At 54.3% G+C, this 54,453-nt stretch carries 72 protein-coding genes and 1 other RNA gene (1 of these 73 only partly in view); 61 read left to right on the top strand and 12 right to left on the bottom strand.

The genetic code is table 11. The features are described 5' to 3' along the window. The 26 genes from M0R70_12855 to M0R70_12730 all read left to right on the top strand — a co-directional run. Positions 1 to 186 carry the 3' portion of a helix-turn-helix domain-containing protein gene (locus M0R70_12855; protein ID MCK9420259.1) on the top strand. It extends 30 nt beyond the left edge of the window, so 186 of the gene's 216 nt are visible here — the last part of the coding sequence; its start codon lies beyond the left edge, outside the window; the stop codon is at positions 184 to 186. Between the two features lie 47 nt (positions 187 to 233). Further along, a complete protein-coding gene (locus tag M0R70_12850; GenBank protein ID MCK9420258.1) occupies positions 234 to 716 on the top strand; it encodes a hypothetical protein in 483 nt (160 codons plus the stop codon). Beyond that, a complete protein-coding gene (locus M0R70_12845; protein MCK9420257.1) occupies positions 706 to 2,739 on the top strand; it encodes a Mu transposase C-terminal domain-containing protein in 2,034 nt (677 codons plus the stop codon). The genes M0R70_12850 and M0R70_12845 overlap by 11 nt, the downstream gene beginning before the upstream one ends. Positions 2,740 to 2,751: 12 nt before the next feature. After that, positions 2,752 to 3,639 carry an AAA family ATPase gene (locus M0R70_12840; protein ID MCK9420256.1) on the top strand — a complete coding sequence of 296 codons (888 nt, stop codon included), beginning with the start codon at positions 2,752 to 2,754 and terminating at the stop codon, positions 3,637 to 3,639. A gap of 9 nt (positions 3,640 to 3,648) precedes the next feature. Beyond that, positions 3,649 to 3,861, top strand: coding sequence for a hypothetical protein (locus M0R70_12835; protein ID MCK9420255.1), 213 nt, complete (start codon positions 3,649 to 3,651; stop codon positions 3,859 to 3,861). Next, on the top strand, positions 3,858 to 4,076 hold the full coding sequence (locus M0R70_12830) for a hypothetical protein (GenBank protein MCK9420254.1): 219 nt from the start codon (positions 3,858 to 3,860) through the stop codon (positions 4,074 to 4,076). Before M0R70_12835 ends, M0R70_12830 begins: the two co-directional genes overlap by 4 nt. After that, complete coding sequence (locus M0R70_12825; protein ID MCK9420253.1) at positions 4,073 to 4,588, top strand: regulatory protein GemA; 516 nt, start codon at positions 4,073 to 4,075, stop codon at positions 4,586 to 4,588. The genes M0R70_12830 and M0R70_12825 overlap by 4 nt, the downstream gene beginning before the upstream one ends. 12 nt (positions 4,589 to 4,600) lie before the next feature. After that, a complete protein-coding gene (locus M0R70_12820; GenBank protein MCK9420252.1) occupies positions 4,601 to 5,113 on the top strand; it encodes a hypothetical protein in 513 nt (170 codons plus the stop codon). A 10-nt stretch (positions 5,114 to 5,123) separates the two neighbouring features. Continuing rightward, positions 5,124 to 5,375, top strand: coding sequence for a hypothetical protein (locus M0R70_12815; protein ID MCK9420251.1), 252 nt, complete (start codon positions 5,124 to 5,126; stop codon positions 5,373 to 5,375). Then, positions 5,372 to 5,614: a hypothetical protein gene (locus tag M0R70_12810; GenBank protein MCK9420250.1), complete on the top strand. Its 243-nt coding sequence runs from the start codon at positions 5,372 to 5,374 to the stop codon at positions 5,612 to 5,614. The genes M0R70_12815 and M0R70_12810 overlap by 4 nt, the downstream gene beginning before the upstream one ends. Positions 5,615 to 5,717: 103 nt before the next feature. Then, positions 5,718 to 5,867 carry a hypothetical protein gene (locus M0R70_12805; protein ID MCK9420249.1) on the top strand — a complete coding sequence of 50 codons (150 nt, stop codon included), beginning with the start codon at positions 5,718 to 5,720 and terminating at the stop codon, positions 5,865 to 5,867. Positions 5,868 to 5,871: 4 nt separating this feature from the next. Next, positions 5,872 to 6,072 carry a hypothetical protein gene (locus M0R70_12800; GenBank protein ID MCK9420248.1) on the top strand — a complete coding sequence of 67 codons (201 nt, stop codon included), beginning with the start codon at positions 5,872 to 5,874 and terminating at the stop codon, positions 6,070 to 6,072. Positions 6,073 to 6,136: 64 nt separating this feature from the next. Beyond that, complete coding sequence (locus M0R70_12795) at positions 6,137 to 6,742, top strand: hypothetical protein (protein ID MCK9420247.1); 606 nt, start codon at positions 6,137 to 6,139, stop codon at positions 6,740 to 6,742. Positions 6,743 to 6,834: 92 nt separating this feature from the next. Continuing rightward, entirely contained in the window at positions 6,835 to 7,395 is a 561-nt protein-coding gene (locus M0R70_12790; GenBank protein ID MCK9420246.1) for a host-nuclease inhibitor Gam family protein, read from the top strand. After that, on the top strand, positions 7,392 to 7,619 hold the full coding sequence (locus tag M0R70_12785; protein ID MCK9420245.1) for a hypothetical protein: 228 nt from the start codon (positions 7,392 to 7,394) through the stop codon (positions 7,617 to 7,619). The genes M0R70_12790 and M0R70_12785 overlap by 4 nt, the downstream gene beginning before the upstream one ends. A 2-nt stretch (positions 7,620 to 7,621) precedes the next feature. Beyond that, a complete protein-coding gene (locus M0R70_12780) occupies positions 7,622 to 7,819 on the top strand; it encodes a hypothetical protein (GenBank protein MCK9420244.1) in 198 nt (65 codons plus the stop codon). Positions 7,820 to 7,884: 65 nt separating this feature from the next. Then, positions 7,885 to 8,184 carry a hypothetical protein gene (locus M0R70_12775; GenBank protein MCK9420243.1) on the top strand — a complete coding sequence of 100 codons (300 nt, stop codon included), beginning with the start codon at positions 7,885 to 7,887 and terminating at the stop codon, positions 8,182 to 8,184. An 86-nt stretch (positions 8,185 to 8,270) separates the two neighbouring features. Further along, the gene (locus M0R70_12770; GenBank protein MCK9420242.1) at positions 8,271 to 8,477 is read left to right on the top strand and encodes a hypothetical protein; all 207 of its coding nucleotides are present in this window, start codon (positions 8,271 to 8,273) and stop codon (positions 8,475 to 8,477) included. Between the two features lie 38 nt (positions 8,478 to 8,515). After that, entirely contained in the window at positions 8,516 to 8,917 is a 402-nt protein-coding gene (locus M0R70_12765) for a hypothetical protein (GenBank protein ID MCK9420241.1), read from the top strand. A 474-nt stretch (positions 8,918 to 9,391) separates the two neighbouring features. Beyond that, complete coding sequence (locus tag M0R70_12760) at positions 9,392 to 10,273, top strand: hypothetical protein (GenBank protein ID MCK9420240.1); 882 nt, start codon at positions 9,392 to 9,394, stop codon at positions 10,271 to 10,273. 319 nt (positions 10,274 to 10,592) lie between these two features. Next, positions 10,593 to 10,838, top strand: a complete 246-nt coding sequence (locus tag M0R70_12755; GenBank protein ID MCK9420239.1) for a hypothetical protein — start codon at positions 10,593 to 10,595, stop codon at positions 10,836 to 10,838. Further along, the gene (locus M0R70_12750) at positions 10,835 to 11,230 is read left to right on the top strand and encodes a hypothetical protein (protein ID MCK9420238.1); all 396 of its coding nucleotides are present in this window, start codon (positions 10,835 to 10,837) and stop codon (positions 11,228 to 11,230) included. The genes M0R70_12755 and M0R70_12750 overlap by 4 nt, the downstream gene beginning before the upstream one ends. Then, positions 11,227 to 11,625: a hypothetical protein gene (locus M0R70_12745; protein MCK9420237.1), complete on the top strand. Its 399-nt coding sequence runs from the start codon at positions 11,227 to 11,229 to the stop codon at positions 11,623 to 11,625. Before M0R70_12750 ends, M0R70_12745 begins: the two co-directional genes overlap by 4 nt. Positions 11,626 to 11,673: 48 nt before the next feature. Beyond that, complete coding sequence (locus M0R70_12740) at positions 11,674 to 12,171, top strand: hypothetical protein (protein ID MCK9420236.1); 498 nt, start codon at positions 11,674 to 11,676, stop codon at positions 12,169 to 12,171. Next, a complete protein-coding gene (locus M0R70_12735) occupies positions 12,168 to 12,440 on the top strand; it encodes a hypothetical protein (GenBank protein MCK9420235.1) in 273 nt (90 codons plus the stop codon). Before M0R70_12740 ends, M0R70_12735 begins: the two co-directional genes overlap by 4 nt. Continuing rightward, entirely contained in the window at positions 12,437 to 12,988 is a 552-nt protein-coding gene (locus M0R70_12730) for a hypothetical protein (protein ID MCK9420234.1), read from the top strand. The genes M0R70_12735 and M0R70_12730 overlap by 4 nt, the downstream gene beginning before the upstream one ends. 85 nt (positions 12,989 to 13,073) lie before the next feature. Here the strand turns inward: M0R70_12730 and M0R70_12725 are convergent, their stop codons facing one another. The 11 genes from M0R70_12725 to M0R70_12675 all read right to left on the bottom strand — a co-directional run bounded on the left by M0R70_12725 (position 13,074) and on the right by M0R70_12675 (position 20,790). Continuing rightward, a complete protein-coding gene (locus tag M0R70_12725) occupies positions 13,074 to 13,523 on the bottom strand; it encodes a phage virion morphogenesis protein (protein MCK9420233.1) in 450 nt (149 codons plus the stop codon). Between the two features lie 40 nt (positions 13,524 to 13,563). After that, a complete protein-coding gene (locus tag M0R70_12720) occupies positions 13,564 to 13,776 on the bottom strand; it encodes a hypothetical protein (GenBank protein ID MCK9420232.1) in 213 nt (70 codons plus the stop codon). Between the two features lie 42 nt (positions 13,777 to 13,818). Then, positions 13,819 to 14,481, bottom strand: coding sequence for a phage minor head protein (locus M0R70_12715; GenBank protein ID MCK9420231.1), 663 nt, complete (start codon positions 14,479 to 14,481; stop codon positions 13,819 to 13,821). After that, complete coding sequence (locus tag M0R70_12710; GenBank protein ID MCK9420230.1) at positions 14,481 to 14,786, bottom strand: hypothetical protein; 306 nt, start codon at positions 14,784 to 14,786, stop codon at positions 14,481 to 14,483. Before M0R70_12710 ends, M0R70_12715 begins: the two co-directional genes overlap by 1 nt. Further along, on the bottom strand, positions 14,783 to 14,941 hold the full coding sequence (locus M0R70_12705; protein MCK9420229.1) for a hypothetical protein: 159 nt from the start codon (positions 14,939 to 14,941) through the stop codon (positions 14,783 to 14,785). Before M0R70_12705 ends, M0R70_12710 begins: the two co-directional genes overlap by 4 nt. A gap of 19 nt (positions 14,942 to 14,960) precedes the next feature. Continuing rightward, complete coding sequence (locus M0R70_12700; GenBank protein MCK9420228.1) at positions 14,961 to 16,091, bottom strand: hypothetical protein; 1,131 nt, start codon at positions 16,089 to 16,091, stop codon at positions 14,961 to 14,963. Beyond that, positions 16,088 to 17,722: a DUF935 domain-containing protein gene (locus M0R70_12695; GenBank protein ID MCK9420227.1), complete on the bottom strand. Its 1,635-nt coding sequence runs from the start codon at positions 17,720 to 17,722 to the stop codon at positions 16,088 to 16,090. Before M0R70_12695 ends, M0R70_12700 begins: the two co-directional genes overlap by 4 nt. Positions 17,723 to 18,020: 298 nt before the next feature. Then, positions 18,021 to 19,667: a terminase family protein gene (locus M0R70_12690; GenBank protein MCK9420226.1), complete on the bottom strand. Its 1,647-nt coding sequence runs from the start codon at positions 19,665 to 19,667 to the stop codon at positions 18,021 to 18,023. A gap of 1 nt (position 19,668) precedes the next feature. Continuing rightward, complete coding sequence (locus M0R70_12685) at positions 19,669 to 20,076, bottom strand: hypothetical protein (protein MCK9420225.1); 408 nt, start codon at positions 20,074 to 20,076, stop codon at positions 19,669 to 19,671. Next, positions 20,069 to 20,311, bottom strand: coding sequence for a hypothetical protein (locus M0R70_12680; protein ID MCK9420224.1), 243 nt, complete (start codon positions 20,309 to 20,311; stop codon positions 20,069 to 20,071). Before M0R70_12680 ends, M0R70_12685 begins: the two co-directional genes overlap by 8 nt. Beyond that, entirely contained in the window at positions 20,308 to 20,790 is a 483-nt protein-coding gene (locus M0R70_12675; GenBank protein MCK9420223.1) for a hypothetical protein, read from the bottom strand. Before M0R70_12675 ends, M0R70_12680 begins: the two co-directional genes overlap by 4 nt. 194 nt (positions 20,791 to 20,984) lie before the next feature. Here M0R70_12675 and M0R70_12670 point away from each other — a divergent pair, with 194 nt between their 5' ends. From M0R70_12670 to M0R70_12525, 30 genes are all read left to right on the top strand, one after another. Further along, complete coding sequence (locus M0R70_12670; protein MCK9420222.1) at positions 20,985 to 22,076, top strand: hypothetical protein; 1,092 nt, start codon at positions 20,985 to 20,987, stop codon at positions 22,074 to 22,076. A gap of 65 nt (positions 22,077 to 22,141) precedes the next feature. Continuing rightward, positions 22,142 to 23,083 carry a DUF2190 family protein gene (locus tag M0R70_12665; GenBank protein MCK9420221.1) on the top strand — a complete coding sequence of 314 codons (942 nt, stop codon included), beginning with the start codon at positions 22,142 to 22,144 and terminating at the stop codon, positions 23,081 to 23,083. A gap of 71 nt (positions 23,084 to 23,154) precedes the next feature. Then, complete coding sequence (locus M0R70_12660) at positions 23,155 to 24,090, top strand: hypothetical protein (protein MCK9420220.1); 936 nt, start codon at positions 23,155 to 23,157, stop codon at positions 24,088 to 24,090. 102 nt (positions 24,091 to 24,192) lie between these two features. Further along, positions 24,193 to 24,501: a hypothetical protein gene (locus M0R70_12655; GenBank protein MCK9420219.1), complete on the top strand. Its 309-nt coding sequence runs from the start codon at positions 24,193 to 24,195 to the stop codon at positions 24,499 to 24,501. Between the two features lie 3 nt (positions 24,502 to 24,504). Next, entirely contained in the window at positions 24,505 to 24,942 is a 438-nt protein-coding gene (locus M0R70_12650; protein MCK9420218.1) for a DUF1320 domain-containing protein, read from the top strand. Positions 24,943 to 25,060: 118 nt separating this feature from the next. Continuing rightward, a complete protein-coding gene (locus M0R70_12645) occupies positions 25,061 to 25,261 on the top strand; it encodes a cold-shock protein (GenBank protein ID MCK9420217.1) in 201 nt (66 codons plus the stop codon). Positions 25,262 to 25,313: 52 nt separating this feature from the next. Beyond that, positions 25,314 to 25,811, top strand: a complete 498-nt coding sequence (locus M0R70_12640) for a peptidoglycan-binding protein (protein ID MCK9420216.1) — start codon at positions 25,314 to 25,316, stop codon at positions 25,809 to 25,811. Between the two features lie 21 nt (positions 25,812 to 25,832). Then, a complete protein-coding gene (locus M0R70_12635; GenBank protein ID MCK9420215.1) occupies positions 25,833 to 26,111 on the top strand; it encodes a hypothetical protein in 279 nt (92 codons plus the stop codon). Continuing rightward, complete coding sequence (locus M0R70_12630) at positions 26,108 to 26,644, top strand: hypothetical protein (protein MCK9420214.1); 537 nt, start codon at positions 26,108 to 26,110, stop codon at positions 26,642 to 26,644. The genes M0R70_12635 and M0R70_12630 overlap by 4 nt, the downstream gene beginning before the upstream one ends. Positions 26,645 to 26,669: 25 nt before the next feature. After that, entirely contained in the window at positions 26,670 to 27,458 is a 789-nt protein-coding gene (locus M0R70_12625) for a hypothetical protein (protein ID MCK9420213.1), read from the top strand. A gap of 7 nt (positions 27,459 to 27,465) precedes the next feature. Next, positions 27,466 to 29,028 carry a hypothetical protein gene (locus M0R70_12620; GenBank protein MCK9420212.1) on the top strand — a complete coding sequence of 521 codons (1,563 nt, stop codon included), beginning with the start codon at positions 27,466 to 27,468 and terminating at the stop codon, positions 29,026 to 29,028. Between the two features lie 116 nt (positions 29,029 to 29,144). Continuing rightward, positions 29,145 to 29,576 (top strand): DUF1834 family protein, encoded by a 432-nt coding sequence (locus M0R70_12615; GenBank protein MCK9420211.1) that lies wholly within the window; start codon positions 29,145 to 29,147, stop codon positions 29,574 to 29,576. Between the two features lie 9 nt (positions 29,577 to 29,585). Then, positions 29,586 to 29,777, top strand: a complete 192-nt coding sequence (locus M0R70_12610; GenBank protein MCK9420210.1) for a hypothetical protein — start codon at positions 29,586 to 29,588, stop codon at positions 29,775 to 29,777. Positions 29,778 to 29,779: 2 nt separating this feature from the next. Next, complete coding sequence (locus M0R70_12605) at positions 29,780 to 30,748, top strand: phage tail tube protein (protein ID MCK9420209.1); 969 nt, start codon at positions 29,780 to 29,782, stop codon at positions 30,746 to 30,748. A 95-nt stretch (positions 30,749 to 30,843) separates the two neighbouring features. Beyond that, positions 30,844 to 31,347, top strand: a complete 504-nt coding sequence (locus tag M0R70_12600) for a hypothetical protein (GenBank protein ID MCK9420208.1) — start codon at positions 30,844 to 30,846, stop codon at positions 31,345 to 31,347. Positions 31,348 to 31,536: 189 nt separating this feature from the next. Beyond that, on the top strand, positions 31,537 to 33,585 hold the full coding sequence (locus tag M0R70_12595; GenBank protein ID MCK9420207.1) for a hypothetical protein: 2,049 nt from the start codon (positions 31,537 to 31,539) through the stop codon (positions 33,583 to 33,585). Between the two features lie 69 nt (positions 33,586 to 33,654). After that, on the top strand, positions 33,655 to 34,080 hold the full coding sequence (locus tag M0R70_12590; GenBank protein ID MCK9420206.1) for a hypothetical protein: 426 nt from the start codon (positions 33,655 to 33,657) through the stop codon (positions 34,078 to 34,080). Next, positions 34,077 to 34,415, top strand: a complete 339-nt coding sequence (locus M0R70_12585) for a hypothetical protein (GenBank protein MCK9420205.1) — start codon at positions 34,077 to 34,079, stop codon at positions 34,413 to 34,415. Before M0R70_12590 ends, M0R70_12585 begins: the two co-directional genes overlap by 4 nt. Next, the gene (locus tag M0R70_12580; protein MCK9420204.1) at positions 34,412 to 35,026 is read left to right on the top strand and encodes a DUF1833 family protein; all 615 of its coding nucleotides are present in this window, start codon (positions 34,412 to 34,414) and stop codon (positions 35,024 to 35,026) included. Before M0R70_12585 ends, M0R70_12580 begins: the two co-directional genes overlap by 4 nt. Further along, positions 35,019 to 35,396, top strand: a complete 378-nt coding sequence (locus tag M0R70_12575) for a C40 family peptidase (GenBank protein MCK9420203.1) — start codon at positions 35,019 to 35,021, stop codon at positions 35,394 to 35,396. Before M0R70_12580 ends, M0R70_12575 begins: the two co-directional genes overlap by 8 nt. A 25-nt stretch (positions 35,397 to 35,421) precedes the next feature. Next, entirely contained in the window at positions 35,422 to 40,239 is a 4,818-nt protein-coding gene (locus M0R70_12570; protein ID MCK9420202.1) for a host specificity factor TipJ family phage tail protein, read from the top strand. A gap of 27 nt (positions 40,240 to 40,266) precedes the next feature. Then, the gene (locus M0R70_12565; protein ID MCK9420201.1) at positions 40,267 to 40,908 is read left to right on the top strand and encodes a hypothetical protein; all 642 of its coding nucleotides are present in this window, start codon (positions 40,267 to 40,269) and stop codon (positions 40,906 to 40,908) included. 11 nt (positions 40,909 to 40,919) lie between these two features. Then, positions 40,920 to 41,213, top strand: a complete 294-nt coding sequence (locus tag M0R70_12560; GenBank protein ID MCK9420200.1) for a hypothetical protein — start codon at positions 40,920 to 40,922, stop codon at positions 41,211 to 41,213. Between the two features lie 155 nt (positions 41,214 to 41,368). Continuing rightward, positions 41,369 to 42,148, top strand: coding sequence for a Dam family site-specific DNA-(adenine-N6)-methyltransferase (locus M0R70_12555; GenBank protein MCK9420199.1), 780 nt, complete (start codon positions 41,369 to 41,371; stop codon positions 42,146 to 42,148). Positions 42,149 to 42,909: 761 nt separating this feature from the next. Then, positions 42,910 to 43,401, top strand: coding sequence for a DivIVA domain-containing protein (locus M0R70_12550; protein ID MCK9420198.1), 492 nt, complete (start codon positions 42,910 to 42,912; stop codon positions 43,399 to 43,401). After that, positions 43,370 to 43,684, top strand: a complete 315-nt coding sequence (locus M0R70_12545; protein MCK9420197.1) for a DUF167 domain-containing protein — start codon at positions 43,370 to 43,372, stop codon at positions 43,682 to 43,684. Before M0R70_12550 ends, M0R70_12545 begins: the two co-directional genes overlap by 32 nt. A gap of 87 nt (positions 43,685 to 43,771) precedes the next feature. Further along, positions 43,772 to 44,125: a transfer-messenger RNA gene (gene ssrA, locus M0R70_12540) on the top strand. Positions 44,126 to 44,694: 569 nt separating this feature from the next. Next, positions 44,695 to 44,916 (top strand): PIN domain-containing protein, encoded by a 222-nt coding sequence (locus M0R70_12535; GenBank protein MCK9420196.1) that lies wholly within the window; start codon positions 44,695 to 44,697, stop codon positions 44,914 to 44,916. Beyond that, positions 44,909 to 45,130 (top strand): hypothetical protein, encoded by a 222-nt coding sequence (locus tag M0R70_12530; GenBank protein MCK9420195.1) that lies wholly within the window; start codon positions 44,909 to 44,911, stop codon positions 45,128 to 45,130. Before M0R70_12535 ends, M0R70_12530 begins: the two co-directional genes overlap by 8 nt. A gap of 146 nt (positions 45,131 to 45,276) precedes the next feature. Continuing rightward, on the top strand, positions 45,277 to 47,676 hold the full coding sequence (locus M0R70_12525; protein ID MCK9420194.1) for a DEAD/DEAH box helicase: 2,400 nt from the start codon (positions 45,277 to 45,279) through the stop codon (positions 47,674 to 47,676). A gap of 11 nt (positions 47,677 to 47,687) precedes the next feature. On the opposite strand, the gene M0R70_12520 is transcribed toward M0R70_12525, so the two are convergent. Next, positions 47,688 to 48,317 carry a hypothetical protein gene (locus M0R70_12520; GenBank protein ID MCK9420193.1) on the bottom strand — a complete coding sequence of 210 codons (630 nt, stop codon included), beginning with the start codon at positions 48,315 to 48,317 and terminating at the stop codon, positions 47,688 to 47,690. A gap of 702 nt (positions 48,318 to 49,019) precedes the next feature. Between M0R70_12520 and M0R70_12515 the strand changes: the two genes are divergently transcribed. From M0R70_12515 to M0R70_12495, 5 genes are all read left to right on the top strand, one after another. Then, entirely contained in the window at positions 49,020 to 50,384 is a 1,365-nt protein-coding gene (locus M0R70_12515; protein MCK9420192.1) for an alpha-amylase family glycosyl hydrolase, read from the top strand. A gap of 412 nt (positions 50,385 to 50,796) precedes the next feature. Further along, entirely contained in the window at positions 50,797 to 51,075 is a 279-nt protein-coding gene (locus M0R70_12510; GenBank protein ID MCK9420191.1) for a hypothetical protein, read from the top strand. A 2-nt stretch (positions 51,076 to 51,077) separates the two neighbouring features. Further along, positions 51,078 to 52,613 carry an IS66 family transposase gene (locus tag M0R70_12505; protein MCK9420190.1) on the top strand — a complete coding sequence of 512 codons (1,536 nt, stop codon included), beginning with the start codon at positions 51,078 to 51,080 and terminating at the stop codon, positions 52,611 to 52,613. A 23-nt stretch (positions 52,614 to 52,636) separates the two neighbouring features. Further along, positions 52,637 to 52,876, top strand: a complete 240-nt coding sequence (locus M0R70_12500) for a hypothetical protein (protein ID MCK9420189.1) — start codon at positions 52,637 to 52,639, stop codon at positions 52,874 to 52,876. 169 nt (positions 52,877 to 53,045) lie between these two features. Then, positions 53,046 to 54,242 (top strand): AAA family ATPase, encoded by a 1,197-nt coding sequence (locus M0R70_12495; GenBank protein ID MCK9420188.1) that lies wholly within the window; start codon positions 53,046 to 53,048, stop codon positions 54,240 to 54,242. Positions 54,243 to 54,453 lie beyond the last annotated feature (211 nt).

Below are 54,453 nucleotides of genomic sequence, written 5' to 3'. Positions count from 1 at the left end.
CTCCTCAAAAAAGGAATCTCGCAAGCCAAGATCGCCAGGAGTCAGGATGTTGTTCGGTCATACGTCACACACGTGATCGCCGGCAGAAATAAAAACCAGCGACTACGCCAGGCCATAGCCGATGCGATCGGAATGGTCGTATCCGATATCTGGCCGAACGAAAAGAACAATAAAAGGGCTGCCTAAACCACGATCTATTGTGGTGATTGTAGCCCTTTTTTTTTGCCTTGTCTATGACGAAATCAAATAAAAAAACGTCACCTGCGACTAACCAGCTCACCATCTTTGATCTGCTGTGTCAGTCCGCTCCGCATCCATCCGGGTGCATGGACTTCCAGGCCGAACTCTGCTCGGCCATGTCTGCGGACATAAGGCATGCAGTAGACGAACAGGGCCGAGAGCTTTCACGCTACGACATCGCCGCCAGAATGAGCAACTCCCTCAACCGCGAGATCACAAAATCAACGCTCGACAATTGGACCGCGGCATCGCATGACGCCCACATTCCCGACGCGATCGAGATGGCGGCATTCTCCCGTGCAACGATCGGCCGGTGCGCCATGGAAGTGATCTCACGGCACGCTGGTCTTTTCACGCTGCCCGGACCCGAGGCGCTACGCTCGGAGATCCAGACATGGAAAGAGACGAGAAACAGGGCATACAAGGAAATCAGAAAAAGGGAACTACTTCTGTCGGAGGTGGAGCGTGCAAGATAACGTGACGCTGAAGCAGATTGCAGAGGCAACAAACATCTCTAAGAGGACCATAGAGCGCCGTTCCCTACGCGAGTCCTGGCCTTCTTGCGGCACCACCATCATCAACCACAATGAGACGAAGCTCTATGCCGTAAAGGACCTTCCCTCCGATATTCAGCAGCACTTTCATCCGGCTTCTTCATTGTTCTCCCTTCCATTGCCCCGCGCCCGAGGCGAAATTAATGATTCATCGGGCGCGGGGATTCTTCCCGCAACGCCCGCGCCGGTACCGGCCCGCATCAACGACGTCCCCGTCGCCGCCATCCCCGAGGACGCCAGGCGCACCGCGCTCGCGCGCATGGACCTTCTTTTGCAGTGGGAGTCATTCCGTTCCCGGTTCGATTCGCTCAACGAGGGCGACGAGGAATTCACGCGCTGGTACCAGACCGGACACGGAGCGCCGCATCTGCACAAAGTTCTCGGCACCGTCTCCACCGGCACCCTCTATAAATGGAAAGCGAGACTCGGCGGATCCTCCGACTGGCGCAACCTCGTCCCCCGGTACAAATGGTCCGGCATGGTGCTTCAAACCTCGCTCGATCTCGAAGTCCGGCGCATCTTCGAACGCTTCCTGCTGGACCCTCGCCGGCAGAAAATATCGCAGTGTATCTTCTATACAAGAGAAGCGCTCATTCATCAGGGCGTAGAGTGCGACGCATCAGATGCCGTGTTCTACCGCTACGCCGAGTGGTACCAGAAAACGCACAACGACGTCTGGACCTTCCGGCGCGAAGGAAACAAGGCCCTCGTAGACAAAGTCCTCATGTACATCAAGCGCGACGCCGGAATGCTCGAAGTCGGACAAGTTCTCGTCGCCGATGGACACCGGCTGAACTTCCAGATCATCAACCCCTTCACCGGAAAACCATGTCGAGCCACGATGATCGCCTATCTCGATTGGAAAAGCTACGACCTCGCCGGCTACGAGATCATGATCGAGGAAAACACGCAATGCATTGCAAGCGCCCTGCGCCACGGCATGATGAAACTCGGCAAGCGCCCGCGCTTCTGCTCCCAGGACAACGGCAAGGCCTTCCGTTCGAAGTACTTCACAAATTGCCCGTCATTCGAAGAGTCCGGGTTCGTCGGCCTCTTCGCCCGGTTCAACATCATCCCTGTCTTTTCCCTGCCCTACAATGCCCGCGCAAAAGTGATCGAGCGCTGGTGGGGCATCTTTTCAGAAAGCTTCGAGCGCCTCATGCCGTCTTACATCGGCGCATCGATAGCGGACAAACCCGCCTACATGCTGCGGAATGAGAAGTTTCACCGGGCGCTGCGCGGCGAATACACGCCTACCATCTGGGAAGCCGTCGAACTCATCGATCAGTGGCTCTCACTGTGGAGCACAAAGACCGAATGCCCGCACGTCGCCGGCAAGAGCATCCGGCAGGTATTCGATGAAGGCAAGGGACCGGGCATGCCCCATGATGAGCTGGATGACCTCATGATGGACACCAAAATAACCAAGATCTACCAGAACGGGATCCGCATGTGGGGCGAGTACTACTGGCACGAGTCGCTCTACGGAAAAAAGTTTGACGACGTCACCGTCCGCTACAGCATCTTCGAAAAATCCACCGTCCGCGTCTATGCAAAAAATGGCGCGCTCATCTGCACCGCGGCGCGGTCCGCCGATATGAACCCGCTGGTCAATTACCTCGGCACCGAGGCGGAGAAGGAACGCTTCAAAAACGTCATCGAGATGCGTGGCCGGCTGCGCAAGGGAACGGTCCACATGGCGCAGCAGGTCGAAGAAGCGCCGATGCCCATCGCCATCAACTGTTCGACAGGCTCACAGCAGGCTCCGCGCATCGAAGGGCCGCAGCCCGGCGCGCTCATGATGCGGCAATCCCAGGAAAGGAGGAATGATATCGAGACATTGAAGGCCGGTCCGGACATCATTGAAATGATGCCGACGGAAGAGCCGGCCCCCCGGCTGAAGCTGGCCATGTTTGAGTGCGATCTGGAAGAGCGGAATTTATAAGGAGGAGAGCAAGTGGTCAAGGAAAAAGAACAGCTGCAGAAATTATTGGACGCCGAAGTATTCAGCATGACCGCAGCGGCGCGCGGAATCGGATACTCGACATCCGCCATCAGTTCCTGGATGGCGGGCAAATACGACGGAGACTCGGAAGCCGTCCGGGTCAAGATTGCGAGTTTTTTAAAACGACATTCCGATCGTATCGCGGACCGTGAAGATCCAATCCCGATAATTCAGACCTCGGTCATGAAGAAAATTCATGCGGTCGCCCGGAAAAGTCATCTGCGCAGATGGATGTGCTGCTGCTACGGAGACGCCGGAATAGGAAAAACCAAAGCATTGCAGGCCTATGCCAAGGATGACCAGGAAGTGATCCTTCTCGAGACAGTCATCGGACTCACCGCAAAGGCGCTGCTATCGGACCTCTCCCGCAGCGTCGGCCTGGACGGAGAGGGCGGCACCCACGAACTCTACACCGAGGTCGTGAAAAAGCTGAAAGGCTCCGATCGCCTGATCATCATCGATGAAGCGGAGAATCTCGCATACAGGTCTCTCGAATATCTCCGGAGGATCTACGACATGGCCCAGGTCGGAGTGCTGATGGTCGGCATGCCGCGCCTCATCACCAACCTGCGTGGACGGCGCGGACAGTACGCGCAGCTCTACTCCCGCATGCGGCTGGCCGTGGAGATAGACAAGCTGGACGGCATGGACGTGCATGACATCGTGGAGAAGGTATTCCCGAATAGCAATGGAATATGGAAGTCTTTTTTTGATGCGTCCAAGGGGAATGCCCGCGTGCTCTCAAATCTTATCGAGAACTCACGGGACATGGCGAAGCTCAACAAAATCTCGATCACGGCGGAAGTCGTTAAGGAAACGGCAAAGATGCTGATCGTATAAGGAGGCACCATGAGAAAAACAGTATGCAAAAGACTTAGGAAACAGGCGCTCCTGGTCGCGCCGGCGACGAAGCGCACCAACTTCATCACGCGCTTCTGGACGGGGAAAACCAATGCCCAGGGAAAAAAGATCACCTTTGACAGAACCACGGTCGTCTGCGGCGGATATCGCCGGGCGTATCAGGATTTGAAGCGCGACTACAGGAGGAGGCAATCAGCATGAAGACATCCACACTCGACACAAAAGGGCTCTACCGCATAGCGAAGAGGCTCACGATGCTGGCAACGCTTATAAAGGAGCTCGTCCCGCAGGTGATTGACGAGATGATAAAGCTCGATAATAACCACAAAAACATCGTGGCCGCGCACAGGGCGCATACGACGATGGCCCGTTCGGCTTCGCTCAGGGCAGGCTCCGAAGGCAGGAAGGCAAAGTGATTCCCGCAACTCATCAAGACGACCCCTCACCCCGGCCCTCTCCCTCGAGGGGCGAGGGTGAAAAGCGCAAGGACTTCCGAGCCGTCAAGCTCGCGCAGCTCTTCTGTGATGCGGAGGACCGGGGAATCGACAAGAACGATCTTCGCAACCTCATCGCGCCGGGCGTCATCGGCCACCGGTTGTCCGAGGCCACGGTTGGCGAGGTCATCGAGGTCATTAGACACATTGGAGGCCGCGTCACATCGTCCGTCATCCCTCGTCCGTCGTCCGTCGAGAATTTCAAGGACCGCTTCTCCGACCTTGGTTACCGCGACGGCATGGCCACACCAGCGCAACTTCGGAAGATCGAGGCCATGTGGATGAGCGTCTCAAAGATGCCTAATTACACGGCCAAGCAAAAGGCCTTAAAGGGCTTTTTAAAACGCATTACGGGCGTAGAGGAACTGCGGTTCATAGAGTCCTGGCAGGTGCAGAAAGTCATAAGGGCCATCGATAGTATGAAGCATTCGTAAGGAGGAACAAAAATGACAAGTCGTGAATATAAAAATCAGCAGCAAACGGAACTGAACGAGGCGGTCCCGGCCGCGATCATGCAAATGGTCCTGATCGTGATCATTGCAATCGCGATCGTGGTCTTCCTCTCGCTCACCACTGTGCATGCGGGAGAGACGCGTCTTTCAAACCTTGAAACGTTTCACACCATCAGCACGCTCGACAAGCTGCAGAAAACGCTCTATCTGACGGTACTGGCCGCGGTGGATTACCACCAGACCGTGCGCTCAGTGATCGATCAGCCCCTGAAATATCACGAGATGAACCCCGTCCTCGGCGAACATCCCTCGCGCGCCGCATTGGCGGTCTTTGGCACTGTCGGCATCGCGGCAACCGCGCTCATCAGCCGAATAGATCATCCGTTGGCGAGGATCGTCGTTGATTCCATCATCGCAACGGAGCAGGTGAATGTCTGGGAAAACGAACATACCATGGACCGCCGAACATCGATGCCGATCATGGTCGTATTTTCAATGAGCTATTAAGGAGCGTGGAATGAACGGAAGAGACAAGCGCAGACGGCTGAAAGAGCGCCAGGTTCGGGGTACCCTCAATAACGGCATTCGAGGGCAGGCTCCGTTGGTAGTTCGGAGTCAAACACCAAATCCCGCAGGCGTCCAGGTGCAACAGAAAGCAAGCGAGCCGGTGCACGGAAAATACTGCCGCGTCCGCAAGGCAAAGGTGGACATCACGGTCTGCACCGTGCAGTCAACCCGGACGCCGGATTTATGCAAGGGGTGCGAATGAATGAACCATGGAAAATAGACGAAGCCACCGCCATCGACGAGCTGCAGGCGCTCAGCAAAAACGCCAAGCGCTGGCTGGAGGACAGAATCGGGAACAACCTCGCATCAATAACCGGCTACTGCGCCATCGGCATGGTGCAGAAGGTCCCGGCGGTATCGGACAAGATGATTGAGGACTTTAATAAGATCGGCTGCTTTGAGTTGCAGAAGATCAGGGCGGGAAAGGAGGACAAGGCATGAAGGCCGAAGACGCGATGCAATACCTGACGATCGTCATCGTGCTTGCAATCATCATCGGGGGCCTTGCGTGGATCTACTATTCGGGAATAAAGGAGGCGTGCATATGGCTATAGTCCACATAACAGGAGAGATGCTGTACAGGATGCACCGGCTCAAGCGGGAAATGGCGGAGAAAAAGAAGCGCTCCGGGGCGAGACGATCGAAGTGGATCCTCTTGGCCGCGGCCGCGATGTACATTTTAATGAGGGGGTGATGGGATGGGTTGCGAATACAGAATAAACGGAAGAGGCACAAGGTCGTTCTGCTATGGTCAACGCTGCGGGTTCCTGCGATCACTGACCTGCACCGAGCGAATTAAATTTGAAAAGAGCATCGAGAAAAAAAAGAAGAAGGTCCGAACCGAGATTGCGGAGATGGACCGGAGCATGCAGGCGATGAGCAGGGAGATCGGGATCTGAAATATTGATGGACCCCCGATTGAATCCTTCGGGGGCAGGCTTTAGACGAGGGGGACGACGGACGATGGAAATGCAAAGCCCGAAGATGTTCACCTGCGAAAAGTACAACGTCACCATGCTCGCCTCGAAGGCGGCCGAGACGTGCGCAAAGAGGTTTGAGACATCGCTGCACGGCCACTTTCATAACTTTGACAAGTGCCGGACCTGCAAGCGCGGGGCGGTGTTGTATGAGGCGGGGAAACATAAGACCGAGGGACGAGAGACCCCCGATAAAATCCTTCGAGGGCAGGCTTTGGACGACGGACGTAAAGGCGAGACGAATCAGGCAAAAGCTGAAACGATACAAGCTAAAGGAGAAACGACAATGGCAACGAATGCGAAAGGCACCTGCAGCACAAAGGACTGCGGAAGGACTGTTCAAAAAGACGGTCTCTGCTACAAGTGCTACAAGGCGAAGCATGGATGTGCGCCGTATCCCGGACAGGACCACAAAAAAGGAATTGTAAAGGTGAAAGAAAAAACGAGATGCCACGGCAAGTCAGTCAGTCAGTCAGGCAGGATATCCCTCTCGTCCATCGTCCAAGCGAAGCGATCGTCCCTCATCTCTCGGAGGTTCAGTCCCCCGGCAGCATCGACTGGACAAAGTACCCCAGGTTGCATAGCCGCCTGATCACTCTGGCGCTGGGGAAAGTACTCGAAGAGATGGAAGCTAAAGCTTAGATTCAACCGTGAACCTTGAACCGCAACTAAAAGGAGCAAAACATGGCACGACTCAAACCAAAGAACAGCATCACCAGCCGCGCCCAGGCCGACGCGGCGATGTCGCAGTTGAACACCATCGATCAGAAGCTGGCTACCTGGGATCTCGATGAGGCAAACGCGATCGCGCGGATCCGCGAGCAGCACCAAAAGGGCCAGAGGGCATCCGGACGCCCCGGCCTCGAGGCGGAGAAGGCCCTGCTCGTCAAGGAACTTGAAGCTTGGGCGGAAGAGGATATGTCCACCTGGGGGAAGCGCTCCATCGAGACGGCCTTCGGATCTCTGGGCTTCCGCGTCGGCCAGCCGACGGTAACGCTCATCAAGAAGATAGCCAAAAAATGGGACGCCGCGCTCGAGCTGCTCACCCTTTATCACGGCGTATATGTGCGCGAGATCCCCGAGATAGACAAAGCCCAGATCCTCGCGGACAAGACGGCGGGTATATTGGATGAGCCGCGGCTCGCCGAGAGCGGCCTGGCCGTGAAGCAGGACGACGAATTCTGGATAGAGACCGCCGCCAGCAAAGACCTCGAGGACGCCGCGAAGAAACTGAGGGCCGCATGATGGGTATACAAAGCAAAAAAGAAAAGGGGCTTTGTGATCGCTGGAACAAATTGCACCCCATAGGCACGGCGGTCGTCGTCAAAAAAGATGAAGGGCACAAACTATTTACCATCACACGTTCAGAGGCCTGGCAACTCGGCTCAGGCACCGCGGTAATTTTGGTCGAGGGCATCAGCGGTGGATACAAGCTCACTCGAGTCAGCGCTCAGAGGGAGGCAGCATAATAATGGGCAAGGCAATGCGTGAACAGAGAATCCTCCTGAAGGCGGGATTCGCGCTTCTGCGCTACGACGTGGTGAATAAAAAAATATGGAAATGTTCCAGTCCCGGCTCATGGAAGGTGCTGAACAGGTATGAGACACAGACCGCCATGATGCAGGCCTGGAAAGCAATGATGGAAGACGAAAGGAATCTGGCAGGTTGATTCGCATCACAACTTTAGCTCACTTTATGAACCTTAGTCACTTTAGACACTGAAAGGGGTTACTCATGAGAGAACCAATCGATCGTAAATATGTTTTCTGCGCATTGAGTCAGGAGCACGCGAACAAAGAGCACAGCCACATGGACGCCATGGTATTCCTGGCAAAGGACAAAGCCCTGCCGGATGTGCTGATGTACTACCAGAATAAAAGCCAGGAACTTGGAGCGAGCGTTGAGCAGCTTGCGGGCATCGCGCTTCTGATCGAGCGCGTCCTTCGCTACCAGGTGGAACATCCGGAGATGGTGAAGGTTGCGGATGTAGACGTTCCGGACATGGCGGGGATCCTCGAGGAGAATGAGAAGTAAGACGATTGCGGATACTTCGACTTTGCTCAGTAGAGCTTTCGGATTGCGGAGTGCGGAATTAAATAACGGAGAAAGGAGAAAAGCCAATGTCGTATTCGCTGAATCAGAAGTGTTACTCGTGTAAGAAAAAACCGAAGTGCGTGGACGGAAATGTCATCAGCGCAGCGGTGTCGATTATACACTCGCTCGGCCAGGAGAAGGGCCATCTCGGCGGCGGCTGCGTGACTCACGACTGCTCGAATTACGAGTCTGTGAACGCTACACCGGCAGGTGCGGAAGCAAAGACAAGCTAAAGGCAGAAATACCCCACAGTGTGGGGTATAGATCCGTGATGCGGATCCTGATGATGGCCGAACAAACTCAAATTCAAATAGACTTCACCGATCGCAAAGCGCCGATCCTCACCCAGGAGGAACACATTGTGTGGTCCGCCATCAGGGACCGGCTCGGCCGCGATCGCGCATTACTCGGCACGGTCATAGCCGAATGCGCCGGAATCGACTACGTCACCGTGCGCGCGATTATCAGCCACCTGGTAAATTTTCATGGCTGCCTCATAGCATCTTGTTCTCGCGGCTATTATGTCCCCGTGACGCCCGATGAAGTACAAACCTCCACCAGAAGCCTGCGGCACCGGGGCATCATGATTCTTCTGCGGGCAGCCAGGCTCCAGAAGAGCAGTATCGAAGATGTGTTTGGACAGGCAAAGTTGGAATTGGAGAAGGCATGTTAGATGAACTGGAAAAAGGGAAAACAGAACCTCTCATTCGGCCAAAGTGCGCGGCTGAAGATGAGCACGATTGGGATATCGAGTACGCAACGGAGAATGATATAAATATAGTTTGTCATAAATGCCATGAGTGGCGTAGCTATTGTCGTGAGCTTTAGCAGCGCGGGCGGAGAATGGGGCCAGCTGACCCGCAACGAGGAAGGGACGGGATTATGAGCGATAAACCTATAAAGTTAATGATAGTAGGATACGCATACGAAAGAGAATCAGCACTGATAAGGGCAATACGGCAAGCTCATAAGCCCGGCACTGACGACGCGGGTCAAGTCGGGTCGAGCGGTTTGTTGGTGCCCGCTTCCAAGGGCATCAACGCGACACCCGACCGTTCCACAGCTGGCCCCATTGGTTGCCCGCAGGACTCTAAAGAGCAAAGCGCGGGCGGCGTGTGTTCGCACTGCGGATGGCCATGTTGTACCGATGAGGAATTGGAATGGCATGAGGCACGGCCAATTAGATAGCCGCCCGCTCCTTGCGGGCAACCAACGCGGCGCTGACGCGCCGAGCGCAGCGAGGACGCTGTCGAGCGTCCTGGTTAGCTGGGGGTTGAATTTGCAGTATCCTCTTTGGACAGACAGAACATTGGTATGGTTCTCCTGCGGCGCGGCATCAGCAGTAGCGGCGAAGATTGCCATTAAAAAGGCAACGTTGCCCGTTGAGGTGCTGTACTGCGACACGCTGAAGTATGAACATCCGGACAATATGCGTTTTTTGGAAGAGGTGCAGGACTGGATAGGCCAAGAGATCAAGATTTTAAGGTCTTCACGGTATGCCGACATTATGGCGGTATTCCGAGGTGAGCGGTTTTTGCGAGGGCCACTCGGCGCACCTTGCACAAGAATCTTAAAGCGCGATGTCCGGGTAGCCTACTCTTCACCGGGAGATCAACACGTACTCGGATTAACGGCAGACGAAACGAAACGCATAGAGCGCTTTGAGATGGAAAACCCCGCCGTGTGGCCCGAGTGGGTTTTGCGAGCCGAGGGGATAACCAAGGCCGATTGCTACAAGATTCTGACCCAGGCGGGAATAGAGCTCCCGGCAATGTACCGGCTCGGATACCGGAACAACAACTGCATCGGATGCGTAAAGGGCGGGGCCGGGTACTGGAACAAGATTCGCCGGGATTTTCCCGAAGCCTTTGACCGGATGGCCGCACTGGAACGGTACTTAGATCATGCGCTGAACCGGCTAAAAAAGCGCCCTGTATTTCTCGACGAATTGCCGAAAGACGCGGGACGTTTCGAGGATGAGGATATTGAGTGCGGGACATTGTGCGTGATGGAAGAAGTATACAGCTAACGCGGAATTGACCGCCCTTGTGCGGTCGAATGACTGGTTTAATCCGGTCATTCGGAAAGGTGGAATATGCAGGTAGCGATTCGGCTGATACTTACTGGTGTTCTCGTTTATTTTGTTTGGTGCGAAACCGGATGGGCCACAGCAACAGCTATTGGTTTAATTGCATTAGGGCAGGAATTGACATCCTATACGATCAAGAAAATACTTGAGTCAATATAAAATTGCTCGCAAGGATTTAACGCGCGGATGAGTCGCGCAGCGAAGCGGAGTCACGCCGTGGCGTGATCCGCTGGTTGAGACGAGCGCCGGAAAAATTACAATGACCCTTCATTCAACCATCCAACGATACATAGATCGCCTGAAGGCAAAGAAGCCCACGGCGGATCCCGACAGCCGCCGCCTCTGGCAGGGCCTCGAGGTCGCCAACATCAACGCCTGCTGCAACGCCATGCGCCATGCGAAGGCACAATGGGGCATCACCCGGCTGGAGCTCACCTACGAAGGAATCCCTGTGCAGAAAGTCGCCATCAACTACTGCCCTGAGTGCGGAAGGAAACTATCATGAGCACATTAACCAAAGAACAGTGGGCGGAACTCGAGAAGAAGCTGAATTATCCATGGGACTCCGCGAAGCTTCTAATCGATGGGTATAACATTACGCTCATCGTTCATTTTTTAAAGGCGCTTCGAATGGAGATCTGCGTCTATGTAGACGGCTATTTAAAAGTCGAATACGTCACACACGATTGCGAGGAGCGCCGCCGTTTCTATCGAGCGACCATCAGAGACATCATGCCTGTTAAAATGCGGAAACAGAGTGAGAAGATAAGAAAGAAATTAGGACTTGAGCCGACAACGTACACAACATACTCCTGGGGCTGGACATCCTTCGCGGCGTTGCGTCGGCACCTGATCAAAAACAACGAAAGCATCGAACTCAAAGCGGGGGCAGCATGAGCAAAGAAACAATCTCCGATCGTCAGCGCGTGCGCGAGGAACTCGACTGGATCCTGGACTTGAAGCGCCGCGAAGTCGAGCAGGTCATGAAGTCCCAGACCAACCGGGGAGAAGATCTCTCCATGAAAATGATCTATGAGGACTGCGGCATCGAGACCTGCATCAAACTCTGGCGAAAGCTCCCGCGCATCTCGCTGCACATCAGCGAGCGGCCGCTCAACGAGCTCCGGAGACTATACGTCCGGCAGCACTTCAACGCCGAAGACCCAGACAACTGCATAAAGACCCTGGCCATAAAGCTCGGCGTATCCGAACAGTTCGTCTACGAGGCCCTGGGCGCGGACGAGAAGGAAGACCCGCGGCAAATGAAACTGCTGAAGGACGATGGACGATAGGACCCCCGATTAGATAATTCGAGGGCAGGCTTTGGACGAGGAGGAGTGATGGTAAGGAAGAAAATCGACAGAAAAGACAAACGCTGCCACCTTGATTTTGTCTGGCTTGCCGATGGCGAATATACGCACCTCTGCGCGCTGATGGAAGAGAAGCAGGTCCTCCACTGGATCCAGGAGCTGAACCTCTATATCGGATCCCACGGGAAAGATCCCTATGAGAGTCATTACTATACAATACAGGTTTGGGAAAGACGCGCGAAGGCCGGAAAGACGAAGGACCCCCGATTAGATCCTTCGGGGGCAGGCTTTAGACGAGGGACGCGGGACGCGGGGGCAAAGTATGCGGCCGATCGGATCATCGAGGAATTGAAAAATCCTCAGGAATCAATGCCTCGCCGAGAGGGAAACGAGAAAGTTTGGAGTGCAATATATGCAGTCTGTATCGCACGCAAAACGACCTGGCCAAAGCTGCAGGCTTGTCTCAAGGAAAACCCTGACGAAGAAGCGAAAATCCACGCGGAGATTGTCAAGGAGTATAAGCCATGAAAGATATTGAACCCTTCCTGGTACCAGAAGGTTCGGTCAGTCCCGGTGGAAAATCCGCAATTGGCATACGAGTTGACGGCCATGTTATCGCGTGGTGCATTGGGAGTGGCGAAAACCTCCGAGATGCAAAGGCGGCCGCCCTGCGGAATATCCGCATTGTTTTGTCACGGCTGCGAAAGCTTGATCCGCAGATTACGCAGATAGACGCAGATAAAAGTTTGAGGTATAATGCAGGCGGGTATAATTTAAACCAAGGAGATCAAATATGAAATGCAAACGATTTGCCATTTTTATACTACTCACCCTCACCACGCTTCTCTCCGCATGCAGCACGTACACCCCTCCACGGTATTCTATCCTCGCTGACAACAATGTGCAGCTGAAGCAACTCGGCATTAAAGATATCGCAGTGGGGACCTTTATCGGAGATCCGGAATTCAATGAACGGTGCAGGGCTGCGGGAGAGCTTTTCCCTCCGGACGGCCTCACCTATGCCGCATATATTCAGCGGGCTTTTGCCGACGAGCTGAAGATGGCGGGCATATACAATGCCGACTATCGGGTCAAGATCTACGGCTCTCTTGACAAACTCAGTTTTTCGTCTTCTCAAAATAACATGACCGGCTACTGGGACATAAGCATCACCCTCACGTCGTCTACCAGAAAAATGATGAAGGTATCGGAGCATTATAATTTTGCGAGCGGATTTGAAGGGGGATTGGCCTGCAAACAAACAGCTGAAGCGTTCGCTCCCGCGGTGCAGGAGCTGATCTATAACGCGGTGTCATCCGTGGAATTCAGAGAACTCGTGCGGTAGACGCTTGGAGTGTAGGCGACGCTATAAATATGAAAGCCCTTCTCAATGCATCGAGAAGGGCTTTAAAATTGCCGTTGAACGCCGTTTATTGCCCTTTGAAAAGGTAGCTCATCAACACCAATTTGATCTCTCCAATATCCCTCGCCGTGAGCGTCCGCACCGGCCGCGCCGGGATATGCGCTTTATGCCCCCGCCCGGCATCGCCCCCCGTCTCATGGATCCGAGCGGTCGGCCAGTTGCTGCCGACCTTTGCGCTGTTCCGATCAGAACTTTTTGTCCAGCTCTTCGCGAGGCGGCCGCTTCTTTGTAATATTTTGCCCGGCCACTTTCCCATCTTCTCCCGCTGCTTTATGGTCCCGGCCGCCAGCGCCGGCCAGCGCGGTCTACCTTCCCGCTCGAAGTTCAGCTCGACGGCCCCGGCCATGATACCCGCGATCTTCCGCATCGCCGGGGCAAGGTCGTCCCCGCGCTCCTGGAGCTGCTTCAGGAGCTGATGCGCCTCATCGTCAAAGATGCTGATGTCAAAATTTTTCATCTCCGAACTCCGAACTCCACGCTCCGAACTGTGTTCCTCCCTACAGCCCCGCTATGTCTTTATCATAGCGCGCCAGGTCCGGCGTCCACACCACCTTGCCGGGGTTATAACTCCATCCCGCCCCCGTCGCCGTCTGTCCGTTCGTTCGAGGATCCGTGTAGACCGCCACCGTGCCCATCTCCCCGGTCTGTCTTGAGACAAGCACGTCCGTTTCCGATATCCGTCCCTCGGATGTCTCAGGAATAAGCCCCATGCGCTTCACATCGCGCTCTGACAGAGCGCGTGTGCGGCAGCGTCAGCCCCAGTCGTTCGGCGGCCAGAAAGAGTCCCAGAATGGATCGTCGTAACGAAACACCTTGCCGTTCAGCGCGGCATGGCTCGGTCGGGTCTTGGAATCCATTACCGCCACATACTGGAACCACGGCCGGTCGTCCGTGTTCTCCATGTACTCTTTCCATCGCCCGGACATATATGACGTGGACATGTTGGTATCGTAAATCGTTTGCAATCTCCAGGCAGATCCCAATTGGACGCTCGACACTACGCCGTCGGCGTCAATGATCTCGGACTTGCCCCACCAGCCCAGGGCTTTCAGCTTCGGTTCAAGATTTTTCTGAAAGTCCCGCAGCATCATGCCGTCATCGAGCGCCTTCTGCAACTCGTCCCTGATCGTCTGAAGAACATCAAGCCGCATTGCCTTGGCCACGGTGAACGAGAGAGACTGCGCCTCCTGCCAAATCTCCTGCCAGTCCCAGGAGTAGGCGTAGCCCTTGCTCTTGAAATATTCGATCGCTTGCTCAGGGGGCAGGCCGATGGCGTAGAGGAGATCGACATCGCTTGCGGAAAAGTCGATGGACGATGGACGATGGACGATGGACGAAAAAGGCGTGGCTCCGCAGCCGGGGCAACCGTGGACCCGTCTCAACAGCGCCAGCCTATTTTTCAGCGCGAGGTTCATTAGAGATTTGCGATCACTTTAAACTCGCTGATGAGTGTGTGCCAAGAGCCTGCCGGCAGAGTTACAAAAGCCTGCAGCTTCCATATTCCTGTCGCGTTAAGATCGCCGGACACCGAGAGATAATATATTTGCCCGTCGCCCCCGGTGCTCTCGAAGGCTGCGTCCTTTTCAACCACGGTGTTGTCCGGCTTTTTAAAGATGATCTTCTTCACGGTCGCGCCTGATATGTCAAGGGGCACTCCGTTTTCGTTGACCGTCACCAAGAACTTCGTACCGATGTCGTTTAAATGCACTTCTTCCGTCATAGGTCCACCTCCAGTGCTACAGTCTTTACCAGCCCGACGCTTTGCGGGCACGCGCGGATGATTGCGCCGTTCACAATATCGCGCGTCGCCATTTCGCCGTCGAGGTCCATGCCTCGCGACAGAGTCACGCTGAAATTAATTATGTCATTGCTCAAGGTCCATCTCCATTGCCCGTCAAATCTCCAGAGCGAACGTTTTGACGCTTAACGCGGGCTCTCCTCCCACACCTAATTTCAGAGTCATGCTTTTTTGCTCATTCATGTTGATCGGAAATTCACTTGCAACAAGCCCGGCCTTGCTTACCCGAACTCGATGCGGCGTGCATGCGGTGGTCGAGTTGTTGTACTTTTTCAGGTTCAATTCAACCATGCCATTCGCGTCAGTCGTGAATGGGCTCCCGGTCATTTCTGTCTGCACTCCCGTACTTTGATTAATTTCCCAGACATTCACCAGCGCGCCCTCTATCGGAACCTCAGCCGGGGGATTTGCACCATTAAAACCTGAAACCACCTTGAGGCTGAGGGGATAATCAATGTACCGATAACACCCAGATGCCGCCGCCGCTATTTGGTTAATAGTCGCGTCCCATTTAGGGTTTCTGAGGGTACACGTGGCGTTTATCATGGTAAAGAGTGCCGCACTCACGGCAGCACTCTTCTGAAGGTTTTTAATAACCACATTGGCATTCATTAACAACACCGGTGCAGAGTGAGATGACAGTGTGTTGTCTGTAAAAATTGTAGGTGCGATAAGCATTTGAATCATTTTGTTCTGGAACGTAGTCCCGGTGATAACGTCCGGAGCATTTGTCTGACACATAATCAGATAATTAATAATACAATTACAAACCTCTGACCCTCCACCGAGCAGACCCGCAACTGTGTTTGTGCTGAAAAAAGAACTGCCATACATCAGGTGTTTTGTTTTAGCCGAGCCCCCTGTAGTTGATGTGGGAGAGTACCCCAACACAACACACGAAGCCGATGTTCCATAATTGTCAGTCGTCTTTTGTCCCCATCGGAATATGGATACAAATCCTTGCGTGGATTTATTTTGAAACGAACCAAGTGAATTATTTTTGTTGGATATTATTTCATTCTCGCTGGAGAAGGTATAATTAGCGTCAGCGCATTCAAATTCAAAATTTTTAACATCACAGACGAACAATGACTTGCCGCTGGCCAGCGTTGTCTTGACTAACAGGCTGCCCACCGTCGCATCGTCCGCGGCGTTCTGCATGGTCCAGTTCTGGTTCGTGACCGTGACTACAATGTTCGGACTCACGCCTGACTTTGCAAAACTCATGGGAGGGCCTTTAACTCCTGGCCAGTTGTCATTCTACCCCACGCTTCAGCCACAAAGATCGCCCGCGAAAGCCTTTCCTCCAGGGCAGAGGAGTCCATGTCAGGGTAGGCGGTCACGAGATCCTTCATGATGTCCTCGTAACTGGTGCCCTTATTAATGAGATCAATAACCGGCTTTAAAACGCCTTCAGCCTGCCTTTGAAGATCCTCCGCGCTCAGGGAATCGAGTGCGTCATCGAGTGCGGATTGCGGAGTATGGAGTGCGGAATTGGGAGAGACAAATTCAACGACGGCATCGAGGATACGCCGAAGCAATCCCCCCCTCACCCTACCCTCTCCCTCAAGGGGAGAGGATGAGAACTGCGCGGGCGCGGGCTGTTGTACTGGCAGTCCACTCCGAACTTCCAACTCCGCACTCCGCACTTCCGGCACAGCCGGAGCTTCCTCCAGATCCTCATCCTCCAGGGCATAGCCCTTCTGGTAATATTTTTTTGACAAGCGAAGTTGTGACATGCCGAGCGCCGTGGTCAACTTCTCGTCCCGCTCCGCAAGCTTCGTGTCCACGTCCTCTTCTTCGTACATGATGAAGCGCGGCCGGTCGGAACGTTCCGCGAAGTTGTATTCGCAGATCCAGTCGATCAGCGTGTTCATCGTGTCCTCGACCATCTTCTGATCATCGTCGCCGAGGTTCTCTCCCGTGTCGCCGGCGGTATCCTCGCCGCCCAGCTTGCCCGGCGTGCTCTCCGCTCCTCCCGAGTGGCCCAACAGCGCCACATTGATCTCGCCCGTGCACGCGCGAATGAGTTTGTCGTACAGATCGGCCGAGCCCGTGTTCTTCGTCTCCGGGATCTCCACCGAGGCATCGTCCGGGATCACGGCGATCGCATCCTGCACCATCTGCTCGAGCCGGTCGGCGAAGGCGTCGGTCTCCGTCTGGTTCGTCCCGCGCGGCTGTTTACCCACGATGAACGGCATGCCGAATTTTTCCGTGAACGTCACCCAGAACTTGTATCCGCCCTTGCGAAACGTCACCGGCCAGAAGCACGACGACAGGATCGCGTCGCCGTAGGGATTCTCGTAATCAGCATCGTTCGAGGCCACGAGGAATTTTTTCTCCGGAAGCGCGATGCCGTTGTAATTATCCTTTGTGCGGAACTTCAGCTCGTTGTTTTCGTCGTACACGAACCATTGCTGCGGTTTACCGACGACGTCCTTCGGCGTCCAGCTCTGCACGTCCCACATCACCTCGAGCGGCTGGTTGCCGAACAGCGGCGCGTTCAGAATCTGGTTGACCATCCTCCGGACCGGCAGCCTGTTGAACAGGTCCGTGATGAACTTCGTCTGACGTGTTTGCGCCTTTCCCCGGTCTATTTCCCAGAGCAGCTTCTTCGTTCGCGCCTTTCGGCTGGTGATGCATCCCCGCACGATCGGATCTGCCCGGAGTTCCTTATATATGGTGATGTCCTTCCCCATCTTTTTGAGCACGGGGTCCGGATTCGGCAGAAACATGCCGATCGTATAGAAGTCGATCGACCGCTGCCGGGTCGCGATCTCGGAAGACAGAGAGCCGACCTTGTCCACGGCGGAGAAGTTCCTGAATTCAGTTGGTGATATATAAAGACCTTTTTTCATGATGTGCCCCTTTTGGCATTACGTTTGCATTGTTCTCATTTGGTACCCTCTACCCTTGAGGGAGAGAGCGGATGGTGAGGGGTGTTTTTGTTCATTCCCGTCCCCAATACACCAAAAATCTAACTGAGCCGCCCCAGACTACCCCTGAATTGCCGTTTAACTCCGTTCAATTCCAGTTTTACTGCCGGGCATCGACCAAGGACACCCCGAAACGCTGGATTTGGCTCCTACGCATTCACAGGGGGTAGTCCCAAAGTGAGCTTTTCCCCACTCCGAACTCTGAATTCCGCACTCCGCACTATGCATACCCCTTCATCATCCCCACGGTCTCTCGTTTTCCCCGTGTTGCCATTCCGGCCGGACCCGAGTTTTTGCTTCTCGCCTGGACACATAGCGCCTTGGCCCAGAAAGCATCGGCATGTCCGATCTGCTCGGTGCGGTCTGCGTCGAACCGATGATGCCCGGTGGAAGTCGTCTCCTTTTTCACGCTATGCAGGCTCTGGCGGATCCGCTGCTCGGCCGGGATCCGGTCCTTCCGGTCCTCGAAGCTTTTTTTGATGCCGTTGGCCATAGCTTCTTTGTTCGCGTTGCTGAAGTCGATGCCCTCGACGCGGCTTGCGCCGAAGCGTTCCTGCGCACGTTCGGTGATCTGCTCGCCGATGCCGGTCTTGTCTATGCACGCCCGCCGGAACTTCCGCAGCTCCATCAAGGCGAAGAGCACATTCTCCTGTACGCCGAAGGCCTGCTTCTTCAGCTCGATCTCCGCGCGGGTGTAATACAGATTAGCCTCTTCTTCATCCAGCCAGATCACGGCAAGGTCTCGGTGCCTCGCAACGTCGAACCCTATATAGAGGTCTCCGGTAAACGGAACCTCGGCAGCCAGCCAATCCGGCTTGAATGGAGGCGGGCGCTTGTCGGCCTTGTGCGCGTCGTGATGCGCGATCGCCTCGGCGAGCAGCCGGTCCACCCAGGAGGGGTCCGCCATGATCCGCGAGTCTTCCACGGTCTCAATGAGATCGTAGGTAAGCCAGGCAGTGGCCTCATCCAGGAACGCGACCATGTACTCCTGCTCCCAGGCCTCGTCGTCGCCCAGGCCGAGCCGCAGATCCTCGGGCTCGATCTTCGCGCCCTCGTCATCGAACAGTTCCAGACCCATGGCCACGGCGTCCATGATCGTGACATTATGCTTTGACCAGCCGCCGCGCTGGTCCGGCGCGTCGTATGCCTCGCCGGCCCAGATCTGCTTCGTCAGCCCGGTCCATATCTCATAGAATTTGTTTTTCTTGCCCTGCGGCGTGGACACGATGCGGATCTTGTACCCGCGCGTGATGGACGGATAGAGCGCCTTCCATATAGCGCGGGAGTCTTTGTGCATGGCAAACTCATCCAATAATAGATTGGCGCTCCAACCGCGCGCCGTGTCCGGGTTCGCGGGTAATCCCAAAATGCGAGACCCGTTCGGGAACTTGATCTCGAGCATCTTGTATTCGGTCTTGTCCTCGGCTTTGAAAACCTCGGTCGCTTCCTCGATGGCCGCGTTGATCGCCCGCGCATGCATAGCGGCCGTGCGCATCAGCTCTTTGCTTTGTCGTTCCCCGGCCGAGAGAAACACCCAGGTGGTGCGCGGCTTCTCGAAGCAATCGAACACGGCTTCAAGAGAACAGATAAAGGACTTTCCGCCCTGGCGCGTGAACTTTCCGATCTTGAGGCGCGACTTGTCCAGTACCCATCGTTTCTGATACTCGGTGAGCTTTACGGGTGGATCCACACGGGACTGTGAGTTGAGCGTCTGCGCCGGCTGCTGCTTGTTCGTCTCGATGAAGGCTTTTGCTTTAGTGGGCGTCGGCGTGGCCCAGGCAGGCACCGCTCCGACAATGAGCAGCAGCCCCGCCGAGAGCAGCAGGGTCAGGAGCCAGCGTTTCATGTTGGAGGTTTTAGAATTCACGTTATTTCAATCCATACAACGCATGCTTGATGTGGTCCAGCAGCTCCGGCGAATAGAGCTTGTCGAGCTTCTCCTTCTGGTCCGGTGAGTCGTCCTTGATCTTCGGTGTGCCGCCGTATTTATCGGAAGCGACCAGGAGGAGAAGCCACCGCTTAATATTTTTAGATGTCGGGTTTGCTTTGACCTCGTTGAAGAGCTGATTCTCAAGCTCAATTACCTGTGTTTTGCGATCCACGTTATGGTCGAGAAAGGCCTTTCTCTTTGCGTCCCACTCAAACTGTTCCTTCCAGTTGTAGAGCGTTTTGCGGCTGACCTTACCTTCGAAAAGTCCGACAATGGAGTCAAGGCCCAGGCCTTCTTCCACGTAATTCCGCCGGGCATCCGCCTCATAGATCGCCAGTTTAGCCATTGAGCGCGGTCTCCATTTTTTGGATCTGTTTCTTCAGCTCGCACATTTCGACCCAGAGGCAGTCAAGCGCCTTTGATGTTTCCCGGTAGGTAAGCATGGGAAGCGTGGTGTAATCCATGATCGATGGATCGAGCATTTCGCGCAACTCCATCGTGTACTGCTCCGCAAGCAGGTTCTTTTCCGCCAGCCGGCGGTTTGCATCGGCGATCTTAGCGCGCAGCAGCTGATTGCTCATCCCCGTTTCTCCTTTTGTGTCAGCTGGGAAAATTCCCCGAACGGACATTTGATCGGAATGCCGAGCTTGACCTCCATGCGGGACAACGTGCCGGTCAGAAGGGATATCGTTTCCTGGTTGTCTATCTGGATCAGGCGGCTCTGGTCCTGGTTTGCCTTTAACAGCCCGATCAGCAGCTGCGTACTCTCGTTATATTTTTCGAACGCCAGCTTCGTGGTCTCGTTCTGACTGGTAAGCTGAGCAGTGAATAGAGTCATCACCTCATCGTTTTTCTGCTTGTCTTTTCTCGATTGGAAGATAATCACAATCAGCATGATCACGCCGATGCCTCCCTGCGTCGCCGCCGGAAGAATGCTGCCGATGTCCGGCCATACGGCCTGTTGTGCATGAGCAGGAGTGGAAAACAGCTCCGGGGAAAGCAGCAGAAAAAATGCGAATGACAAAATGAGCAGTGGTACGCGGCGAAAAATGAAGTACATGGGGCCTCCCTGGTTTTCCCTTTCAACGATGGATTTGCCGTGGCAAATCTACTCCGTCTTCATTCTTTTTGTCCCTTAAACCGTTTATGGGACGCAGCACAATATTTGTGGCAATCTGCAAACATCAAGATGCACTTTAGCGCACGTTAGATCACTTTATGAATTTTAGTCACTGATTTTTTCGGAGGCGCCTCATGAAATGGATCCCGTTCTTCAAAACCGGCAAACACATCGCCGCGAACAAGAGTGAGTTCGACGCCACGTCGGAGAAGCTCGACAAAATCCTCGAGATGAACAAGGGACGCGAGATGCCGATCGCCATCGGCCATCCGAAGACCAGCTCTCCCGCATGGGGATGGGTCGATGAGCTGAAGCGCGTGGGCGATGTGCTGTATGCAAGGCCCAAGATGCTCGTGGCCGAGTTCGAGGCCATGGTAAGGAAGGGCATGTTCAAAAACATCTCCGTCTCAATGAACCCGGACCTCACCATCCGCCACATCGGGTTCCTGGGCGCGACGCCCCCGGCCATCGAAGGCCTGCAGGCGGAGTTCAACGCGGATGAAAATGCTCTGGTCGTGGAATTTTCCATGTCCGAGGCATACGCGCTGAACGATGTCGGCGCAATATTTCAGCGCCTGCGCGATTGGATGATAGAAAAGTTCGATCTCGCTACCGCCGACACGGTCATTTCGCAGTGGCAGATCGACAATCTCAAGACCGTTGCTCCGGACGATGCCGCGCCGGCGCAAACAGCATATTCAAAACCTGAAGGAGGAGACACTATGCCGAAGACAGTACAAGAGTTGGAAGCCGAGCTCGCGGCCGAGAAAGCGAAAACCGCCGAGTTCAGCAAGAGCACGGAAAAAGTCACACAGCTCGAGACGGAATTGAAGACGGAGAGAAAAAAGAACCAGGTCGCCGAGTTCAGCGCATTCTGCGCGAGCGATGAGATGAAAAAGAAGATCTCGCCGGCCATGAAGCCAATGGTCCTTGACTTCATGCAGCTCCTCGCCGGCACGGAGACCTACGAGTTCTCCGCACCTGAAGGCAAGAAGGAGAATAAGGCCCCGGTCGAAGCGTTCAAGGAATTTGCGAAGGCGTTCCTGCCCGACATCATCACCACGGAGGAGCTGGCGACAAAGGGCAAGGCCTCGGACACCGGCGATATAAAAACGAAGCGCGAGGCGGCGGAGATGGAGTTCAGCAAGGCGAACCCCGGAATGACCTACGCCCAGGTTGTTTTGGCCGTCTCAAAGGACAAACCGGAGTTGTACTCCGAGAGATAGCCGTAATGCGTTCCAAACAAACATTGAAAATCAGAAAATTTAAATTCAAGAAAAAGGAGATCAATATGAAAAAGTTGAAGCGGCAACTCGGCACCTGGGGTTTGATCTTTATGTCACTCATTCTGCTCGTGGTGATCTGTGGCCTGATGCTTGCGGAGCCGAAGGGCATGGCAGCCATGCCGCTGATGCTGCTCGTCGGCATTGCGATAATTGCCATCGCGCAGCGTGGAACGCGCCTCGGCATTCACGGCGCGATCGGCGCGACGGCCGACACTCTCAAAATGCTGTTCTCCGGCGCCGCGGTGCCCACAGCCTTTACTATTGCAAAATACGGGTCCGACGACGATCACGCCATACTCTCTACCGGCGCGACCGACAATCTCATCGGTATTTTTCAGCATACCGCCGCAGCTGCCAATGCTGAAATGTCCATCATGCTCACAGGCATTTCTGATGTCGTCTATGGCGGGGTGGTCACTCGCGGGGACCCGCTCACGTCCGACGCGAACGGCAAGGCCGTGAAGGCGGTCTCAGGCCAGAGCATCATCGGCACCGCCACCAAATCCGGCGTGTTGAACGACCTCGGAACGGTCATCCTCAGCCAGCAGGTGCTCGGGGCGAACCAGGGAGCGGACGGCTTGACGGTCAAGGGCGTGCTCCGGGTCGACTACAATTTCGACATCCACGGCGGCGCGATCGGCGCGATCCCACTCGGCGTTACGCTGCCGAACAAAGCCATCATCCAGCGGGGCTACGGCGACATCATCACGGCGTTTACCTCCACGGGCGGCACCGGGACAATCGCACTCGGCGCGAATACGGCCGTCGATCTACTCGCGGCCGTTGACGCCGACACGCTGGCCAACCGGTTTGAATTGATTCCGACCGGTACCGCGGCGAACATGGTGAAACTGACCGCTGCGCGGGAGATCGCCGTGACCGTGGCCACGAACGCGATCCTGAGCGGGAAGGCCGTGTTCTTTCTCGAGTACGTGATCAGCGACTAAACCCTGCATGGCGCATGGGGTCCCTTTACTCCATGCGCTCTGCTCTAATGCCAAATTAAGGAGGACACACTATGCCGCCCCTCAGCTCTATGCATGTAGACTCGGTCCTGACGAACCTTTCGATCAAGTACCGCAACGACGAAATGATCTGGCCGCTGGTCATGCCCGTCGTGAAGATGAACAAGCGCTCGGACATATTTTTCACCTACAACAAGGCCGACAGCTTCAAGGCCGTGGATGATTCCATGGGGCCTACCGGCCTTGCGAACGAGATTGACTGGGGCGTGGCGACGGACAACTACTCCGTCAAAGACCATGGTCTCGGCGATTGGATCCCGCAGGCCATGATCGAGGAAGCGGACAACCCGCTTCAGCCCGAGATCGACACGAACGACTTTCTGAACCTCTGCCTCGACGTGGCCCAGGAGAAGCGCGTGGCCGATAAGACCTTCGCCGCGGCCACCTATCCCGCGGGCAACAAGATACAGCTGGCCGGCAACGACCAGTGGGGCGGGTCCACCGACGATCCGATCGCCGATATCGAGACCGCGATCGAGACCTGCTTCCAGCGCGCCAATACGCTGGTATTCGGCCTCGACGCCTGGATCATCTTCCGGAAGCTCCCCGAGATTGTGACGGCCATCAAGGCCATGGCGGGCGTAACCCTGGACAGCGGCCGCGTATCGGCCGCCGACGTGGCCGCCTTCTTCGAGGTGGACCGTGTGCTCATCGGCCGCTCGCGGTACAACACGGCGAAGCCCGGCCAGGCAGCGAGCTACAGCCGCCTCTGGGGCAAGCACATGGCCGCGCTGCACATCGCCAAGTCGCCCGGCGTGAAGTCGATAACCTTCGGCCTCACGGTCAGCGAGATGCTGCGCACCACGTACCGCGATTTCGACGGCAAGCGCGGCACCAAGGGCAGCCATTACATTCGCCCGGCCTGGAACAGCGACGAGAAGATCGTCGCGAGCGACTGCGGTTATTTTATCGAGACTGCGGTAGCGTAGCGCGGCATAGCCGCACAAGTTCAAAAAACAAAATGCCCTCCTCTTTTACCCTCTCCCCTCGAGGGAGAGGGTAGGGTGAGGGGGCTTATAAGGAGACAGATCATGCCCAAATACACCGTGGTAGACGGCCACAAAAAGTACAACGGGAAAACGTACGCGCCCGGAGATCAGATCGAGACCACGCCGGACATCGCCGCGCAACTGCGGCTCGTGCCGGTTGAGGATGCGCCGCCCGCCGATCTGCCGAAGAAGATATCCGCCGATGAGGCGATCGCCGCGATCGGGAAGTGCGCCACCGTTGAAGAGGTGAAGGCGTTCTTCACCAACGAGGACCGAGTCACTGTAAAGGACGCGGCCAAGGCAAAGATCAAGGAGTTGAACGCGGCCGCAAAAGCCGCGGAGAAGAAATAAGCCATGCCCTATTCGGCAGACACGGACCTCACCAACGACATCATCACTCAGACGGAGCTCGTCCAGCTCACGGACGATGAAGGCCTGGGCGCGGTGAACGCGCAGCGCACGGCAGCCGCCAGGGCGCGGATCGACGAACTGATCGACGGGCACCTGCGCGCGGGCGGCTACACCCTGCCGCTGGCCGTAACGCCTCCGATCCTGAAGAGCCTCTCGCTCGACGGTACGGTCTATTACCTCTGGGAGCGAAAAAAGAAGCACAACATGCCCGACGGCATGAAGGAAAAAATCAAGGGGATCATGGCGCTCCTCGGCAGGATCCAGAAGCGCCAGATCCTGATCGGCGCCGATGCGGCGGTTGAAAGCCCCGCGGGGAATTACAAAACGAACAAGACAAGCGAAGACCGGGTTTTTACGAAGGACAAACTCGACACGTATTAACAACGACAGACGACGGACGATCGCTACGCTAAGACGACAGACGAAACTGAAAACTGCTTTTGCGTCCCTCGTCCATCGTGCACTACCATCGTCCATCAGATTCTAAAGGAGACTCACCATGGCAACCGGCACGGTTAAGTGGTTCAACGATCAAAAGGGCTTCGGCTTCATTACCCAGGACGAGGGCGAGGATGTATTCGTCCATTTCTCGGCGATCGAAGGCGACGGCTTCAAATCGCTCAGGGAGGGTGATCGCGTGGAGTTTGAGGTCGCACATGCACCAAAGGGTCTCTCGGCAAACAACGTGCGCGTGATCTAACAATTTTAAATTTTCAATTTTCAATCTTCACTTTCCAATGGAGCACAGCGACATGGCAGACTTTCGTCCAGCAGTCGAAAAGATCCTCGCCTATGAGGGCGGCTACGTCAACGACCCGGATGATTACGGCGGCGAGACGAACATGGGCATCAGCCGGCGCGCCTATCCGAATCTCGACATCAAGGCCCTCGATAAAGAAACCGTCGTCGGCATCTACTACCGGGACTACTGGTGCAGGTTTCAGGGTGATAAGATCGCGTCCCAGGCCGTGGCCATGGAGCTCCTCGATTCCGCCGTCAACATGGGCTGGTGCCGATCGGTAAAGTTTTTCCAGGAGGCGCTGAACCTGTTAACGGGCGCCACGCTTTTGATCGACGGACTCGTCGGCCCAAAGACGATAGATAAAGCGAACGCCTATAAATATCCCGGCGCCCTCGTGAAAGTCTTGAACGGCCTTCAGTTCGCGCGCTACCGCGAGATCATTGAAGACAACCCGTTGCAGCGCAAGTTCTTTCGAAGCTGGCTCGCGCGCGTGGAATTCAAATCATAGGAGTTATAGGAGGGAAAAGTCATGGAAGAAAAACAACCATTCCTCGACGAGATATTAAGCGACGGCACCCGTGCGTCCTGGGGCCGTCTCGGGTCCGCCATCGCACTCCTGTTTGTCTGCGCCTGGATCTCGGTCCTGGTCTGGCGCGTTTCCGACATGGCAAAGGAGCTTCCGGCCCTGGCGATATTCATCGGCGCGGCGGCGGCTTTCGTAACCGCGCTCTACGCAGTGAGCAAAATCAGCGATGCCGTTGAAACGGTGAAGACCGCTAAGCAGGCCGTGCAGGAGCTTCCAAAATGATCTTTGATCGCAAGAGCATCGTTATCATCGTCGAGGCAATCGTGATTTTTGCGCTTTGCATGCTTCTTTTCCGGAGCTGCACGGATAGCCGCCGGGGCTCAGTCCTCGTCTCGAACGACGCCCTCGTCTCAAAACACAGCGTAACGCCCACGGCGCCGGTCCGTGCGCTCGACAAAAAAGAGATCTCCCGGCATTCAAACATCCCGGACTCGGTTCTGAAGGATGAAACAAAAGAAGTCCTGGCCACGGGCACGATCGATGACGCCTCCGGATCCCGCGACGTTGCCGCGGTGCTTGATACAAAATCAGGAGACACGGTACTCATTGAGAAGCGGCCGTTCTTCGAGTTCATGAGCGGCCAGGAGGTCGGTATCGGCTATGGGATCACCTATTACGGCGCGGTGAAACAGACATATTACCGCAACACATTCGTTCGAGTCGGCAATTTTTACGGCGCGGCAACCATCGAGGCGTTCAGTGTTGGCGAACGCCCAGGCTGGTCCGCCATGGCGCAGATGTCGTACCGCTGGTGAGCTTTTGAAGAGGAGTTTTAAAAATATGAAAAGAATTTTCTTTAACCTCGCCTTGATCGTCGCGGTCCTTGGGGCATTCGTTTTCTTTTTTCAACCCACTCCGACCGACGCATATCTCAAAAAGGCGAACTTTGCCTACAGCACCCTGAACTCGGTGGTCACGAGCGGTTCCACCACCCTGGCCGTCGCCTCCGGAGAAGGCAGCCGCTTTCCAACTGGTGGAAATTTCAAGGCACAGGTCTACCTGTCCACCTGCTCCGCGCCGTCCTCCTGCTCCACTCGCGAGATCCTGACCCTTTCCCTGATCTCGGCGGACACATTCACCATCGTCAGTCATGCGGATGAGGGTACGACCTCTCCCTCATCCTGGCCCGCGGGCGCAAAAATACAGGCGGCGATCACCAAGGACAACTGGATTGAACTGGAAGACGCGATCAACAGCAAATGCACACCCACGACCATAGACGCGAGCGCCGGGGCCTCCCCGACCGCGGACCAACTGTTGGCATGCAGACAAACACTTATAACAAACTATGGCCAGGTTGCCAGCAACATTACAACAACCCTGCCGGCAACAGCGGCCAATCTGGGATTTTTGGTATCCATCAGCACCGCACAGACGGGCAGTTTTTTCCGGGTCCAGTCCGCCGCTGGGGGCGATATGTATCTGGACGGCGGAGCCACGGGGAAAAACTACGTGCAGTTCTCCGCGCCCGCCGTAGGAAATTATTTTTCCTGTTTCACTTTTCGGACCGGCTCTTCCGCCTGGGCATGGATTTGCGCGACCGGAAACGGAACAACCAGTACAAATTAGAGAAAAAATGAAGATCAAAACTATTATTCTTCTCGCGGTCTTTTTATACTCTGTCCCGGCATGGGGCGCGACGTATTATGTCGATTATGCGAATGGACGCGAGTCCAACACGGGAACTTCTTCGGATTCCCCTTGGAAAACTCTCTCCTTTGTCGATGGAAAGGTATCAGACGGAGACACTATAAATCTGACCGCACCCGCCACGGCGCCTTTCAGATCTGATTATTTCATGCAGATTTTCAATAGTATCACTACCCAGGGCGCCGGAGGTATCCGGGCCTATATCCTCGGGACCACGGACGTCTCCGCCGGGGCGGTCATCGGCGAGCAAATGAGAAACTGGAACATGGACGGGTGGTATGACGCGACAACGCCCTGGAAGCATGTGGGCTATCCAACGGGCGTCGTTTCAAGGAATGCCACATATTACACAAGCGCTCCGTATGCCGCATCCATAGACCGGATCTCGGCAGACGCATTTTTAATTGAAAGCGTCTATCTCAATTCACTGACAAACTATACCCTGTCATTTCAGCACCGGGAGCCGACGAGCGGAATTAATCTGCGACTCAAAATTAAAAAAGACTCGGCGGCAGAATATCTGGCGAGACCCACGGTTTCAACGTGCGCCAATAATGGATCAGGTCTGGTGCGGGTGACTCTGACTGCCCCCTATGATCTCATCAATGGGACCCGCGCAATAATACTCGGGGTTTTAGGCACCACGGAAGCGAACGGGACATGGACGATAACGGTCATTGACACCACGCATTTTGACCTTGTGGGGTCATCATACGCCAACGCCTACACGTCCGGAGGCAATGTCTATACCTGGGTGGCCGGAACGTCGTCTTTTTTACTGTATGAAAATATTTTACTGAATGCCAATGCGTCATTTTTACCGTATAGCATTTTCATCCCCGTTGTGGGTTCGGACGTATACAATATCACCGTGAGAAACCCGGTAAACTCAACTTCAATAATTGTTGATGATCTTTCTCTGTTGCCGAATACCACGACCCATTCATGGGGCATATACAACGGCACAACGTATAAACTCAACAAGACCACGGGAGTTGAGATAACTGCCCTGCTCAAGACGACTCCGTCTCAATGGACGTCGTCAGGAGTGGACGCTCTCATAAAAGTTACCAAGGGCGCAACAAAAAACAGCCTGAACGCGGGTGAGTTCATCTGGGATACCGAGGTCCTTTATTACCGGTTAGCCAATGAAGAGTCAGATATCACCAATATTCATTTTGAGGCAACACAACGATATTCCGTCGATGTCCCCGAGGTGGCGAGTCTGGTAAATTATTCGGGGAATGACGGGGTGATTAAAAATATTGATATTGTAGGCGCAAAACAGTCCGCGATACTTCAGACCGCCGGCAGCCTCTCTCTTAACAATGTCAACATTAAACATTGTGGAGGAGACGGCGCAAGTATCGCGGGCACGCTGCTTTCCCGCAACGGTTCGATGCTTTTGTCCGGCAATGGATGGGTTACGACGGGCGGCGGTGTTTGCAAACTCATACGACCCTTTATAGGCGGGAGGGTGTTTCATTGACAATCGGCGATCGGGTCCTGGGAGATATTGTGTCCGTCACACTTTTCAACAAGACAGGCGGCGGGCCCGATCTTGCATCCGGGACTTTGCGCGCCGACGTCTGGAAACATTAAACCATGTCCACCGAGATAGACCAGACAGAAGACCTCATCATCACCGCGATAAAAATCGCGGCGCCGGAGTTCCGGATAGTAGATACCTGGCCGGACAAGATGGACCTGGACACGCTCCTCGAGGAGATGCTCCAAACGCCCGCCTGTTACGTGATTTCGGCGGGGGTGAAATACGGAGAGAAAAAAACGATCGGCGCGAACAACTCGGATGATGAAATGACGTTTCGTCTCACGATCGTCGTCGAGAACCTGCGGACCAGGCAGGACGGCATCCGCGGGGCTTATGCGCTTATCGACGCGGTAAAGACGAAGCTCAAAGGAATGAACGTCGCGCCGTTGCGAGGCTTTCTCTGGCCGGTGACGGTGGAACTGATCGCCGTAAAGAACCAGTATTTTGCCTATGGAATGGAGTTTGTCAGAAAAGTCAATTCATAAGGAGGGACCATGAAAAAGATCGTCTATAAGATCGGCCCGGACAGCATCGAAGTGGGCGGCCTCGGCGCGGCCCGCCAGGACGGCATCCCCGGAGACCGGATGGAGCGCGACAAGCCCGTCGAGGTCACTGACGAGAAGGCCGCTGACATGCTCACCAATCCCATGTTCACGGAATCATCCGCAAGCAAAGGAGGTAAATAACCATGCCTCAGGCCACAGGCGCAAATTCAAAGATCATCTATGACGTTGAGACCACGTTCAAGACTACGCCCGGCACACCGGCGTCGCTTGTGCTTCCGTTCATTTCTGAGAACCTCTCCGGCAAACGCGGCTTGTTCCGCTCAAACGTGTTGCGGGGCAACCGGAACCAGACCCAGCCCAAGCGTCTGAACAAGGACGCCGGCGGCTCGATCAACACCGAGCTCAACCCGTATATGGGCAAGCTCCTGAAACACTTGATGGGAACGAATGTCACCACCGGCGTCAATCCCTACACTCACACCATGAAAATCGGCGCGCTGCCGGTCTCGCTCTGTCTCGAGAAGCAGTTCCTCGACCTGACGACCCCGCAGTATTTCCTTTACAACGGTTGCCGCATCAACAAAGCCTCATTCGACTTCGGCACCGAGGGCGTCATCCCCCTGTCCCTCGATTTCATCGGAGCCAAAGAGACTATCGCCGGAACCAGTTTCCATGCCTCGCCCACGGACCTCGGCCACCTGCCGTTCGACATGTACGAGGCCACGGTCGTAAAAGAAGGCGGCAGCGTGATCGCCCAGCTGTCGAGCGTCAAGTTCACCGTCGAGAATAATCTCGACGCGGGCGTCTACGTCATCGGCGGGGCGGGTGAACGGCGGGCACTCCCCGAGGGCACAACCCTCGTCTCCGGGGAAATAGTCGTGCTCTACGAAGACATGGTCGTGCTCACCAAGGCCATCAATTTCACGGAAAGCGCCATTCAGATCACCCTGTCTCGCGGAGACGGTCTGGGCTCGGCCGGCAATGAGAGCCTCGACATCCAGATCCCGGAGCTGATGTACGGCCAGGCCTCGCCGTTGGTCAGCGGACCCAAGGGCGTCTTGTATACTCTGCCCTTCTCCGGTTTCTACGACAACAACGCGATGGCCACGAGCATGCAGCTGATCCTGAAAAACACGCAGGTCACTCTATAAATCCGCTCCCCGCCCTTTTTATCCTCTCCCCTCGCGGGAGAGGGTAGGGTGAGGGGCGGTCTTAAACGCTGAAATCTGAACAGGAGATCACATCCATGGAGCAATTTAAATACACCATCGCAGACAAAAACTACATCCAGCGCCCGCTCGTGCTCGGACAGATCAATCAGCTCATGGCCGTCGTCAAGGGCGTTGTCTTTCCAAAAGACGCGAACGCGACCACGCTCATAGCGCTCCTCGGCAACCGGGTCCATGCGGCCCTCGCGATCGTGCTGCTCAAAGAGGACGAGGTCTTTGGCAAATCGAAGCAGGCGATCGGAGATTACATGAGGGACCGCGACATCAAGGCGATCGCGGACGATCTGGAATTCTGCACGGAAGCCGAAACCATCATGCTGGTGATCAATGATTTTTTCGATTGCAACCCGACACAATCTCTCTTGGAGATGTTCGGGAAGATCAAGGAGAAGCTCATCCTCAAGGTACAGCAGGCGAAGCCTGGATTGATCAAATCGCCGTCATCCTCACCGGAGGAGACATTACCAGACGCGACGCCGTCCTCTGGGGATTTACCGTTGCCGAGTGCGGACCGTACCTGAAGCACCGCTCGCGCGAAGTCCTGTTCCGCGAGGCCATCATCGCATTCCTCGGCGGCTCCGAAGACGGCAAACCAAAGGAAACACCCGAGCAGAAATACTGCCGCGCCTGCAAGGCATCAAAAAGGAACGATTGCAGTGCCTGTGATTTCAACCGTGAACCGTGAACGTTGAACCCTGAACTTAATCTCTATGCCAAACGACAACTACAAAATACAGCTCGTCTTCGAGGCCCTGAACAACGCCAACCTGGTGTTCAATGACCTGAAGCGCCAGCTCAAGGACACCGAGGACACCACGAAGAAGACCGGCGCCGGTCTCTCCGATATGTTCGGCCAGCTCAAGGAGCACTGGATCGGAGTAACTGCCGCCGTTGCGGGCGTTGCCATCGCGGTGAATAAGGGCTTTGAATACATGGAACTCGGCGCAAAGGCCGAGCAGGCCGAGGCGGCATTTCGGAGCGTGGCCGCGGCCAGCAACGAAAACGCCGACCAAATTATCGAGGACATGAAGCGCGCGGCAGCCGGCACGGTGGACGATAGCGACATAATGCAGAAAGCCGTCAAAGGCATGGTGCAAGGTCTGTCCGGAGATAAGCTCATCAAAATTATGGAGGCTGCGCGCGCGGCGGCTATCGTTTCCGGCCAAAGCGTTTCGCAGGCATATGAGGCCATCACGGATGCGATCGCAAATAAAATGCCGCGCAGCCTTATTCAATATGGTCTCGTAACCAAAGAACAAATGAAACTCGTCAATGAAGCCATGTCGCTCGGTATCACCGATATCGATGTCTACGCCATTGCCATGGAGAACGCGGCGAAGCAGCAGAACAAGCTGGCCGACGCGCAGATCGAGCACGCGGAGAAGATGCAGCGCTGGAAGGCGATCTTCAATGATGTTAAGGAAACTATCGGCAAGGGTATATTCTGGATCGTTGATAACGTGATCGGCCGTCTGTTCAACGTAATAGCAAATGTCTCTGCAACTATCGCGGACCTCTTTGCCCGCATCGGCTCCTTATGGGACTGGATGACAAGCGGATTCAAGGGCGGAGTAGCAGAGCTGACAAAGCAGATGGCGATCGCCGACGAAGCTTTCGCCGGACAGATAAAGGAGAACAACGCAAAGTACGGCGGGTCTGATAAAACCAATCTCCCTCAAAAGCCCTCACCAGTCGGCAAGGGTATCACACAGGAGTTGAAAGATGCCATCGCCGCGGCAAAGAGCACGGAGACGCTCGGCCCGGACCGCGGAACCCTGAAGGACTGGGAAGAGACGCAGGCCATGCTTGCCAAGGAGGCCGCGGCCTGGAAGGCGGCCGAGGAGGCCGCGGTGAGTTACGGGCTCTATCTGGTGGACCTTGCAGAACAGGAGCGCAGTATCTCAAAGGCAGAGGCCGTAGAGAAGCGCATCGAGCTGAACAAACAGATGCTCGCCATCCAGGAGGAGTATCTCACGAAGGTAGACCGGCTCAAGGACCCCGCGGGCTGGTACACCCAGCAGCAGGCAATCATCAAGACACGGCAGGAACTTCTGGCGTTGAACAGGCAGATGAAGGAACAGACCGGTTCGTTCGCAGAAGGTTTTAAAGACGCATTCAATCAGTATATATACGACGCTAAAACGTCCTTTCAAGAGGGCGTAAAGCTCGCCCAGGACGCCGCCCAAGCAATGGAGCAGGCGTTCTCCGATTTCTTCTTTGACGTCTTCACCGGGAAGCTCAAGCATCTCTCGGATTATCTCAAGAGCTTCTTCGAGGCCGTTGCCCGCGCCATGGCAAACATGATGGCGCAAAAAACCTCCGTCGCGATCGCGTCAGGCATCGCGAATGCCTGGGGCAGCGGATCGTCCTCTACCATGACAAACGGATCCACCGGCGCCGGAGATCTTGCCGCAGTCGGCCACAAGGGCGGCTATATCATGCATGCCGGGGGCCTGGTCCCCCGCTTTCACATCGGAGGACTGGCCTCGGATGAACGCCCCATCATAGCCCAGACCGGCGAAGGGATCCTTTCCCGCAAGGGCATGGCCGCATTCGATCTAATGAACCAGGGCGGCGATATCGGCGGCAAAGGCGTAAGCGTCGTCGTTAACGTAGAGAACAAAACCAGCCAGCCCGCAAATGCCAAAGTCAGCGACGTCCGATATGATCACCAGGCGAAGGCCTTCGTCGTCGGCGTCATCATGTCCGATCTCGAATATGGCGGCCCGATCCGGTCCGGTATCAGCGGGATGAGATAAAAGAATAGACGGACGACGGACGAGAGGACGACAGACGCAAGGGACGTTTCGTCCATCGAGGTTTAATACATGCCAGTCGGCGACGAAATATTAGGCGACGGAATCCTGGGCGACGGCGGCGTAGCTGTCGCCTGGTGGATCTCGGAGGAGCCGATCTATTCCTTCCCGTCGCTCTCCACTTCTCCGCTCGTCGATCCCTGGGAAGAGCAGGCGGCAATGGACCTGGCGCTGCGGTCGGAAAAGGAAGCAGGCTATACTCAGACTCGCGCAAGATTCACCCGCGTACCGTATAAATATCACATAGAGTACGGCGATCTCAGCCAGGCCGACAAAGACGCGCTCAAGGTCTTTGAGATCGGCTTAAAAGTCGGGACCGACAAATTCACCCATCCCGATATCGGGACGGCAAATGTCCGGCTGATGGGCGCGATCCAATATCAACCCGCTGAGCCCTACGGCTATTGGACCGCCGCCTTCGACGTGGAGGAAGCATGACATTCCCCACATTATCAACCGTACCGCTCATCGCGCCCTGGAAAGAAGGCGCGGCCACGGACCCCACATTGCGCTCATCAAAGGATTCCGGCATTGCGCAGACCCGCGCCGCATTCACCCGAATACCATGGAAATATTATCTCGAATATGGCGATTTGACACAAGCCGACAAGGCCGCCCTCAAAACTTTTGAGTCGAGCATAAAAGTCGGCTGCGATCTTTTTACGCATCCGAACACCGGATCCACAAATATGCGTCTTGCGGGCCCCATCAAATACCGCCGGGCAAAATCCTACGGCCTCTGGACCGCCGCATTCGATCTTGAAGAGATATGAAAAATATTCCTGCCTCACTCATACTCGAAAAAAACAAACTCGCCACCTCCAGCGCCTGGCTGCTGCTCATCGACGTCACGCTGCCGGACAGCGGCCCCTCTTTCAACCTCGTCCGTAACAACGAAGACATTAGTTGGAACGGAACGCTCTACAGCGCCTTCCCATTTGAGCTGGACTTGCCCGATGAAAACTCCAAGGGCGAGATCCCCATGGCCACGCTCATGATCTCAAACGTTACCCGTGCCCTCCTGCCGTATCTCCATCAATACGGCGGCGGCGTCGGATCGACGGTAGTGCTGCACATAGTCAATTCCGGCCACATCGCGGAAAATGCATCTGATCTCGACCTCACCTTCGAGGTCATGTCCACCGAGGACGATACCCAGTGGATCAACTTCAAACTCGGCGCGCCGAACCCGCTGCGCAGCACGTTCCCAAAGTATCGCTATCTCGCAGCGCACTGCCGATGGACGTTTAAGGGCGCGGAGTGCGCCTATGCCGGAGGCCTCACCACCTGCGGCCGCACGCTTGATGATTGCCGGACGCGCGCAAACAGCACCCGCTTCGGCGGGGAGCCAGGCCTCGATGCAGGAGGAATCCGCATTGTATAAAGACTTAATCGGGAAAGAGTTCTCCTACGGCGCCCGTGGTCCGGATAAATACGACTGCTATGGCCTCTGCATGGAAGTACTGCGCCGGCACGGCGTTGCTCTGCCGAATTTTGGCAGCGCCGTCCAGTCGCACATCATTCACGAAATGATCCTGTCGGGCAAGGAGTTTTTCACGGAACTCCCAGGACCCGAGCCGTTTTGTCTCGTCACCTTCTGGATCCGCCCAAAATTTACAACGCACATCGGCATCGTTCTCGAAGACAGCAATCGTTTTTTGCACATCCTGAAAAAAGAACGCGCCGTAATCGAACGCCTGGACTCGGTCCTCTGGAAACATCGCATCACCGGCTATTACGCTTTAGTCACTTAAGGCACGTTAGATCACTTTAGGCACTATGAATAACTTAACCCTCATCAAAGTCTATAACCCCTTCAACCGCAGAGACCAGGACATCTGCCCGGTACCGTATCTGCACGGTCAGACCCTGCTCGATCTGCGCAACACGCACTATCCGAAAGACATCGATGTCGTCGTTTCGATCAACGGCAACATCATCCCAACGGACCAGCTCGCCGTGTCCTTCCCCATGTCCGGCGATCAAATGCTCTTCGTCCCGCAGGTCCATGGCGGTGGAGATAACGAAAAGAGCGTCTATCGCATGGTCCTGATGATCGCCGTGGCAGTCGCCTCCATTTATACGATGAATCTCGGTGGATGGTACCTTGTTGCCGGGATAGGGCTATCCGTGGTCGGCGGCATGGCTGTCAACGCACTCCTGCCTCCTCCGCGGCCGGAGCTTCCGACCCTCGGCAGCGGGCTGATGGACGGTTCTCAGCTCTACTCCTGGAACCCGCAGACCATCCAGCGCCAGGGAGTCCCCATCCCAGGGTTCTATGGGGTAAATAAGCTCTATGGAAATATTTTAGGCGCATTCACCGACAGCGATGACAATGTAACGTCAAAATTAAGTGTTCTGCTATCCATGGGCATCGGACCCCAGAAAAGCTTAAATACCTTCAAAATAAACGATCAAGATTCAGGTTTGTACAAGGTTGTTCCCGAAGTAAGACTGGGATATCTTAATCAGGATGTCATTCATTCATTTAACAATACAAAAACAGAATACACTCTGAACATCCATGTTGAGAGTACTTCTCCGTATACCTACGTTACCCCCGGATCAAATTTTGACGCTCTCGAAGTTGAGGTGCTTTTCCCAAATGGATTGTGGTACATGAATAACTCCGGGGGTCTGGATAGTTCGTTTGTGCAGGTAAAAATTTCCATCAGAAAGCAGGGGACAACTCCCTGGACCTATATAACCAATGCGACTGACGGCCCGGCCAACTCGAATATTCCGGCCGGCTTTTGGAGTCTGGGTAAATGGGCGATAAATACCCAAACAGGGGCGAGCTACTGGTTTGAAAAAACGCGTGGAACAAGCGGGAGAAATGACCACATCGAGGGAGCGATTGAATATGTCGACATGGATGGAGACTATGTAAACGAAACACCGATGCGGTGGCGCTGGGTTAATGATTCAGAAGCCGCAGTGAATACCCTCAGCACGTTTTATCCTTTTATTGCGGCAGCGTTAAAGCCCATTAGGAAGAAATTCACGCTTCCGAGCATCCAAACCAAAGGGATTTATGAAATTAAAATAGAGAATCTCACGGTTACTAAAAATGACCCACGATACGGCGAAGCAATGTACGTTACCGCCATACGAGAGATTGTTTATGATGGATTCATTTATCCCCGCCAGGCGTTGGTAGGCCTAACCGCCATTGCCACGGATAAATTGTCTGCATCCTTTCGCTTCTCCTGCCTCACCGACGGCAAATACTGCCGCATCTGGAACGGGTCCACCTGGTCCGTCGATGTCACGAGCAACCCTGCCTGGGTGACGTTCGATATTCTGACACAACCGGTATTTGACAATAACCTCGCCGTGGTCCGCTACGATGGCATGGATCCGTCCAGGATCGATCTTGCAAAGTTTTTGGAATGGGCCGCCTGGTGTGACGATCTTGTTCCTGACGGTTATGGAGGCACGGAGAAGCGCATTACCTTCAACGGCGGTTTTGATTCTGCCGGGAATATGTGGGAGGCCGCGCATCGGGTCTGCGAGATCGGCCGCGCGGTCCTCATCTGGCGCGGGATAAATCTAACCATTGCAATCGACAAACCGTCCGATCCCGTGCAGCTCTTCACCGTCGGGAATATCAACAAAAACCAGTTTAAGGAATCTTTCATGCCCTTGGCCGATCGGGCCTCGGAGATGACGATCGAATATATCAATTCGGCGAAGGGCTACGATCGCGACGAATTTTCCATCGTCAACCCGGATGTGGACCCCGGCGGCGCGAGCCCTGCCCGCCTGCAGCTTTTCGGCGTCACCAAGCCCTCGGAGGCCTGGCGTCACGCGCGGTACCGCCTCGCCTGCAATCAATACCTCCTCTCCTCGGCAGAGTGGGGCGCGGACATTGATGCCATAGTCTGCGAACCCGGCGACGTTGTCAGCGTCCAACATGACATCCCGACAGCCGGATCAGTCGGCGGTCGCATTATATCCGCCACAACCACGGAAGTGACCATTGATCGCGAGGTGACGCTCTCGGTCGGAAACGCCTATTCTCTCTGGGTGAGAATGAGCGATGACTCTATTGTCATCCGGTCCGTCACAAACGCACCGGGCACTTACACCGTATTGTCCGTCTCCACGCCCTTCGGCACGGCGCCTGCACAATATGATCCTTATGCGTTCGGCGAGACTGCAACCGTCACAAAACCGTATCGAGTGCTCGGCATCCGCAAGACGCGCGATCTGCAATGCACCATCACGGGGGTGGAATACAATGCCTCGATCTACAACACGGACAACCTTCAGCCGGCATTGCCGACTCCGAACTATGACAGCCTCGATCCGCTTCCGGCCGTGGATGACTTTCTGCTTGATGAACTGGTCATTGCGCGGGTGGACGGCACGCTTGAGGATGTGATTGACGTTTACTTCACCGATCCCGGATCGGCCCTGTTCTCGTATGCTGAAATCTGGTGGAACAACGGCGGCGGGTGGATTTTCTCGGGAAAATCCTACGGACATTACAGAATAGCAAACGTGGAAACGGGCAAAACCTACATTGTCGCCGCCGTCACGGTGAATACGGCGGGCCTCAAACAAAAGATCCAGAACGCCCCGCAACTCAGCATCCTCACCCTCGGAAAACTCGATCCGCCGTCGATCGTCCAGAATTTCACCGCACAGCAAAGCGACATGCTGATTCATCTCGGCTGGACCAATATCCCGGACGGCGATCGGCAGGGCTATCAGGTCCGGTTCGGAGCGTCCTGGGATGCCGGAACATTGATCGTTAATAACCTCGCTCAAAATAGCTGGGATTGGAAGCCGACACAATCCGGGACTATCCATTTTTGGATCAAAGCATTCGACACCAGCGGACTTGAAAGCGCCACCGCGAGCGAGGCCGTCCTGGTCATCAACGGCGCCCCCCCGGTAACTGGCCTCACCCAGCAGATCATCGACAATTTTGTGCTGCTCCAGTGGACCGGAGTGCCGGGCACATTTCCGATAAAGGAATATGAGGTCCGGAAGGGCGATGTATACGCAACATCGGAACTCCTTGGCACGCTCACCGGCACGTTTTTCACCTGGTTTGAAATGACCTCGGGCACATATAAATACTGGATTACCGCCATTGACACAAACGATCTGCTCGGCACGCCGAATAGCGTCACGGCGACGGTAAGCGAGCCTCCGGATTTTGAATTAACTTCTCAATGGATGGATGCTTTTGAAAGCCCCATTTCCTCCGGGTTATACTATGACAGCAGTGATAAAACAACCTATGCATGCGTCCAAACAGAGGACAGAGTCAGTGATGATTTCAACCGTGCGGATGAAAACCCGCTCGCGGGGAACTGGACCACGGCCCCCGGCGCCCACGCATTAAAAATCGTTTCGAATCAATGTGTGACAACCATTGGCGTCAACGACGGCGCATATTGGTCCGGAGGTTCATTTTTCAATGATCAGTTTGCGGAATTCACGTCAGCGGTCACAGACTATGGATCGTTGATGTTGCGTTGTATTACCTCCGGAAGCGTCTTAAACCTGTACGGACTAACAGTATCATTAAATGGTGTACAACTCTTTAAATATGTCGCCGGAGCCCGTTCCACCATCGGCAGCAGCATCAGTCTGTCTCCACCGCTCCAGGCCTCGGATGTTATCCGGTTTGAAGCCGAGGGGACCGTTCTGCGGGTAAAGCGCAACAATATCATCCTGCGGGAAGAGATCGACACTTCCCTTTCCAGCGGGTCTCCTGGGGTGTTTGTATACATCGGGAACCCCGCAATTGACAACTGGAGGGGTGGAAATTTAAGCTCAGCCCCGAGCTGGGATCGTTTTTGTACCGCGTATTCGATTACCACCATGCAGGATTTTATCAATATGGGCGGGTATGTTATTGAACCCATGCACACCTCGGCATTTTATGAGCAGACGTATGATGCGGGAGTTACCGTGCCCGGCACCATGATCTCCGTTGATGTTGATAAGGTCGATTTTAAAGGTTCGGTTGCAATCACGCCGATAGTATCCGTGTCCGTGAACAATGTCGATTGGATAACCTATACCGGGGCATGGAAACTGTTCGTTAATAATTTTAGATACACAAAGATCCATCTTGCCTTTGCGGGCACAGCTGCGGACATTGTCGCGCTCAACAGCTTAAACGTAACGCTCTCTGTCAAGTTGCAGAACGATTCAGGTAGCGGCATTATTACCAATGCATCATTAGGAAGTGTATTCAAATTCAACAAAATGTTTTCGGACATTAAGTCGGCTACCCCGGCCGTTAAGGGAGCGCCTCCCCGCCTCCCGATATATGTCTATGTAGATGCGGTTTCCACCTGTGATGCCGCATGCACCACAACCCATGTAAAATTGACCGCCGGTCAGGGAGCGCGCTTTCTCGTGGACGATTGGATTAAGGTAGATCTGATCACCGGACCGGAAGTAGTGCAGATTACGAATATCTCAACCGACGATCTCACCGTGTCACCGGCACTGTCCGGCGCGCCGCCCATAAACACCACGGTCTATATAGCAAGTGTTCGAATTTATTTTTATGACCTCACCGGAGCATTAACCACCGGCGAATGGAGTTGCCCAATAACAGGATATTAGGGTTAGTTCTGAAAAGGAGGTTTCATCATGGCAGAAGGCGATTTTAACAAACCAAGTTCATCCAGCACCAAACTGGGGTTTATGACCGAGATCCGCGAGATGTTTGCAACGCTCGCGAAAATGAACGGGGCGGGCGCGAACCTCCCGACGGACTGCGTCAGATATAACAGCGCTACAAAGCGGTTTGAGGCATACAACGGCGCCACCTGGGCCGCGATCGATGTCACCGGATCAAGCCAATTCGTGGCGGGCACGCGGATGCTGTTTCAGCAGACCGCTGCGCCCACGGGCTGGACAAAAGAAACCAGCGCCGCCTATAACGATGCTGCACTGCGGGTTGTCACGGGGAGCGTGGCAACGGGAGGTGCGGCGGGGTTTTCCGCGGTGTTTAATAATACGCAGGCGGTTGGGGTTTCGGTGACAGTTAATAATCACATGTTAACCATAGCAGAAATGCCAACACATCATCATACGGAACAACATCATGGATCATCTGCATCTGTCCCACAAGGAACAGGTGCTTATTTCACCAACCCTTCAGGTCTGACTGCGTATAACACATCAGACGTCGGGAGCGGGAATGGGCATACGCATACAAATTCCGCATCCGGTTCATTCACTATCCCAAATCTAAAATACTGCGACATAATCATCGCAACCAAGGATTAAGGAGACACCTGATGAAAGAGATTAAGAAAAAATGTCCTAAAATAAAAGCCGCTTGTTGGGGTGAGGAGTGCGAGTGGTTCATCCATGTGCGCGGCAAGGACCCGCAGAGCGGCGCGGACCTCGATCTCAAGGATTGCGCGATGAAGTGGCTACCAACGCTCCTGATCGAGAACAGCAAAGAGACCCGCCAGGCGGCTGCGGCCATCGAGAGTATGAGAAATGAAGCGTCAGTGCAGTCTGAACAAGTAGCGCTTGCCATTTGCCACATATTAAAAGTACAAGGAGTTAAAAAGATAACACCATAGAACGGGCGACAGTCAGAGGAGTTTACACCTCCCCAAACCAATCACGCTATCAACGTGACAGTCGGGTTGCCCCGATGCCGCCCGCACCCTGTACAGGGCGAGGCGATTATATCAGGGGCTTCCCTTTGGTTCAACCTAATTATGGGGAGGCGCAAATGAACAGCTTTTTGTCGTATTTGGGAGGGAAGTCAAAGCTCGCAAACAGGATTGTCTCGATGATCCCCGAGCATACCGGTTACTGCGAGGTTTTTGCAGGCGCATCGTGGTTGTTTTTCAAAAAAGAAGAGTCGGAAGTAGAGATCATCAACGACATCAATGCTGACCTTGTTACGCTCTACCGGGTCGTAAAGCATCACCTTGATGAGTTTATCCGCTATTTCCGCTGGATCCTCGTATCGCGTGAGGAGTTCGAGCGGTTCAAGCAGACGCCTCCGGACGTCCTCACGGATATCCAGCGCGCGGCACGGTTTTACTTCCTGCTGAAGACCGGCTTTGCCGCCAAAATAACGAGCCCGTCATTCTCGATCTCACCACTCAGGAGATCTAACTTCAACCTGCTTCGGATTGAGGAGGAGTTATCCGCTGTCCATCTCCGCCTCGCGCGGGCATATATTGAGAACAAGCCCTATGGTTATGTGATCGCCAGGTTCGATCGGCCAACGACGTTCTTCTATATAGACCCTCCTTATTACCGCTGTGAAAACGACTACGGCAAGGGGATATTCAGCCGGGATGATTTCGAGAAACTACGTGACCTCCTGCGCACCGTGAAGGGTAAGTTTATCATGTCAATCAACGATGTTCCCGAGATCCGTGCCCTCTACAAAGAGTTCCGGATACAGTCAGTTACAACCCAGTACTCAGCAGGCAAAACGGGAGCAAAGAAGGGCATGCGGGAGCTCTTAATTATGAACTTCAAACCGAGGGCCAGATAGGGTTTCAGGGAAGGGCTTTGAGGGGTATTTTTTGGGGTTGCAAACCGCCCTTATATATGGTAGTAAAAGACCATTAAAGAGAGGTTATAGAGGGCCTGAATTGTGTTTAAATTTGAAACAAAAGGCACCCTCAGCCCCTGTTTTTCTCAAACTGCGCGATAATTTTTCTCAAACTGGACGTCGGGTTATATCCCCTTCGCGTCCTGAACGACATTTTTGACCCGTCTAAGGCCACGTCCGCTCGCCCGCGTAAACTCGGCCTGCGGCCTCAGACACCCTGCACTCGCGACGTAGCACTCGTAAGCGCTGGGTGCAGGCAGTACAACGCGTTCGCCCTGCGGGACGCTTCCTTAGGCCAAGACGGGTGCCCAATAATGTCGTAAGGGCCGCTCCGGGAACGTGCGGGATTGGGGTAAAACAAGGCTTTTTTGCTTTACCCCCATTCGAAAATTTAGGCGTGCGACCGAGTCCGAGGGTTAAGCATTTTGGACTGTCTGAGCCCGCAGGGCGAGTTTCCGAAATGTACTGAGGACGACTGAGCACACCGTGAAGAATTTTCGTCGGGTGCCCTTCTTTGGGTCACCTTTCTTGGGCACGCAAGAAAGGTGACAGGAGAAGAATCAGCAATAGTTCCCGTTGTATTTTTTTGGGCAGCTCGCCGCTCTGCCGTGCTAAGCATGCGGGGTTTTTCAGTTGTTCGAAACTGTGTGGTCTCTGTGGTTGATTTTGACAATATGGCCCACGTTCAAGGAGGCTCTCGTATGACGAACGAAATCAGGGTAACACCGATCGACATCCAGCAGAAACGGTTCCATGTGGTCTTCCGCGGCTATGAGCGGACCGAGGTCGAGATGTTCCTCGACCTGGTGCGGGACGAGATGGAAACACTGTTGCGGGAGGTAACGGAACTGCGGGATTTCCGCCAGGACTATGATCAGCGCCTGCGCGAACTGAACGAGCGGGAAGAGATCGTCAAGAACACGTTGTTGATGACCCAGAAGCTCATGGAGAACCAGAAGGAAAGCGCGCGCAGCGCGGCGGACGTCATTATCAAGGAAGCGGAGGTGCGCCGGCTGCAGCTTCTGAACAACGCCCAGGATGAAAAGGCAAAGCTGGATGTGGATATCCAGGAGCTGAAGCGCCGGAAGCATCACTTCTTACAGGACATCAAGAAGATCATCGAGATGCACCGGGAAATGGTCACCTTTGAGGAGGCCGGCGTTGTCACTGAAGAAAAGCCTGCCCAGGAATAAAGGTCCGGAGCCGCCGGTTACCGTCTCAATACGGATCCAGCCCCGCGCCTCGAAGAACGAGATCGTCACGATGGATAGCGGCGGGCTCAAGATCAGACTCACCGCTCCGCCGGTCGACGGCGCTGCCAACGAGGCGTTAGTGAAGTTCCTCGCTACCACCCTGTCTATCCCCAAATCCAATGTTGAGATCGTTTCCGGCCACACGTCACGGAAAAAGATCGTCCGCATCAGCGGCATAAGCGACAGTGAGGTGAAAAGGCTGTTGAATAGCGAAGAGGAATGAAGTAGTATGTAATGGGTTCAGGGGTTCAGGGTTCAGGGGTCAGGGTTCAGAGTTAACTTTGAACATTGAACTGTCTTTAAAGAAAAGGGGGGCGACAGGCTTCGACGGGGATACAGAGGTCGGGAGTTGCATGCCGAGGTACCATGGGGCTCGTTAAACACATGGTAAAGATCAACTGCCAATAATCAAGAACTGGCACTCGCTGCCTAATTAGGTAGCGCGTTTCGCGGCCGGCGCCTGAACAGTCGCAGAAACGTCAAAAACCAGGCTGGTCTTCCCGACGCCGTCCGGGGCGGGAAGATAAGAAAAACCGGGCTGGCCGATTCCGAAGCTTTCCCCAAGGCGCCGGATGAGGCGAGAGCTTAAAACGAGGGGATAAGCATGTATGAGCTTTCGGCTGACGATTTTCGGACGCGGGTTCAATTCCCGCCGCCTCCACCATAACTACTTGATTTTGCAGTTATATTTTGATTTTCAGCGAAACTCTCCATCGGACTCAGGTGGAGACCAGAGCTAAGTCCTTAAAGGATTTAGCTCTTTTTTTGTTTTCCAGCACTCACAATTTAGGGTAGTTTTTGGGGTATATTGTAATAACTTGATTTCTAATTATAGGCAGTAATTCAGGTGATTGGACAAACTGTTCAATGGTCCGTTCTTTCAAACACGGGACGAGGTAGCGGTACTTATAGATAGAGTGCATTTGTCGCTTGTCATTGTGTAATGAATCATGCTATTCTATACACAGACTGGCTCTTTGGTTTTTGAGTATGAGACGACGCATAAAAATATATCTGGATACCAGCGTGTATAACCGGCCTTTTGATGACCAAAGCCAAGCTAGGATTAGGCTTGAGGCGGAGGCTTTTTTGTCAATTTTAGAAAAAACGATGGCTGGTGCGTTCAGTATAATTAGTTCATAGGTGCTGGCTTATGAGAACAGTCGGTCACCTTTTCCTGAGCGCAAAGAACGGGTTTCCCATTATGTTGCTCTCGCGTCGCAGACCGTGAAAATGAGCGATGCGATCAAGAAGAAAGCAACCACATTGGAAGAGTTCGGTTTTGATTCGCTCGATGCAATGCATCTCGCTTGTGCTGAATCCGGCGGCGTGGAATACTTTATCACCTGTGATGATACATTCGTCAGGAAAGCCAAGAAAGAGCGAAATGCGGTTTCATTGTCGGTATGCAGTCCCCTTGAATTTCTAGTAGAGGAGGTGTTTAAAAATGCTTAAAACACATCAGAGAAACCTGAGCGGCTACGCGTTGAGAGATGCAGGCTGGGAGGCATTGGTAAATAATCTTGGCTTGGTCAATGCAACGCGATTTATAATGCAGTCTGAAACAGGATACGGAGATTACGCAAAAATCAGGAAGAGTGCCGTAAAAGGCAAGCGCGTTGCCGATCTTTATAAAGAGATCGCTTTGTTCGAGAAGAAGCATCAGTAGGATGAGGTTTACTGCACGACTTTTTTGACCATGTCCGACATGGTCGAGTACTCGTCCTTGATCGCATTTTATCTTCTCGACACCTCCGCGATGCTCCCCCTTCGCCTGTTTTTGATGCTTTCGCCGCGCTCTGATTTTGAGAATCAATGTCTAACAAGAAAGAACTTCTCGATGCGATAGCAAAAGTAGAAGCGCTGTTTTCCAAGCTGGACAGCGAACGCGAACAGGCGCTTTCAAGGCTCAATGCCCTCAAACAGCAACTTGCCGTGCTGGAAGCAGCATACGCCGATCAGTCGATACCCTACGCTACCAGAACACCGCAGGAAAAAGTGTCATTGTTCCGCTCGCTATTTCGGGGGAGGGAGGACATCTTTCCGAAATTATGGACGAGCCGTGCCGGCAAGAAAGGTTATTCTCCCGCCTGTTCGAATGATTGGATTTCCGTCACGTGCGGAAAGACGCACAAGCCGCCGGTAAAATGCAGCGAATGCTCCAATCGTAAATTCCTTCCAGTAACCGACCAGGTTATCACGGATCACCTTCAGGGGCGTCATGTAATCGGTGTTTACCCCATGCTGCCCGACGATACCTGCTGGTTTCTTGCTGCTGACTTCGACAAGGATACATGGATGGACGATGTCCGCGCTTTCCGTGAAACCTGTCAAAGTATGAGCATTCCAGTAGCTGTCGAGCGTTCGCGTTCGGGAAACGGAGCGCACGCATGGTTTTTTTTTACTGAACCTGTGCCGGCAGCTACAGCGCGAACGATGGGATGTTACCTGATCACGGTAACCATGAGCAGGCGTCATCAACTCAGCATGGAATCCTACGACCGGTTGTTTCCCAGCCAGGACACACTGACCAAGGGTGGATTCGGGAATCTGATCGCGCTGCCGTTTCAACAGGAACCGCGACAAAAAGGCAATACTGTGTTTCTCGATGAAAACTTCACCCCCTTTGAAGATCAATGGGCTTATCTTGCATCACTCGGACGACTGTCGTCGGACGTCCTCCGGCGGATCGCCACTGAGGCGATATGGCAGGGCGATGTGCTCGGGGTGCCAAGAGATGTTGCCGAAGACGGGGACGATCATTCTCCTTGGAACCGGCCAGCGTCAAAGAAGATACCGAAAAAGAAAATCAGCGGGAATTTTCCATCTGAAACGCACGGCGTTTTTGCTCAGCGTCTCTTTATCGAAAAGAAGGATTTGCCATCAACTTTTTTGACCCGCATCAAACGGTTAGCTTCGTTTCAAAATCCCATGTTTTATGAGAAGCAGAACTTGCGTCTCTCAACGGCCCGGATACCGCGTGTGATTTCCTGCTTTGAAGAGCTTCCCGAACATATTGCCGTCCCAAGAGGCTGCATTGACGATGTCCGCGAGCTATTTTCAGAACATGGCGTCAAGCTGTTACTTGAGGATAAACGCGTTGTTTCCGATCATCTCTTGTTTGTTTTTCAAGGAACACTCAGAGAACCACAGCAAGAGGCTATCAACGAAATCCTTAAGTACGACAACGGCGTCCTGTCTGCGCCTCCGGGATTCGGCAAAACCGTAATCGGCGCGTATCTCACTGCCTCGAGAGGATGCAGTACGCTTGTGCTTGTCCATAGGAAAGAGCTTCTGGATCAGTGGATCGCAAGGCTTTCTCTCTTTCTCGGAATTGATCCGAAAGAAATCGGCAAGATCGGGTCAGGCAAGAACAAGCCGAACGGAAAACTGGATGTTGCCATGATCCAGAGCCTCGTTCGAAAAGACGAGGTTAGCGATCTGGTGGCCAACTATGGTCAGGTGATAGTGGATGAATGCCATCATCTTCCGGCTGTTTCCTTTGAGCGCGTCTTGAATGAGGTAAAAGCGCGATACGTTGTCGGTTTGACGGCGACACCGTATCGACGGGACGGGCACCAGCCGATCATTCATATGCAGTGCGGACCAGTCCGCTTTTCCGTTCATCCGAAAAGCCAAGAGGCAAGAACGCAGTTCAAGCACCAACTGATCTGCAGAACAACTGAATTTACCATGGAAAATCCTGATGCCGCGATTCAGGACATTTTCGCGAATCTCGTTAACGATAAGAAGCGAAACGCTCTTATTCTTGCCGATGTAAAGCAGGCACTCAAGGACGGAAGATTCCCAGTGCTCCTGACTGAGCGGAAAGAGCATTTGGACATCCTCGCGGATGGATTACGAGACGACGTGAAGCACCTTATTGTTTTAAGCGGCAGACTGTCTGCTAAAGGGCGGCGTGAAACCATGGCAAGACTCGCGGCAATTCCGGAAGGCGAAGTGCGGCTCATTGCGGCAACTGGTCGTTACCTCGGAGAAGGCTTCGATGATCCCCATCTTGATACGCTGATTCTCGCCATGCCTTTTTCCTGGAAGGGCACGATTGTGCAGTACGCGGGGAGGATACACCGGGAGCATCCGGGGAAGCATGAAGTTCGAGTGTACGATTATATCGATGCCAATGTGCCAAAATTGCTCAGGATGCATAAAAAGCGTCTGCGAGGTTTTAGGGATATCGGTTATACATTGGACTAAACCTGCTCTACTCATATCCGCCTTCCGAGATGTGCGGAGTCGTCCAAAGAATAAGCGATTAGTGGTGTTAGCCCTTTGGCAGCATATTCAAGCGTTTTGAAGACGTAGCGCATGAATGACCCTGAATACCTGTAACGACGTATGCAGCAGTCAAGCCGGACCTGAATCATTTGGTCATATCCTCGCCAACCGGACAATTTTGGATTCCTTTCGATCCAGTCATCTACTGTGAAGTTCAGCAGCTTCATAATCTCCTGTTTGGCCGTTATGTTTCCTTTCTGAGCAATCCTTGCGAGTGAGATGCTGATGGTATCCCGAATATGTTCATCATTTCTGTTTTCGGAGGTAATGAAGGTATAAAGCTTATCGCTGTATTGCTGTAAAACAATATCAACCTCGGCCTTGTTCCGATATGGCTTTACTGTCTTACGTAGTGACCCGGTCCATTGCTTTTGATATTTGGGATTTAAGGCGCGAGTAATTCGGTCCCAGTCTATGCCGCCGCTTTCTATTCGGATTTCCTTTTGGATGAAGCGATAGACGCAAGGGGCATTTACACGTACCCACGCACGATTAAATGTTTGAGGTTGTTTCGCTGCCAGAAGGCTATTCATGGTATTAACAGCAGACTCGAACTTCATGGCGCTGATTTTAGCGCAATGCCGGAATGAACAAAAGTAAAAAAGAAAACGAGAACCGCTTCTCTCCGCGCATTCTAAGTATGCAGGTTCAACAAGGCAGGTTGTTGTACTATGAAGACCGAATTAGTCCAACAAGACCTCACCGCATCCAGCATTTTGGGGGTAGCTATCTGGGGTACATTGTAATATCTCGGTAAAATATGTTCGTAGTATCGCAGAATTGGACAAACTATTTTATGGACGCCGCCTCCACCATTTCACCATCCAACAAAGTCCAATGAAGTAAAAAGCCCCTTGGGAAAAGGGGCTTTTTATTTTTGACCGGAATGGCAGAGCACTTAACTCCGCACGCAATCCCCTCCACCCTCCTTTGTTAGGTACTCTGCCCTCTGCTCCATGCTCATCTCATCTCCCCTTGCAATTTCCCTTGTTCTGTTATATTCTTCTTACGGTTCGATCGATCAGTTGCACTATTTTGCAGCCCTTCCACGCAGTCTTTATTCCGGAGAATCATGAACGACTTTACAACCCTTCAAGCGGAACGCGACAGGCGCAACAACGGCCCTGATTCTGTAGGGGCCTGTACCCTGGATGTGATGCGTTGATGCGGTGATACGTTGATGTGTGGATGCGATGATGCGGCGATGTGTAGAAAACCCGCATGCACGCTTCCACTCGTAAACGCGTGCAAAGGAGATTTCCATGGGCGTGATCATGCAGGCTTTTTACTGGGATTGTCCCAGGATGGAAGGGAAGGAATACCAGTGGTGGAAGCACGTCAGGGACGAAATTCCATCATTAAAGTCAGCAGGCTTTACCGTGCTCTGGCTTCCTCCCGCGAGCAAGGCGGCGAACGTCGGCGGCATGTCGATGGGATACGACGTCTATGACTACTATGACCTGGGGAAATACCCGCAGAAGGCCGTCAGAAAAATAGACAACGAAGACGAGGTGCGGACCTGGTTCGGTTCGGAAGAGGACCTCCGGTCGCTGATCCGGGCGGCGCATGACAGGGAGATGAAGGTCTACGCCGATCTGGTCCTCAATCACAATAACGGCGCCGACGCGGAAGAGTTCAATCCCATAACCAACCGGATGTGGTGGACTCGGTTCACGCCGCAAAGCGGGATGTTCACCCGCGATTGGACCTGCTTCAACCCCTCGCCCTACCAGGCGCTGGACAGCGTCACCTTCGGCGACATGCCGGACCTTTGCCATATCAATCCGCGCGTCTCGACCGGCATCCTCAACCATGCCAAGTGGCTGGTCGAGGAGATCGGTTTCGACGGATTCCGCTACGATTTCGTCAAGGGGTTCGGCGCCTGGATCATCCGCGCGATCCACGACCGGAACTATACGCGCGAGGGCAGGCCGGTGGATATCTTCGGCGTGGCCGAATGCTGGTCCGGTGACGACTACATCGACGACTGGCTCGATGCGGTCAACCGATGGGCGGAGCACCGGGTAGGCGCCTTCGATTTTCCGCTCCGCGACCGGTTGAAAGATCTCTGCGATACAAATGGATTCAGCCTGCGGCAGCTGGTTGACGGCGGCGTACTGATGAAGGACCGTCCGTTCGAAGCGGTGACCTTCGTGGAAAACCACGACTTCCGCGACAACGACAATCCCCCCATCGTGAACGACAAGATGCTGGCCTATGCCTTTATCCTGACCCATGAAGGATATCCCTGCGTGTTCTGGCAGGATTATTACACGTGGGGGCTTGGTCTGCCGGGAGAGCACAACGGCATAGCGGCCCTCGTACGGGTCCACGAAGACCACGCGGGCGGAACGACGACGGTCCTTCATTGCGATGACAACCTCTACATCATGCAGCGGCAGGGCATCGACTGGCAGAGCGGGTTGATCTTTGTCCTGAACAACGGGAGTGACAAGTGGAACGGGACCGTGGTCAAAACCCAGTGGAAGAACACGACATTCGTTCCCGCGGCATGGAGTGGAAAGAACGACGACGGCATTCCCCTGGAACAACAGACCCATGAGGACGGCCAGGGCGAATTTTACGCCCCGCCAAGAGGATATGTGGTTTATGTGCCGCAGGGATAAATGAACAGCGAGGAAAATCATTATATTTAAAAAATCCGGGAATAGACTTTCTTTGCGTCCGGAGCCTGCCCTCGACCCGAGCGGGGGCGTCCTTTGCGAGTGATAAGGCTCCACGCCATGCCCTCTGCGCTTTGCACAGACCTTTTGCCTCAAAAACCCGCTTTACTTTTATCATTAGTTGGAATATCCTCATAGGCAATACGCTCGGCTCCATGCGCTTTGCATAGGCCTTTGATGAAGTGATATAACTCAATCTTTAAGTCTGACCCCGGATGCTCCATACGCTCATACGTAACAGTTTAGTCCTTTTCTGATTTATTTTAGCAGGTAGCCCGCAATTCACTTGACTTGCGGGCTTTTTTAGGCTAAAATATATGAGTAATAATACTCATGCAAGAAGGAGGCCAATACCATGAAACGGATCGATCTTTTAAGGAAACAGCAGGCCAGGCTCAGAGAGGACATTGCAGCAATGCTCGATAGCTTTCTGATCGGCTCAGTCGCCAAGTCCCCCTCTATGTCGGGATATAACCTGACGACTAAGGTGGAGGGAAAGACCGTTACGCTGTACGTTCGGAAAGATATCGTTCCCAAGGCGGTGGAGATGAATGGACGCTATAAGAAGCTCTGGACTCTTATCCAAAAGCTTTCTAGGGTCAACTGGGAGCTCCTGAACCTGGAGAATAAATAGGAATGCCGCGTTACCCGTATCCGCCCCATGATTTTGTGTGCATGTATGAGCATTCCTGCCCCTATCTGGACGGCTTGTCCACGTCGTGGGTCCTGGGACAGTATCGGCGGGCCGACGATGTATATCATGAGCATCTGCAAATCATCGATAGCTTTTCCGCTGCTTTGAAAACCAGCGAGGATCGGGTGCGTGTCCTGGAACGGGAGAATGCGGAGCTTCGGGCCAAGTATCAGGCCTTGCATCGAAAGCAGTTCAAGCCGAACCGGAAACGGGATGAGATGTCAAGCGGTCCGTCATCAACCAGGACGAAACCGAAGAAACGCGGCGCGCCCGTGGGGCATCCGGCGTGGACGAGGCCGGTTCCCTCGCGGATCGATAGGATTGTCCCTGTGCCCTTACCTTCGGTATGTCCTCACTGCGGGTCGCATGACTTGACGCCCGAGGGTACGATACATGAGCATATTCAGGAGGACATTGTCGTCAAACCGCAAACCGTGGTCACGAAGTATCTGCATGAGGAGGCTTTCTGCCATGGCTGCAACCGGTCGGTCGTAGGGGCGGGCGCGGATGAAATCCCCAACGCGCCCATCGGGCCGATTGCAAAGTCCACGGCTGGTTATCTTCGCTACAGGATCGGCATATCCTATCGGAAGGTGCAACTGATGCTTGAGGACTTGTTCGGCCTCTCCTGCGTTCCGGCCTCGCTCGTGGGTTTTGACAACAAGACGGCAAAACGGGGGGCGGCCATTTACGAGGATATCCGCGAGAAGGTCAGGGCTTCGGACGTAGTGCATGCCGACGAAACCTCATGGAGAAATGACGGCAAGGGGCATTTCGTATGGTTCGCGGGCAACGACAACCTTGCCTATTTTCACATAGACCGGCATCGGTCCATGGACGCGGCGAAGACCGTCTTCGGGGTGGATTTTGACGGAGTAGTGGTGCGAGACCGGTATGCCGCCTATAACGGCATCGGACGGGACTTTCAGGCGTGTCTGGCGCATATCATCACCAACGCCAAAGCCATCCGCCAGGAACATGCGCTCCTGCCGCAGCACGAGCAAGATTCCGCCGTCACCCTCTTCTGCGATCATGTTATGGGTCTCTGTTCACGGGCCTGCGAGGCGGGGCGGAACCTGAAATCCGGCGAGGTACTCTGGAAGGAGGCGGCGAATTTCGAGCGCCGGTTCATACGGGAACTCACGAAAATATGCAAGCAACCGCATCGCTTCAAATCCGCCGAAACGCTGCGGTCGTATCTTATCGGCCCTGAGCAGAAACACCTCTTCACCTTCCTGCGCATCCCCGGCGTGCCGCCTACGAACAATCATGCGGAGCAGTCGCTTCGGCATATGGTGATCTTTCGTAAGGTTTGCTTCGGAACAAGATCGGACAACGGGATAAAGACGCACAGTATCATTCCCACGCTGGTGCAGACCGCCAGAAGGCAGGGCGTTCATCCACGGGAATTTCTGCACATCCTCCATACCGCCGATACCGCCACGGCGCAGGCCGCGCTGTTCAACAATTCAAGCTGAAAATATATCCGATGGAGCATAGAATGGCGGCATGGTGGTTACCCGCTTGCCTGATGACAGGACGGGGAGCGACTCGCTATCTTTTCGGCAGTCAGAAAAGGACTAAACTGTTACCACCGGATGCATGCCAGGTTGTTGCCAATTGGCTGATCGGGCGCGAGATCGTGGAAGAGGAACAGCAGGGCAGCAAGAAAGCCCAATACGGCAAGAAATTGATTACTGATTTGTCTGACCCCATAGGTTCTCGGAACCCCCAACGCTGACCCCCGCCTGCTATCCATCGGTGAAAAAACGTCGCTTGACATCAAGAACAGACCTGAGTAAAATCACTCAACGTATTGAGTAATTTGTAAACCCCGTTGGAGAACAGGTTTTCTAACGCGGTAAATCGCGTTGTTTCCTGTTTCAGCCATTCAGGAGGTCCGGATAGATATGTATCATCGCCCCATGTATGATACGCTGGTGAAGCGACTGCGAGAACAGCGCAGGTTTATCCAGGTCCTGGCAGGACCAAGGCAAACAGGGAAGACCACGATGGTGCGCCAGGTGGCGGACGAGATCCGCATCCCTGTCCACTACGCCTCAGCTGACGAACCAACGCTCCAGAGCCGTTCCTGGGTCGAACAGCAGTGGGAAACCGGAAGGCTGCTGGCTGCGGAGACAGCGGGCAAGAGCGGGGCGATCCTTGTCCTGGACGAGATCCAGAAGGTGACCGGCTGGTCCGAAGTGATAAAAAAACTTTGGGACAACGACACCCGAAAAAAAATATCCCTCAAGGTTGTTCTGCTGGGTTCGGCGCCGCTCCTCATTCAGCGGGGGCTGACCGAAAGCCTCGCAGGCCGTTTTGAAACCATACCCGTAGTCCACTGGTCCTACGCCGAGATGCAGGAGGCCTTTGGGTGGGATGTTGACCAGTTCATCTATTTCGGCGGCTATCCCGGAGCAGCGGGCCTGATCGCCGACCAAAAGCGCTGGTCGCGCTACATCATCGACTCGCTTATCGAGACGACCCTTTCCCGCGATATCCTGCTCCTGACGCGGGTCGACAAACCCGCGCTGCTCAGGCGCCTTTTCCAGCTCGGCTGCTCGTATTCCAGCCAGATACTCTCCTATCAAAAGATGATCGGCCAGCTCCAGGACGCCGGCAACACAACGACCCTGGCCCACTACCTGGAACTGCTTGCCGGCGCCGGTATGCTGACCGGCCTGCACAAGTACGCCGCGCAGAGGATCCGTGAGCGGGCATCGAGCCCTAAACTTCAGGTATTGAACACGGCGCTCATCAGCGCGCAATCGCCGATGACCTTCGAAGCGGCGCGCAAAGACCGGGAGTCCTGGGGCAGGCTGGTGGAATCGGCGGTCGGCGCCCATCTGATCAACAGTGCTGCGGGAACAGGCGTTGAGATCTTCTATTGGCGCGAAAGAAGCCGGGAGGTGGATTTTGTTCTGCGTTCCGGCAGGACCGTGGTCGCCATCGAGGTCAAGAGCGGCTCGCACAAGGAGGGGCTTCCGGGGATGGACGCCTTTGAAAAGACCTTCAAGCCGAAGCGGAAACTGCTGATCGGGGAAGACGGCATAACCCTGGAAAAATTCCTGCTCACCCCGGCGGAGGAATGGGTCGGACGGTGAATAGCACGGTGGAAACTTAAAGATTGCAGGGCATGATACAGGACTACTGCATGAAACGCGTAAATGTCAAAATAAAAGACCTGGCCCTGATATGGTTGACAGTTGTCAAGGAGAAAACAGTTTCCCCGCCCCTCCATGCAAAAGGGATGATATCAGTTATTGCTCCAGGGCATAACCAGAGACGGGACCTATCGGCGACGATTGATCACTC

Source organism: Nitrospirota bacterium, assembly GCA_023229435.1.
In the GTDB taxonomy this organism is placed as follows: domain Bacteria; phylum Nitrospirota; class UBA9217; order UBA9217; family UBA9217; genus JALNZF01.
Note: the sequence above shows the minus strand (reverse complement) of the source record. Positions and strands in the feature narration are given on the sequence as shown.

What these genes read in the sequence shown, in the direction of transcription:
- M0R70_12850 (MCK9420258.1), top strand. Translation starts at nt 234, where the DNA reads ATGACGAAATCAAATAAAAAAACGTCACCTGCGACTAACCAGCTCACC.
- M0R70_12835 (MCK9420255.1), top strand. Translation starts at nt 3,649, where the DNA reads ATGAGAAAAACAGTATGCAAAAGACTTAGGAAACAGGCGCTCCTGGTC.
- M0R70_12830 (MCK9420254.1), top strand. Translation starts at nt 3,858, where the DNA reads ATGAAGACATCCACACTCGACACAAAAGGGCTCTACCGCATAGCGAAG.
- M0R70_12820 (MCK9420252.1), top strand. Translation starts at nt 4,601, where the DNA reads ATGACAAGTCGTGAATATAAAAATCAGCAGCAAACGGAACTGAACGAG.
- M0R70_12815 (MCK9420251.1), top strand. Translation starts at nt 5,124, where the DNA reads ATGAACGGAAGAGACAAGCGCAGACGGCTGAAAGAGCGCCAGGTTCGG.
- M0R70_12810 (MCK9420250.1), top strand. Translation starts at nt 5,372, where the DNA reads ATGAATGAACCATGGAAAATAGACGAAGCCACCGCCATCGACGAGCTG.
- M0R70_12805 (MCK9420249.1), top strand. Translation starts at nt 5,718, where the DNA reads ATGGCTATAGTCCACATAACAGGAGAGATGCTGTACAGGATGCACCGG.
- M0R70_12800 (MCK9420248.1), top strand. Translation starts at nt 5,872, where the DNA reads ATGGGTTGCGAATACAGAATAAACGGAAGAGGCACAAGGTCGTTCTGC.
- M0R70_12795 (MCK9420247.1), top strand. Translation starts at nt 6,137, where the DNA reads ATGGAAATGCAAAGCCCGAAGATGTTCACCTGCGAAAAGTACAACGTC.
- M0R70_12790 (MCK9420246.1), top strand. Translation starts at nt 6,835, where the DNA reads ATGGCACGACTCAAACCAAAGAACAGCATCACCAGCCGCGCCCAGGCC.
- M0R70_12785 (MCK9420245.1), top strand. Translation starts at nt 7,392, where the DNA reads ATGATGGGTATACAAAGCAAAAAAGAAAAGGGGCTTTGTGATCGCTGG.
- M0R70_12780 (MCK9420244.1), top strand. Translation starts at nt 7,622, where the DNA reads ATGGGCAAGGCAATGCGTGAACAGAGAATCCTCCTGAAGGCGGGATTC.
- M0R70_12775 (MCK9420243.1), top strand. Translation starts at nt 7,885, where the DNA reads ATGAGAGAACCAATCGATCGTAAATATGTTTTCTGCGCATTGAGTCAG.
- M0R70_12770 (MCK9420242.1), top strand. Translation starts at nt 8,271, where the DNA reads ATGTCGTATTCGCTGAATCAGAAGTGTTACTCGTGTAAGAAAAAACCG.
- M0R70_12765 (MCK9420241.1), top strand. Translation starts at nt 8,516, where the DNA reads ATGCGGATCCTGATGATGGCCGAACAAACTCAAATTCAAATAGACTTC.
- M0R70_12760 (MCK9420240.1), top strand. Translation starts at nt 9,392, where the DNA reads ATGAGGAATTGGAATGGCATGAGGCACGGCCAATTAGATAGCCGCCCG.
- M0R70_12755 (MCK9420239.1), top strand. Translation starts at nt 10,593, where the DNA reads ATGACCCTTCATTCAACCATCCAACGATACATAGATCGCCTGAAGGCA.
- M0R70_12750 (MCK9420238.1), top strand. Translation starts at nt 10,835, where the DNA reads ATGAGCACATTAACCAAAGAACAGTGGGCGGAACTCGAGAAGAAGCTG.
- M0R70_12745 (MCK9420237.1), top strand. Translation starts at nt 11,227, where the DNA reads ATGAGCAAAGAAACAATCTCCGATCGTCAGCGCGTGCGCGAGGAACTC.
- M0R70_12740 (MCK9420236.1), top strand. Translation starts at nt 11,674, where the DNA reads ATGGTAAGGAAGAAAATCGACAGAAAAGACAAACGCTGCCACCTTGAT.
- M0R70_12735 (MCK9420235.1), top strand. Translation starts at nt 12,168, where the DNA reads ATGAAAGATATTGAACCCTTCCTGGTACCAGAAGGTTCGGTCAGTCCC.
- M0R70_12730 (MCK9420234.1), top strand. Translation starts at nt 12,437, where the DNA reads ATGAAATGCAAACGATTTGCCATTTTTATACTACTCACCCTCACCACG.
- M0R70_12725 (MCK9420233.1), bottom strand. Translation starts at nt 13,523, where the DNA reads ATGAAAAATTTTGACATCAGCATCTTTGACGATGAGGCGCATCAGCTC.
- M0R70_12720 (MCK9420232.1), bottom strand. Translation starts at nt 13,776, where the DNA reads ATGGGGCTTATTCCTGAGACATCCGAGGGACGGATATCGGAAACGGAC.
- M0R70_12715 (MCK9420231.1), bottom strand. Translation starts at nt 14,481, where the DNA reads ATGAACCTCGCGCTGAAAAATAGGCTGGCGCTGTTGAGACGGGTCCAC.
- M0R70_12710 (MCK9420230.1), bottom strand. Translation starts at nt 14,786, where the DNA reads ATGACGGAAGAAGTGCATTTAAACGACATCGGTACGAAGTTCTTGGTG.
- M0R70_12700 (MCK9420228.1), bottom strand. Translation starts at nt 16,091, where the DNA reads ATGAGTTTTGCAAAGTCAGGCGTGAGTCCGAACATTGTAGTCACGGTC.
- M0R70_12695 (MCK9420227.1), bottom strand. Translation starts at nt 17,722, where the DNA reads ATGAAAAAAGGTCTTTATATATCACCAACTGAATTCAGGAACTTCTCC.
- M0R70_12685 (MCK9420225.1), bottom strand. Translation starts at nt 20,076, where the DNA reads ATGGCTAAACTGGCGATCTATGAGGCGGATGCCCGGCGGAATTACGTG.
- M0R70_12680 (MCK9420224.1), bottom strand. Translation starts at nt 20,311, where the DNA reads ATGAGCAATCAGCTGCTGCGCGCTAAGATCGCCGATGCAAACCGCCGG.
- M0R70_12675 (MCK9420223.1), bottom strand. Translation starts at nt 20,790, where the DNA reads ATGTACTTCATTTTTCGCCGCGTACCACTGCTCATTTTGTCATTCGCA.
- M0R70_12670 (MCK9420222.1), top strand. Translation starts at nt 20,985, where the DNA reads ATGAAATGGATCCCGTTCTTCAAAACCGGCAAACACATCGCCGCGAAC.
- M0R70_12665 (MCK9420221.1), top strand. Translation starts at nt 22,142, where the DNA reads ATGAAAAAGTTGAAGCGGCAACTCGGCACCTGGGGTTTGATCTTTATG.
- M0R70_12660 (MCK9420220.1), top strand. Translation starts at nt 23,155, where the DNA reads ATGCCGCCCCTCAGCTCTATGCATGTAGACTCGGTCCTGACGAACCTT.
- M0R70_12655 (MCK9420219.1), top strand. Translation starts at nt 24,193, where the DNA reads ATGCCCAAATACACCGTGGTAGACGGCCACAAAAAGTACAACGGGAAA.
- M0R70_12650 (MCK9420218.1), top strand. Translation starts at nt 24,505, where the DNA reads ATGCCCTATTCGGCAGACACGGACCTCACCAACGACATCATCACTCAG.
- M0R70_12645 (MCK9420217.1), top strand. Translation starts at nt 25,061, where the DNA reads ATGGCAACCGGCACGGTTAAGTGGTTCAACGATCAAAAGGGCTTCGGC.
- M0R70_12640 (MCK9420216.1), top strand. Translation starts at nt 25,314, where the DNA reads ATGGCAGACTTTCGTCCAGCAGTCGAAAAGATCCTCGCCTATGAGGGC.
- M0R70_12635 (MCK9420215.1), top strand. Translation starts at nt 25,833, where the DNA reads ATGGAAGAAAAACAACCATTCCTCGACGAGATATTAAGCGACGGCACC.
- M0R70_12630 (MCK9420214.1), top strand. Translation starts at nt 26,108, where the DNA reads ATGATCTTTGATCGCAAGAGCATCGTTATCATCGTCGAGGCAATCGTG.
- M0R70_12625 (MCK9420213.1), top strand. Translation starts at nt 26,670, where the DNA reads ATGAAAAGAATTTTCTTTAACCTCGCCTTGATCGTCGCGGTCCTTGGG.
- M0R70_12620 (MCK9420212.1), top strand. Translation starts at nt 27,466, where the DNA reads ATGAAGATCAAAACTATTATTCTTCTCGCGGTCTTTTTATACTCTGTC.
- M0R70_12615 (MCK9420211.1), top strand. Translation starts at nt 29,145, where the DNA reads ATGTCCACCGAGATAGACCAGACAGAAGACCTCATCATCACCGCGATA.
- M0R70_12610 (MCK9420210.1), top strand. Translation starts at nt 29,586, where the DNA reads ATGAAAAAGATCGTCTATAAGATCGGCCCGGACAGCATCGAAGTGGGC.
- M0R70_12605 (MCK9420209.1), top strand. Translation starts at nt 29,780, where the DNA reads ATGCCTCAGGCCACAGGCGCAAATTCAAAGATCATCTATGACGTTGAG.
- M0R70_12600 (MCK9420208.1), top strand. Translation starts at nt 30,844, where the DNA reads ATGGAGCAATTTAAATACACCATCGCAGACAAAAACTACATCCAGCGC.
- M0R70_12595 (MCK9420207.1), top strand. Translation starts at nt 31,537, where the DNA reads ATGCCAAACGACAACTACAAAATACAGCTCGTCTTCGAGGCCCTGAAC.
- M0R70_12590 (MCK9420206.1), top strand. Translation starts at nt 33,655, where the DNA reads ATGCCAGTCGGCGACGAAATATTAGGCGACGGAATCCTGGGCGACGGC.
- M0R70_12585 (MCK9420205.1), top strand. Translation starts at nt 34,077, where the DNA reads ATGACATTCCCCACATTATCAACCGTACCGCTCATCGCGCCCTGGAAA.
- M0R70_12580 (MCK9420204.1), top strand. Translation starts at nt 34,412, where the DNA reads ATGAAAAATATTCCTGCCTCACTCATACTCGAAAAAAACAAACTCGCC.
- M0R70_12570 (MCK9420202.1), top strand. Translation starts at nt 35,422, where the DNA reads ATGAATAACTTAACCCTCATCAAAGTCTATAACCCCTTCAACCGCAGA.
- M0R70_12565 (MCK9420201.1), top strand. Translation starts at nt 40,267, where the DNA reads ATGGCAGAAGGCGATTTTAACAAACCAAGTTCATCCAGCACCAAACTG.
- M0R70_12560 (MCK9420200.1), top strand. Translation starts at nt 40,920, where the DNA reads ATGAAAGAGATTAAGAAAAAATGTCCTAAAATAAAAGCCGCTTGTTGG.
- M0R70_12555 (MCK9420199.1), top strand. Translation starts at nt 41,369, where the DNA reads ATGAACAGCTTTTTGTCGTATTTGGGAGGGAAGTCAAAGCTCGCAAAC.
- M0R70_12550 (MCK9420198.1), top strand. Translation starts at nt 42,910, where the DNA reads ATGACGAACGAAATCAGGGTAACACCGATCGACATCCAGCAGAAACGG.
- M0R70_12535 (MCK9420196.1), top strand. Translation starts at nt 44,695, where the DNA reads ATGAGCGATGCGATCAAGAAGAAAGCAACCACATTGGAAGAGTTCGGT.
- M0R70_12530 (MCK9420195.1), top strand. Translation starts at nt 44,909, where the DNA reads ATGCTTAAAACACATCAGAGAAACCTGAGCGGCTACGCGTTGAGAGAT.
- M0R70_12525 (MCK9420194.1), top strand. Translation starts at nt 45,277, where the DNA reads ATGTCTAACAAGAAAGAACTTCTCGATGCGATAGCAAAAGTAGAAGCG.
- M0R70_12520 (MCK9420193.1), bottom strand. Translation starts at nt 48,317, where the DNA reads ATGAAGTTCGAGTCTGCTGTTAATACCATGAATAGCCTTCTGGCAGCG.
- M0R70_12515 (MCK9420192.1), top strand. Translation starts at nt 49,020, where the DNA reads ATGGGCGTGATCATGCAGGCTTTTTACTGGGATTGTCCCAGGATGGAA.
- M0R70_12510 (MCK9420191.1), top strand. Translation starts at nt 50,797, where the DNA reads ATGAAACGGATCGATCTTTTAAGGAAACAGCAGGCCAGGCTCAGAGAG.
- M0R70_12505 (MCK9420190.1), top strand. Translation starts at nt 51,078, where the DNA reads ATGCCGCGTTACCCGTATCCGCCCCATGATTTTGTGTGCATGTATGAG.
- M0R70_12500 (MCK9420189.1), top strand. Translation starts at nt 52,637, where the DNA reads ATGGCGGCATGGTGGTTACCCGCTTGCCTGATGACAGGACGGGGAGCG.
- M0R70_12495 (MCK9420188.1), top strand. Translation starts at nt 53,046, where the DNA reads ATGTATCATCGCCCCATGTATGATACGCTGGTGAAGCGACTGCGAGAA.